Source organism: Methylobacterium sp. AC690 (assembly GCF_979256535.1).
In genome coordinates this window covers 1-54,320 of sequence record NZ_CEEDOX010000019.1, presented here as the reverse complement: position 1 = coordinate 54,320, position 54,320 = coordinate 1, and the positions used below count along the sequence as shown (strand labels likewise).

General features: G+C 66.5%; 56 protein-coding genes, 2 tRNA genes, 1 other RNA gene and 2 pseudogenes. 32 read left to right on the top strand and 29 right to left on the bottom strand.

The annotated features are described in order from the left end of the window. Positions 1 to 258: 258 nt before the first annotated feature. The 3 genes from AC0IY1_RS20625 to AC0IY1_RS20615 are packed head-to-tail and all read right to left on the bottom strand — an operon-like array spanning position 259 to position 2,534. The gene (locus tag AC0IY1_RS20625) at positions 259 to 894 is read right to left on the bottom strand and encodes an HAD-IA family hydrolase (RefSeq protein WP_471771987.1); all 636 of its coding nucleotides are present in this window, start codon (positions 892 to 894) and stop codon (positions 259 to 261) included. 57 nt (positions 895 to 951) lie between these two features. After that, positions 952 to 1,344, bottom strand: a complete 393-nt coding sequence (locus AC0IY1_RS20620; protein WP_103712350.1) for a RidA family protein — start codon at positions 1,342 to 1,344, stop codon at positions 952 to 954. Between the two features lie 11 nt (positions 1,345 to 1,355). After that, the gene (locus tag AC0IY1_RS20615) at positions 1,356 to 2,534 is read right to left on the bottom strand and encodes a DSD1 family PLP-dependent enzyme (RefSeq protein WP_471771984.1); all 1,179 of its coding nucleotides are present in this window, start codon (positions 2,532 to 2,534) and stop codon (positions 1,356 to 1,358) included. 100 nt (positions 2,535 to 2,634) lie between these two features. On the opposite strand from AC0IY1_RS20615, the gene AC0IY1_RS20610 reads away from it, so the two are divergent. Continuing rightward, entirely contained in the window at positions 2,635 to 3,549 is a 915-nt protein-coding gene (locus AC0IY1_RS20610) for a LysR substrate-binding domain-containing protein (protein ID WP_471771981.1), read from the top strand. A gap of 570 nt (positions 3,550 to 4,119) precedes the next feature. Next, positions 4,120 to 4,575, top strand: a complete 456-nt coding sequence (locus AC0IY1_RS20605; protein ID WP_471771979.1) for a Ros/MucR family transcriptional regulator — start codon at positions 4,120 to 4,122, stop codon at positions 4,573 to 4,575. 38 nt (positions 4,576 to 4,613) lie between these two features. Here the strand turns inward: AC0IY1_RS20605 and AC0IY1_RS20600 are convergent, their stop codons facing one another. After that, a complete protein-coding gene (locus AC0IY1_RS20600) occupies positions 4,614 to 5,636 on the bottom strand; it encodes a helix-turn-helix domain-containing protein (RefSeq protein ID WP_471771977.1) in 1,023 nt (340 codons plus the stop codon). A gap of 405 nt (positions 5,637 to 6,041) precedes the next feature. Then, a complete protein-coding gene (locus tag AC0IY1_RS20595; protein WP_103712346.1) occupies positions 6,042 to 6,221 on the bottom strand; it encodes a hypothetical protein in 180 nt (59 codons plus the stop codon). Positions 6,222 to 6,732: 511 nt separating this feature from the next. On the opposite strand from AC0IY1_RS20595, the gene AC0IY1_RS20590 reads away from it, so the two are divergent. The 4 genes from AC0IY1_RS20590 (at position 6,733) to AC0IY1_RS20575 (ending at position 8,304) form a co-directional block, all read left to right on the top strand. Continuing rightward, a complete protein-coding gene (locus tag AC0IY1_RS20590; RefSeq protein WP_471771974.1) occupies positions 6,733 to 7,011 on the top strand; it encodes a hypothetical protein in 279 nt (92 codons plus the stop codon). A 135-nt stretch (positions 7,012 to 7,146) separates the two neighbouring features. Then, a complete protein-coding gene (locus tag AC0IY1_RS20585; RefSeq protein WP_471771972.1) occupies positions 7,147 to 7,392 on the top strand; it encodes a DUF6894 family protein in 246 nt (81 codons plus the stop codon). A 166-nt stretch (positions 7,393 to 7,558) separates the two neighbouring features. Next, on the top strand, positions 7,559 to 7,804 hold the full coding sequence (locus AC0IY1_RS20580; protein WP_471771970.1) for a DUF6894 family protein: 246 nt from the start codon (positions 7,559 to 7,561) through the stop codon (positions 7,802 to 7,804). Positions 7,805 to 8,007: 203 nt separating this feature from the next. After that, positions 8,008 to 8,304, top strand: a complete 297-nt coding sequence (locus AC0IY1_RS20575) for a hypothetical protein (RefSeq protein WP_471771968.1) — start codon at positions 8,008 to 8,010, stop codon at positions 8,302 to 8,304. 186 nt (positions 8,305 to 8,490) lie between these two features. Here AC0IY1_RS20575 and AC0IY1_RS20570 read toward each other — a convergent pair whose 3' ends face one another. Further along, entirely contained in the window at positions 8,491 to 10,179 is a 1,689-nt protein-coding gene (locus AC0IY1_RS20570; RefSeq protein WP_471771965.1) for a methyl-accepting chemotaxis protein, read from the bottom strand. Between the two features lie 327 nt (positions 10,180 to 10,506). Beyond that, positions 10,507 to 11,643 carry an FAD-binding domain-containing protein gene (locus AC0IY1_RS20565; protein ID WP_471771963.1) on the bottom strand — a complete coding sequence of 379 codons (1,137 nt, stop codon included), beginning with the start codon at positions 11,641 to 11,643 and terminating at the stop codon, positions 10,507 to 10,509. Positions 11,644 to 11,978: 335 nt separating this feature from the next. On the opposite strand from AC0IY1_RS20565, the gene AC0IY1_RS20560 reads away from it, so the two are divergent. Both AC0IY1_RS20560 and AC0IY1_RS20555 read left to right on the top strand, forming a co-directional pair. After that, positions 11,979 to 12,923 carry a DMT family transporter gene (locus tag AC0IY1_RS20560; protein ID WP_471771961.1) on the top strand — a complete coding sequence of 315 codons (945 nt, stop codon included), beginning with the start codon at positions 11,979 to 11,981 and terminating at the stop codon, positions 12,921 to 12,923. Positions 12,924 to 13,092: 169 nt separating this feature from the next. Beyond that, positions 13,093 to 13,692 (top strand): cysteine hydrolase family protein, encoded by a 600-nt coding sequence (locus AC0IY1_RS20555; protein WP_471771959.1) that lies wholly within the window; start codon positions 13,093 to 13,095, stop codon positions 13,690 to 13,692. Positions 13,693 to 13,948: 256 nt separating this feature from the next. Here the strand turns inward: AC0IY1_RS20555 and AC0IY1_RS20550 are convergent. Continuing rightward, positions 13,949 to 14,159, bottom strand: a pseudogene (locus AC0IY1_RS20550) (tautomerase family protein). Then, positions 14,146 to 14,895: an SDR family oxidoreductase gene (locus AC0IY1_RS20545; protein WP_471771958.1), complete on the bottom strand. Its 750-nt coding sequence runs from the start codon at positions 14,893 to 14,895 to the stop codon at positions 14,146 to 14,148. The pseudogene AC0IY1_RS20550 and the gene AC0IY1_RS20545 overlap by 14 nt, the downstream one beginning before the upstream one ends. 102 nt (positions 14,896 to 14,997) lie before the next feature. On the opposite strand from AC0IY1_RS20545, the gene AC0IY1_RS20540 reads away from it, so the two are divergent. Together AC0IY1_RS20540 and AC0IY1_RS20535 are read left to right on the top strand one after the other, a co-directional pair. Next, positions 14,998 to 15,444, top strand: a complete 447-nt coding sequence (locus tag AC0IY1_RS20540) for a winged helix-turn-helix transcriptional regulator (protein WP_471771956.1) — start codon at positions 14,998 to 15,000, stop codon at positions 15,442 to 15,444. Positions 15,445 to 15,852: 408 nt separating this feature from the next. Continuing rightward, positions 15,853 to 17,583, top strand: coding sequence for a diguanylate cyclase (locus tag AC0IY1_RS20535; RefSeq protein ID WP_471771954.1), 1,731 nt, complete (start codon positions 15,853 to 15,855; stop codon positions 17,581 to 17,583). A gap of 506 nt (positions 17,584 to 18,089) precedes the next feature. Here AC0IY1_RS20535 and AC0IY1_RS20530 read toward each other — a convergent pair. Beyond that, complete coding sequence (locus AC0IY1_RS20530) at positions 18,090 to 18,260, bottom strand: hypothetical protein (protein WP_156375524.1); 171 nt, start codon at positions 18,258 to 18,260, stop codon at positions 18,090 to 18,092. A 318-nt stretch (positions 18,261 to 18,578) separates the two neighbouring features. On the opposite strand from AC0IY1_RS20530, the gene AC0IY1_RS20525 reads away from it, so the two are divergent. Together AC0IY1_RS20525 and AC0IY1_RS20520 are read left to right on the top strand one after the other, a co-directional pair. Beyond that, positions 18,579 to 18,800, top strand: a complete 222-nt coding sequence (locus tag AC0IY1_RS20525; RefSeq protein WP_471771952.1) for a hypothetical protein — start codon at positions 18,579 to 18,581, stop codon at positions 18,798 to 18,800. Between the two features lie 242 nt (positions 18,801 to 19,042). Then, positions 19,043 to 19,384 carry a hypothetical protein gene (locus AC0IY1_RS20520; RefSeq protein ID WP_471771950.1) on the top strand — a complete coding sequence of 114 codons (342 nt, stop codon included), beginning with the start codon at positions 19,043 to 19,045 and terminating at the stop codon, positions 19,382 to 19,384. A gap of 173 nt (positions 19,385 to 19,557) precedes the next feature. On the opposite strand, the gene AC0IY1_RS20515 is transcribed toward AC0IY1_RS20520, so the two are convergent. After that, on the bottom strand, positions 19,558 to 20,184 hold the full coding sequence (locus tag AC0IY1_RS20515; RefSeq protein WP_471771947.1) for a DUF4142 domain-containing protein: 627 nt from the start codon (positions 20,182 to 20,184) through the stop codon (positions 19,558 to 19,560). A gap of 374 nt (positions 20,185 to 20,558) precedes the next feature. Between AC0IY1_RS20515 and AC0IY1_RS20510 the strand changes: the two genes are divergently transcribed. Continuing rightward, positions 20,559 to 20,717, top strand: a complete 159-nt coding sequence (locus AC0IY1_RS20510) for a DUF4113 domain-containing protein (RefSeq protein ID WP_471772066.1) — start codon at positions 20,559 to 20,561, stop codon at positions 20,715 to 20,717. 233 nt (positions 20,718 to 20,950) lie between these two features. Here AC0IY1_RS20510 and AC0IY1_RS20505 read toward each other — a convergent pair whose 3' ends face one another. The 3 genes from AC0IY1_RS20505 to AC0IY1_RS20495 all read right to left on the bottom strand — a co-directional run bounded on the left by AC0IY1_RS20505 (position 20,951) and on the right by AC0IY1_RS20495 (position 21,988). After that, positions 20,951 to 21,169: a hypothetical protein gene (locus AC0IY1_RS20505; RefSeq protein WP_471771945.1), complete on the bottom strand. Its 219-nt coding sequence runs from the start codon at positions 21,167 to 21,169 to the stop codon at positions 20,951 to 20,953. Between the two features lie 56 nt (positions 21,170 to 21,225). Further along, positions 21,226 to 21,504 (bottom strand): hypothetical protein, encoded by a 279-nt coding sequence (locus tag AC0IY1_RS20500; RefSeq protein ID WP_055948012.1) that lies wholly within the window; start codon positions 21,502 to 21,504, stop codon positions 21,226 to 21,228. A gap of 196 nt (positions 21,505 to 21,700) precedes the next feature. Continuing rightward, the gene (locus AC0IY1_RS20495; protein WP_471771943.1) at positions 21,701 to 21,988 is read right to left on the bottom strand and encodes a hypothetical protein; all 288 of its coding nucleotides are present in this window, start codon (positions 21,986 to 21,988) and stop codon (positions 21,701 to 21,703) included. Positions 21,989 to 22,266: 278 nt separating this feature from the next. Here AC0IY1_RS20495 and AC0IY1_RS20490 point away from each other — a divergent pair, with 278 nt between their 5' ends. Then, on the top strand, positions 22,267 to 23,757 hold the full coding sequence (locus tag AC0IY1_RS20490; protein ID WP_471771941.1) for an amidase: 1,491 nt from the start codon (positions 22,267 to 22,269) through the stop codon (positions 23,755 to 23,757). A 399-nt stretch (positions 23,758 to 24,156) separates the two neighbouring features. On the opposite strand, the gene AC0IY1_RS20485 is transcribed toward AC0IY1_RS20490, so the two are convergent. The 5 genes from AC0IY1_RS20485 to AC0IY1_RS20465 form a co-directional block, all read right to left on the bottom strand. Then, a complete protein-coding gene (locus AC0IY1_RS20485) occupies positions 24,157 to 24,441 on the bottom strand; it encodes a hypothetical protein (protein WP_471771939.1) in 285 nt (94 codons plus the stop codon). Next, the gene (locus AC0IY1_RS20480; RefSeq protein WP_471771937.1) at positions 24,405 to 24,683 is read right to left on the bottom strand and encodes a hypothetical protein; all 279 of its coding nucleotides are present in this window, start codon (positions 24,681 to 24,683) and stop codon (positions 24,405 to 24,407) included. Before AC0IY1_RS20480 ends, AC0IY1_RS20485 begins: the two co-directional genes overlap by 37 nt. 111 nt (positions 24,684 to 24,794) lie before the next feature. Continuing rightward, on the bottom strand, positions 24,795 to 25,562 hold the full coding sequence (locus AC0IY1_RS20475) for a CDP-diacylglycerol diphosphatase (RefSeq protein ID WP_471771934.1): 768 nt from the start codon (positions 25,560 to 25,562) through the stop codon (positions 24,795 to 24,797). Between the two features lie 82 nt (positions 25,563 to 25,644). Beyond that, a tRNA-Arg gene (locus tag AC0IY1_RS20470) sits at positions 25,645 to 25,721 on the bottom strand. Positions 25,722 to 25,965: 244 nt separating this feature from the next. Continuing rightward, positions 25,966 to 26,787, bottom strand: a complete 822-nt coding sequence (locus AC0IY1_RS20465) for a DUF72 domain-containing protein (protein WP_471771931.1) — start codon at positions 26,785 to 26,787, stop codon at positions 25,966 to 25,968. 120 nt (positions 26,788 to 26,907) lie between these two features. Between AC0IY1_RS20465 and AC0IY1_RS20460 the strand changes: the two genes are divergently transcribed. Continuing rightward, entirely contained in the window at positions 26,908 to 27,606 is a 699-nt protein-coding gene (locus AC0IY1_RS20460) for a glutathione S-transferase family protein (RefSeq protein WP_471771929.1), read from the top strand. Positions 27,607 to 27,801: 195 nt separating this feature from the next. Here the strand turns inward: AC0IY1_RS20460 and AC0IY1_RS20455 are convergent. Further along, positions 27,802 to 27,960, bottom strand: a pseudogene (locus AC0IY1_RS20455) (IS3 family transposase); the annotation flags it as partial. Positions 27,961 to 28,979: 1,019 nt separating this feature from the next. On the opposite strand from AC0IY1_RS20455, the gene AC0IY1_RS20450 reads away from it, so the two are divergent. Then, the gene (locus AC0IY1_RS20450; protein ID WP_471771927.1) at positions 28,980 to 30,857 is read left to right on the top strand and encodes a M10 family metallopeptidase; all 1,878 of its coding nucleotides are present in this window, start codon (positions 28,980 to 28,982) and stop codon (positions 30,855 to 30,857) included. A gap of 388 nt (positions 30,858 to 31,245) precedes the next feature. Here AC0IY1_RS20450 and AC0IY1_RS20445 read toward each other — a convergent pair. After that, positions 31,246 to 31,330, bottom strand: a tRNA-Leu gene (locus tag AC0IY1_RS20445). 138 nt (positions 31,331 to 31,468) lie between these two features. Here AC0IY1_RS20445 and AC0IY1_RS20440 point away from each other — a divergent pair. Both AC0IY1_RS20440 and AC0IY1_RS20435 read left to right on the top strand, forming a co-directional pair. Then, positions 31,469 to 32,050, top strand: coding sequence for a YqaA family protein (locus tag AC0IY1_RS20440; protein ID WP_055947995.1), 582 nt, complete (start codon positions 31,469 to 31,471; stop codon positions 32,048 to 32,050). 20 nt (positions 32,051 to 32,070) lie between these two features. Further along, on the top strand, positions 32,071 to 32,559 hold the full coding sequence (locus tag AC0IY1_RS20435; protein WP_055947992.1) for a disulfide bond formation protein B: 489 nt from the start codon (positions 32,071 to 32,073) through the stop codon (positions 32,557 to 32,559). A 3-nt stretch (positions 32,560 to 32,562) separates the two neighbouring features. Here the strand turns inward: AC0IY1_RS20435 and AC0IY1_RS20430 are convergent, their stop codons facing one another. The 4 genes from AC0IY1_RS20430 to cpdR all read right to left on the bottom strand — a co-directional run bounded on the left by AC0IY1_RS20430 (position 32,563) and on the right by cpdR (position 34,643). Beyond that, positions 32,563 to 33,054: a DUF1178 family protein gene (locus AC0IY1_RS20430; RefSeq protein WP_471771925.1), complete on the bottom strand. Its 492-nt coding sequence runs from the start codon at positions 33,052 to 33,054 to the stop codon at positions 32,563 to 32,565. A 35-nt stretch (positions 33,055 to 33,089) separates the two neighbouring features. Continuing rightward, complete coding sequence (locus tag AC0IY1_RS20425) at positions 33,090 to 33,938, bottom strand: carbon-nitrogen hydrolase family protein (protein ID WP_471771923.1); 849 nt, start codon at positions 33,936 to 33,938, stop codon at positions 33,090 to 33,092. Beyond that, positions 33,935 to 34,192, bottom strand: a complete 258-nt coding sequence (grxC, locus tag AC0IY1_RS20420; RefSeq protein ID WP_103708489.1) for a glutaredoxin 3 — start codon at positions 34,190 to 34,192, stop codon at positions 33,935 to 33,937. Before grxC ends, AC0IY1_RS20425 begins: the two co-directional genes overlap by 4 nt. A gap of 94 nt (positions 34,193 to 34,286) precedes the next feature. After that, on the bottom strand, positions 34,287 to 34,643 hold the full coding sequence (cpdR, locus tag AC0IY1_RS20415) for a cell cycle two-component system response regulator CpdR (RefSeq protein WP_003603128.1): 357 nt from the start codon (positions 34,641 to 34,643) through the stop codon (positions 34,287 to 34,289). 207 nt (positions 34,644 to 34,850) lie between these two features. On the opposite strand from cpdR, the gene AC0IY1_RS20410 reads away from it, so the two are divergent. The 3 genes from AC0IY1_RS20410 to AC0IY1_RS20400 all read left to right on the top strand — a co-directional run bounded on the left by AC0IY1_RS20410 (position 34,851) and on the right by AC0IY1_RS20400 (position 38,815). Beyond that, positions 34,851 to 35,759, top strand: a complete 909-nt coding sequence (locus AC0IY1_RS20410; RefSeq protein ID WP_471771922.1) for an N-formylglutamate amidohydrolase — start codon at positions 34,851 to 34,853, stop codon at positions 35,757 to 35,759. Between the two features lie 167 nt (positions 35,760 to 35,926). Further along, on the top strand, positions 35,927 to 38,092 hold the full coding sequence (gene scpA, locus AC0IY1_RS20405; protein WP_055947976.1) for a methylmalonyl-CoA mutase: 2,166 nt from the start codon (positions 35,927 to 35,929) through the stop codon (positions 38,090 to 38,092). 147 nt (positions 38,093 to 38,239) lie between these two features. After that, positions 38,240 to 38,815, top strand: a complete 576-nt coding sequence (locus tag AC0IY1_RS20400; protein WP_471771919.1) for a YgjV family protein — start codon at positions 38,240 to 38,242, stop codon at positions 38,813 to 38,815. A gap of 2 nt (positions 38,816 to 38,817) precedes the next feature. Here the strand turns inward: AC0IY1_RS20400 and AC0IY1_RS20395 are convergent, their stop codons facing one another. Beyond that, positions 38,818 to 40,353 carry a YifB family Mg chelatase-like AAA ATPase gene (locus AC0IY1_RS20395; RefSeq protein WP_471771917.1) on the bottom strand — a complete coding sequence of 512 codons (1,536 nt, stop codon included), beginning with the start codon at positions 40,351 to 40,353 and terminating at the stop codon, positions 38,818 to 38,820. 162 nt (positions 40,354 to 40,515) lie between these two features. Between AC0IY1_RS20395 and AC0IY1_RS20390 the strand changes: the two genes are divergently transcribed. After that, positions 40,516 to 40,779, top strand: a complete 264-nt coding sequence (locus AC0IY1_RS20390; protein WP_103708487.1) for a PepSY domain-containing protein — start codon at positions 40,516 to 40,518, stop codon at positions 40,777 to 40,779. Between the two features lie 50 nt (positions 40,780 to 40,829). Here AC0IY1_RS20390 and AC0IY1_RS20385 read toward each other — a convergent pair whose 3' ends face one another. Further along, positions 40,830 to 41,297: a DUF5991 domain-containing protein gene (locus AC0IY1_RS20385; protein ID WP_471771915.1), complete on the bottom strand. Its 468-nt coding sequence runs from the start codon at positions 41,295 to 41,297 to the stop codon at positions 40,830 to 40,832. A gap of 247 nt (positions 41,298 to 41,544) precedes the next feature. Between AC0IY1_RS20385 and ffs the strand changes: the two genes are divergently transcribed. From ffs to AC0IY1_RS20360, 5 genes are all read left to right on the top strand, one after another. After that, positions 41,545 to 41,641, top strand: an RNA gene (ffs, locus tag AC0IY1_RS20380) — signal recognition particle sRNA small type. Positions 41,642 to 41,709: 68 nt separating this feature from the next. Next, positions 41,710 to 43,683: a DNA polymerase III subunit gamma/tau gene (locus AC0IY1_RS20375; protein WP_471771913.1), complete on the top strand. Its 1,974-nt coding sequence runs from the start codon at positions 41,710 to 41,712 to the stop codon at positions 43,681 to 43,683. A gap of 65 nt (positions 43,684 to 43,748) precedes the next feature. Beyond that, positions 43,749 to 44,069, top strand: coding sequence for a YbaB/EbfC family nucleoid-associated protein (locus tag AC0IY1_RS20370; RefSeq protein WP_055947962.1), 321 nt, complete (start codon positions 43,749 to 43,751; stop codon positions 44,067 to 44,069). A 176-nt stretch (positions 44,070 to 44,245) separates the two neighbouring features. After that, a complete protein-coding gene (locus AC0IY1_RS20365; RefSeq protein WP_055947959.1) occupies positions 44,246 to 46,090 on the top strand; it encodes a CHASE3 domain-containing protein in 1,845 nt (614 codons plus the stop codon). A gap of 144 nt (positions 46,091 to 46,234) precedes the next feature. Beyond that, positions 46,235 to 46,567, top strand: coding sequence for a hypothetical protein (locus AC0IY1_RS20360; protein ID WP_055947956.1), 333 nt, complete (start codon positions 46,235 to 46,237; stop codon positions 46,565 to 46,567). Positions 46,568 to 46,631: 64 nt separating this feature from the next. Here the strand turns inward: AC0IY1_RS20360 and AC0IY1_RS20355 are convergent, their stop codons facing one another. Further along, complete coding sequence (locus tag AC0IY1_RS20355; protein WP_471771909.1) at positions 46,632 to 48,248, bottom strand: phosphoenolpyruvate carboxykinase; 1,617 nt, start codon at positions 48,246 to 48,248, stop codon at positions 46,632 to 46,634. Between the two features lie 416 nt (positions 48,249 to 48,664). Between AC0IY1_RS20355 and recR the strand changes: the two genes are divergently transcribed. The 5 genes from recR to AC0IY1_RS20330 all read left to right on the top strand — a co-directional run bounded on the left by recR (position 48,665) and on the right by AC0IY1_RS20330 (position 53,052). Further along, positions 48,665 to 49,270, top strand: a complete 606-nt coding sequence (gene recR / locus AC0IY1_RS20350) for a recombination mediator RecR (protein ID WP_055947953.1) — start codon at positions 48,665 to 48,667, stop codon at positions 49,268 to 49,270. 106 nt (positions 49,271 to 49,376) lie between these two features. Beyond that, complete coding sequence (locus AC0IY1_RS20345; protein WP_055947950.1) at positions 49,377 to 49,892, top strand: peptide deformylase; 516 nt, start codon at positions 49,377 to 49,379, stop codon at positions 49,890 to 49,892. 22 nt (positions 49,893 to 49,914) lie between these two features. Further along, entirely contained in the window at positions 49,915 to 50,844 is a 930-nt protein-coding gene (fmt, locus tag AC0IY1_RS20340; RefSeq protein WP_471771907.1) for a methionyl-tRNA formyltransferase, read from the top strand. Between the two features lie 19 nt (positions 50,845 to 50,863). Continuing rightward, complete coding sequence (gene truA / locus AC0IY1_RS20335; RefSeq protein ID WP_471771905.1) at positions 50,864 to 51,634, top strand: tRNA pseudouridine(38-40) synthase TruA; 771 nt, start codon at positions 50,864 to 50,866, stop codon at positions 51,632 to 51,634. Positions 51,635 to 51,711: 77 nt separating this feature from the next. Further along, a complete protein-coding gene (locus AC0IY1_RS20330; RefSeq protein WP_471771903.1) occupies positions 51,712 to 53,052 on the top strand; it encodes a hypothetical protein in 1,341 nt (446 codons plus the stop codon). 44 nt (positions 53,053 to 53,096) lie between these two features. On the opposite strand, the gene dapE is transcribed toward AC0IY1_RS20330, so the two are convergent. Further along, positions 53,097 to 54,275, bottom strand: a complete 1,179-nt coding sequence (gene dapE, locus AC0IY1_RS20325; protein WP_471771900.1) for a succinyl-diaminopimelate desuccinylase — start codon at positions 54,273 to 54,275, stop codon at positions 53,097 to 53,099. Between the last annotated feature and the right edge of the window lie 45 nt (positions 54,276 to 54,320).

Below are 54,320 nucleotides of genomic sequence, written 5' to 3'. Positions count from 1 at the left end.
TGGCGACTAGTGCAGATGCGCAACACCCAGATCAGATTGATGAAGCGCCAGATGGTCTAAGACTGCGTTAGGGTTTTACTTACCATGTTATTTGCGATCGCTCTAACGCCCATTCACCTGTTCGGTTCCCGAAAAACATTCCACGAGGCGAGACGCCGCAGGCGGTCGATCCGTGATCTGACGTGCGAATGAGGTTCGGTCGGTGTGTGGCGCCGGTTCGCGCGTCGGCCGGCGGGTCGTTCGGGGCTGCCGCCGGCATCACCGGCCTCGGGCCAGCGGCGTCAGGTGATCCAGCGAGGCCGCGTGCACCAGCGGCGGCGGTGCGCCCTCGGGGGCCGCCATCCCGACGCGATCGTGCCAGTAGGTCGGCAACCCGACCGCAGCCGTCCCAACGAGATCGTAGGCCGAGCCGGCAACGAACAGGCAGCGGGACGCATCGACGGAGAGTTCGTTCAGGGCAAGGCGATAGGGGTGAGGATCGGGTTTGTAGAATCCCGCCCGCTCGGACGTCACCACCGTGGTGAAAGGGACCCCGACGCAGTCGGCCGCGATCCGTCCCAGGCGTTCGGAGCAATTCGTCACGATCCCGAGCGGTATGGACTTGTCCGAGAGGTCCCGCAGGGTCTGCACCACGCCCGGCCAGGGTCTTAGTTCGGCGTAGCGTTCGGCGAGCTCGGCCGTCGCGCCGCCCGGCAGTCCGACCATCCCCGCGGCTTGGGCAACGAGGTCTTCGTAAGGCCGGTAGCGCCCCGTACGATAGGTGATCCGCAGGTACTCGGCGCGCCAGCGCCGGCCTAAGTCCTCGCTTCCGGCCACGGAATTCCAGAGCGACCAACTGTCCAGGAGGGCGGTCAGCAGATCGAACAGGACGGCATCATGGCGCTGCTCTGGCATCGCGGGTCTCCAAGTCGTTGCCGTGCTTCGAGAAGGCATTCGTGCGGGACGCTGCCCTCACGTGGTCCGGGCGGCGATCGCCTCGATCTCCACGAGATAGCCGTGGTGGAGTTCCGGCACCGGCACGACGGTGCGGGCCGGCTTCGCCTCCCCGAAAACCTCGGCGTAGATCCGGTTGAAAGCGGGCCAGTTCTCGACGCCGACGATATAGGCCGTGACCCGCAGGGCATCCTGCGGTCCGCATCCCGCCTCGCCCAGGATGGCGAGGACGTTGGCGAGAGCTTGCCGAACCTGCACGTCGAAGGGTTGATCGGCCGTATGCGTCCCGTCCGGGCGGGCGGCGAGCTGTCCCGAGACGAACACCAGATCACGCCACGCAGTCGCATGAACGTAGTGCCCGGCCGGCGCCGATACGGCGGACGAAGCGATGCGTGCGATGGGATCGGTCATGATGCGGGTTCCTACCAACCATTGATGCGGGGCCAGACCGCCGAGACGCGGCCGGTTCCGTCGAGGACGTGGTAACGGTCGTGCTGGGCGCCCGTGGCGCAGGCATGGTTCGGCAGGACGCGCAGCCGTGCCCCGATCGGCAGATCGGGGAGCGTGGCCTCGGATCCGCGCCGCACGGCGATGATGCCGTGCTCCTGGTTGGCGTCGGCGACGATGAGGTCCGGGTAAGGCCGGCCTGCGAGGTCGCAGACGACACCGTACCCTTGGTCCACGGCCTGCTTGGCCGTCCCGCGGTCGCGCGACAGCGCCATCCAGCCGGCATCCGTGATGATCCAGCCCTTGGACCGCTGGTGGCCGATCACCGTGGCGAGCACCGAGAGGGCGATATCGGCTGGATCCACCGAGCCGATGCCGGCCTGGTACAGGTCGCCGAACATGAAGACCCCGGCGCGAACCTCGGTGACACCCGTCAGGTCCCGCGCGGAGCGGGCGGTCGGGGTCGAGCCGACACTGACGACCGGACAGGGCAGCCCCGCCGCGCGCAGGGTCTCGGCCGCCGTCACGGCCGCCATGCGCTCGGCCTCGGCCGCTGCGGTCAAAGCCGCCGGATCATGCAGCGCGTAGCTGTCACCCGCATGAAGCAGGACACCTCGCAAGCCCGCACCCCCGGCCACCAGGCGCCGGCCGATTTCGACGAGCAAATCTGCGTCGGCCGGGGCCACGCCGGAGCGGTGGCCGTCCGCATCCACCTCGATCAGGACGGGAAGCGCGTCGCCGAGGGATCGGGCATGGGCGGCGACGGCCTCGGCCTGCTCCAGGCTGTCGAGGATGAGGGCGAGATCGGCCCCCTGGGCGCGGATGGCCGAGACGCGATCGAGCTTGGCCGGCGCGATGCCGACGCCGTAGACCAGATCACGCACGCCCCCTTCGGCGAAGTACTCCGCTTCACGCAGGGTGGAGACCATGGCGGGGCCGTGCGGAGCCGTCATGGCGATACGGCCGACGTCGAGGGATTTGGCGGTCTTAAGATGGGGGCGGAACGTGACGCCGAGCCGCGCCAGGCGCGCGCGCAGGTTCTCAACGTTGGCGCGCAGCTTTGCCTCGTCGAGCAGCAGGCAGGGTGTCTCGAGCTGGTCCAAGGCCGTCCCGTGCTTGACGGGGGGCGTCTGGCGGAACGTGACGTCCGGCATCGATGGGCTTGCCTCCTACGCAGGTGCGAGACCACACAGAGCACGGACGATGGCCGACCGCCATTAACGCCCGCTGCATTTCGGATTAAGTTCGGCCTGAATGCTGACGACCGATGACCTTCGCTTCTTTGCGGCCATCGCCAGGGCATCGTCCCTGGCGGCGGCCGCGCGCGACCTGAACGTCTCTCCGCCGGCGGTGACCCAGCGGCTTCGTGCCCTGGAGGCCCGGCTTCGCGTCCATCTCGTCGATCGCTCGGGGCGGCACCTGACGCTGACCGACGAGGGCGAGTTGCTCGCAGGACGCGGACGCCAAGTCCTGGAAGGCCTCAGCGAGATCGACGACGCACTTGCCGAGCGCCGCGGCGCGGTTCGGGGCCATCTGCGCATCGTCGCACCGCTCGGGTTCGGCCGCCGCTACGTGGCGCCGGTGGTCGCAGCCTTCCAGGCGGAGCATTCGGAACTGAAGATCGACCTCGTCTTATCCGACCGCCTGGGAGGGGCACCGGGCAGCAGCAGCTGGGACCTGGCGATCCACGTCGGCGACCGAGAGAACACGGCCCCGGGTCTCATCATGCGCAACCTCGCCCCGAACGCGCGCTGGGCCTGCGCGGCTCCGAGCTACCTGAGCCGTCGCGGGGTGCCGGAGACACCGGGCGCGCTGCGCGCACATGCCTGCATCGCCTTGCGCGAGAACGATGAGGACGTGACCCTGTGGCGCTTCCAATCGGCGAGCGCCGCTGAGGAGCGCATCCGAATCGAGCCCGATCTGGCCAGCAATGACGGCGAAGTCGTGCGCCGTTGGGCCCTGGCGGGGTGCGGGATCATCGTGCGCTCCGAATGGGACCTGGTCGACGATGTCCGGGCGGGTCGGCTGGTTCGGCTTCTGGAGAGTTACAGGCTGCCCGCGGCGCCGGTCGTGGCTCTGCTCGGCGCGCGTCGCCAAGCGCGTGCGGCGCGAACCGGACGCTTCCTCGATGCACTGCAGCGTTCACTGGAGCCCGTGCCTTGGCGCTGAACCGATCCCGCCTCGCCGAACCGGGGCGGTATCGGTGTGTTCATCCAAGATACCAGCTGGACGTCGCCAGCTATAGATCCCTAACGGATCGCCACCGTGATGATCAGGTTGGGCCTCCGATCCAGAGACATGGCTCCGATTACGCGCACTCTTCGCGCGCCCTCTCGCAGCGGGCGCCGGAATCGCGCGTTCCACCTTCGGAGGCAACCGAATCGTCCTGATCAGGCGCGTGACGGACGATCGAGGCTGGCGCCGACGCCCCCGTCAGGCGCGCCGAACGCCCGAATGATCCACGGCGCACGAAGCGGCCGCATCCGCTCAGCCAGGACGACCGCACCGTCGCAACGCCCGATGCCGTCGCGTCGTCACCCGAGGAAGCGATCCTCAGTGAGGCCACGCGGATCGCACAGATTTCGATCATGGAAACGATCTGCTCGTGCAATCTATTTGTTGGATGCACGCTAGGAATGTAATATCCTTGATTTGCTGATCGACGCTTGATTGCTGCCCAAGGATCGACGATGCACATGTTGCAGGGGTGCAAAACGCGAAAGTAGCATTATTACTGACATGGACGATCAACAAATTGATTTTGTCGAGTTAACTACCGACATTGTGTCGGCGTTTGTATCGAACAATCCCGTCCGTCCCTCAGATCTGCCGGACCTGATCCGGAACGTCCACGGGGCCCTCAACGGCCTCGCCAACGTCACGGCTGCAACCGCATCCGAGATCGAGGTCGAAAAGCCCACGGCGGCGCAGATCCGGAAGTCGGTGACACCAGAGGGCATCGTCAGCTTCTTGGACGGCAAGACCTACAAGACGCTGAAGCGCCATCTCAACACCCATGGCTTGGACCCGTTCAACTATCGGGCTCGTTTCGGCCTGCCGGCCGACTACCCGATGGTCGCTTCGGAATACGCCGCACGTCGATCAGCGCTGGCGAAATCCATCGGCCTCGGCCGCATCGCCGACCGGAGCGATGACGAGCAGCCCAGCGCGAAGGGTCGACACAAGGCGGCATGATTGCAGGGGATTGGCAGCGGCCTGCGAAGGATCCTTGGTCATGCGATCCGTCGTGGGCCTGACCGCTGACCAAGTCGCTCGTACCAATCGTGCGCCATCGCAGGTGATTTTTCGAACGTCAGAGCGGACCGATCAATCCGGGCGTGGCGCCACTCGCGAGGCGCCACGCCGTAGCGGTTCCGGAATTCACGGCTGAGATGCGCCAAAGTTTTGAACCCGTGCTCGCTCGCCAGGCGGGTGATCGAGCGGGTTTCGAGCGGATCCGCGAGCGCCGACCGGATCGCCTCCAACCGCTTCTCCCAAACGAGGCGCATGACCCCGCCAGTCCGCTCGAAGGCCCGATACAGCGACGTCCGTGACGTCCCCAGGCGTTCGGCAAGCCATCCGGGTGAGAGGCTGGATGAGGGGAGATGCAGCTCAATCAGGCGCTCAGCCATTTCCACGACCCCTGCGTCGAGCTCGCTCCCTTGCAGAACGTCCGACGCAGTGGAGCCGTCGAGCAAGCGACGCACGAACCCGGTCAGCTCGGCCGCGACCTCATCCGCGTCGGCGATGCGTGTCGCGGGAAGATGGCGATACAGCGCGTGAAGGCGCGCGAGCAGCAATCTGTTGCGCTCCTGATCGAAGAACATCGGAATGCGCCTCAGATCGACATCAGCCAGGAGCCGGCGAGGGACGGTCAGCCCGATCGCGCTGGACCGAGCCCCGCGCGCATCGAGTTCTCGGCCCATATCGGCGGCCATCACCCTGTTCCGCTGCTGCATCACCGCGCAGCCTGCGATCTCGCCTGTCAGCCCTCCCGAGACGTAGAGCATGAAGGTCAGGTGATCCGGCGTCACCGCTGCGTGCCGACGGTCCCGGATCATGTGTTGCGGGGTGAAGACCATCCGGCTGGCGAGGATGTCGCCGAGCATCGTGCAGGAGAGATTGCCGCGCGGTGGCCCGGCCCCCTCGCACTGCTCGACCCGAATGATCGGCGCCATCAGATCCCGCCATGCCGCAAAGGCGTGAGCCGGAGAGAGATGGTCGGTGTTGAAGTTCAGGGTCGGAACGATGGTCATGCGGTCCGCAAAACCGAGGATCTTCGAGGTGTTTCAGCCCTAAGAGAGCGTAGCCGAACAGTCACGCCTTTGCGTTCAAATCCCTTGGGAATGACGGGACTTTGTCCAATCCCGGACGAGTTGCCGACCAAGGTTTGGCACACGAGAAATCCGAGCACTGGGAGTCGAAAGAGCACGGCCTCGTCCGAGGCTTACTGCGGCCATCGAACCGTACCTCGGCTCCAGCAGGTGGCCAGACCGGGTTGGCCTTTAGCTTGCGTCAGATTGAACCTCGGCGGCACCGCGCTGCGACGCCTTCAGTGGGCTCCCGCGACCCGGGCACGCCACAAGCGGGAAGAACACAGGCCTGCGCGTTCGAGCAGGAAGAGGTTCCGGGGCTCGCCGCCCTACGCCCTCACGCTTCCGCTACGCCACGCGCTGCCACTTGGCGGCGTTGGCCCGCAGGGTCTCCAGCTCCGCACGCAGCGCCTCGATCTCGGCATGCAGATCGCCGGCGTCGACCGCCAGCTCGACGCACTGGTCCTGCGCCTCCGCGAGCTGCGCCCGCAACAGGGCGTTCTCCGTTGCGAGTTCGAGGACGAGCATCGCATCGGCAGTGCACGGCTTATCGCTTGTCACGGCACCTCACATCACGGTCGCCCGCCACGGGGCGGACGGCGCGGGACCCTGGCCACAACAAAGCTTGGCCGCAATCACTCATTCGCCACACCACGGGTTCGATGGGCGGCCAAGCGCTCAGCGCCGCACCGCGCCAACCGCCCGGGCCTCGTCTTCCGGGGACGATGCGCTGTCTGGCCCAGCCATCGGTGCGGAGCCGATGATCATCGCGCGAACCAGGGTGGGGGTCGATCCACGCACGGCCCGCCGGGAAGTGCCCCTGGGTGTTGCGGCGCTTTGCATACCAGCCCCGCAACCGTAACCATGACGCCCCGCAGCGATCGGCGTAGGGAAGCCCCCACGCTTCCTCCCAAGCGCGAGACCGACTTCCCCCGCCACGGCGCAATCCGTGGCGGGTTTTTTCTGCGCCCCTGAAACTTTCGACCTCCGTCGACCGTACCGCGCCCCGACCGCGCGAAACGATCAGGGAGAGAAGCGCTTGCGAGATAAGGGCGGCGAGAGGAGCAAGACGCGATTTGATCCGGCGCGGTTGTATCGTGCCATCACGCGGCACACCGACGGCCGCATCATCCATGTCAGGGATTTTCTCGCCGACAGCGACGCAGAGGCGATCCTGATCGTCACCGCACGCGGCAGCAACATCCGCACCGATCTCTGGAGCATTCGTGGACTCGTCCGGCGTTTCGGTTCGCCAGGGTCAGAGCCTGCAACACGACCGGCGTCGTCTGGCCGAGATCGTCCCACCCAGGACGGCTGAATCCGCGCATGCCGAGCGCAGCCGCTGCTGGGCGTTCTCCGCGAAACGTTAACCGTAACCTCAGCTTGACCGAAACGTGATGAACTTGGCGGCTCGGCAGGCATTTCAACAGCCTGGGTCAACTGGAGCGGGTGAATGCCGAAGTATTTCATCGACGTCGCAGAGGGCACACATTTTATCGAGGATGAGGTTGGGACCATCTTGCCAGACAGAGAGTCGGGCCGGCAGGTTGCCCTTCAATCCCTCAGCGACATGATCAAAGAGGATCTTCCGACAGGAGAGAACCAGACGTTTATTGCCACCGTGCGAGATGAGCAAGGTGAAGAGTCATACTGCGCCAAGATCACCCTGTCCGCGCGAAGTAGCACACCGCTCACATAGCGTTCGAGCGCATGGCAAATTACGATCTGTACACAGCCGTTTGCCCCGCCCCAGCGCAGTCTGAGGCGGGTTTTCGTTGAAAGTCGGCGCGAGACACGGGAAGTGGACCGAACAAAACGCCGCACCGGGCATTCACGAGTCATCTGAAACGACTCGGAGCAAGCGGATGCCGCGGTACTTCGTCGACGTTGCAGCGGGACAAGATTTCGTCGCAGACGAGGAGGGCAGTGTTCTCCCGGACCTTCAAGCCGGCCGCTGTCTGGCAGTCCGTGCCCTGTACGAAGTCGCCGGAGAGTGCGGCTTGGACGGTGACGATCGCACCTTCACCGCCATCGTCCGGGATGAGGACGGAGAGACCGCTTACCGCGCGTGCTTGACGCTCACCGAAGATCTCCAGACGGGGGTATGCTGACCGGCGCACCGCATGCAGGCCGGATCGGCGTTCCACACCGCGCCCGAGGGCAATCCGGAAGAAAGTCCGCCCGGTCATCGTGGTGTTGCACGGATCCTGCAAGCGATGCAGCGAGCCGCCAGAATGGTTCTGGCCGGCGTTTGTCCTTACCCGAGGACTCCACCTTCACCCGCCCGGCTCCGGCCGCGGCGGGTTTTTGTTCCGTGACGCCGCCTTCGCGCACATGGCCGGCGCAGGGCGCTCGAACGTTCATCGTCTTCATCCGTTGGTCTCGAACAAAGACCCTGGAGGAAATGATGCCTGAAAATCCGCAAGATCCGCTGGACGTCCCCATGGATCGGGTGCTCACCAGGAATGGCGGGAGCAGTTCAGAAGGCTCTGAGCCGAAGGGCGAGGTCAATCCGAAGGAATTCGGCATCGAAGGTCGCCACACGCAGGACACCGTCGATCCGGCCGAGCGTCTGCCGGAGGATCCAGAGGAGCAGAACGACCTCGCCTGATCCAGCCTGCCTATAGGGCCTGGCCGTCGTCGTGGCGTGCCGGGCTTTTCGTGTCCCCCCACGCAGCAGGCACCGCACCAGTCAGCGACCGCCCGGCGGCGCAGGCTTCTCAACCCTGCGCGCTTGGTCGCCGGGTCTGCGCCGAGGCGAGGCAGCGCGAGGCCGCCCCGCCTTCACATGTGCGTCTCAGGCCGCCCGAACCGTGGCCAGGAAGCGGTCTACCTCGGTGCTGAGGTGCTCGGACTGGCGCGAGAGCTCCGAGGCGGCGCCCAGCACCTGGCTGGCGGCCGCGCCGGTCTCCTCGGCGGCACCTGCGACGCCCGAGATGTTGCTCGTGACTTCGCTGGTGCCCATCGCCGCCTGCGCCACGTTGCGCACGATCTCCTGGGTGGCCGCTCCTTGCTCCTCCACCGCCGCCGAGATCGAGGTGGCGACGCCACTGATGTCCTGAATGCGCGCCGCGATGCTGCCGATCGCGGATACAGCACGCGCGGTCGAACCCTGGATCTGGCTGATGTGCCCGCCGATCTCCTGCGTGGCCCGCGCCGTCTGGTTGGCCAGCTCCTTGACCTCGGCGGCCACCACCGCGAAGCCCCGGCCCGCCTCGCCGGCCCGCGCCGCCTCGATCGTGGCATTCAGCGCCAGCAGGTTGGTCTGCCCGGCGATGGAAGTGATCATCGTCACCACGTCGCCGATGCGCGCCACCGCCGTGTTGAGTTGCTGTACGAGTTCGGCGGTCTCGGCGGCTTCCTGGACGGCGCCGTGTGCCATGGTCGCGGAGGTGCTGACCTGACGGCCGATCTCCTGTACCGAGGAGCCGAGCTCCTCGGCCGCGGCCGCCACGGTGTTGACGTTGGAAGCGGCCTCTTCCGCCGCGGCCGCCACGCTGGTCGTCTGGTTGGCGGTCTGGGTGGCGGTGCCGGCCATGCTCTGGGCGGTGGCCTGCAGCTCGGTGGCCGAGCTCGTCACCATGCTGATGATGCCGCCCACCGCGCCCTCGAAGCTGTCGGCCATCGCTCGCATCGCCGCCTTGCGTTGCGCCTCGGCCCCGGCCCGCGCCAGCACCGTTTCCTCCTCCAGCGCCCGCATCCGGATCAGGCCGTCCTTGAACACCTGAACGGCGTCCGCGATGGTGCCGATCTCGGTCCGGGCGCCCTGGTGCGGGATGGTCACCGCGAGGTCGCCCCCCGCCAGCGCCTGCATGGGCTGGACCACCGCGCCGATGCCCCGCGTGACGCCGCGCACGATCAGGGTTGCAGAGACGGTGGAGAGGAGGACGCAGAACGAGATGGCGATAACCCCCCAGGTGCGGGTGGTTTCGAAGACGGCCTTGCTCTCGGCCTGAGCGGCCGTGGCGCCCTCGTTGTTCATGGCAACGAGCTTGTCGAGGGCCACGGAGGCCGCACGGCGCGGGATGATGCCCTTGCTCTCGTAAAGGGCATAGGCCTGAGTTTTCTCACCGGCACGCGAGAGCTCGAGAATGGACCCGCGCACGCCTTCGAAATTCCGGGCCTCACGCGTGAAGGTCTCGTAGAGCGCCCGCTCCTCAGGAGAGCCGATCATGGGCTCGTAGGTGGCCTTCTTCTCGTCGAGCTTCTTGCCGAAGCGCTCCATGTCTTTCTCGATGCTGGCAACGAGCGCGGGGTCGGTGGCCTGCGTGTGGCGCAGAACGAGGGCGCTGGTCCGTGCGGTGAGCGTATCGATCTCACCCAGCACGCGCATGCTCGGCAGCCAGTTCGTCTCGATGTTGAGGGCCTGCTCCCGCATGCGCTGCGTGCCGAACACGCCCAGCAAACCCAATCCGATGGCCAGCAATGTCAGGATGGAGAAAGCCGCAACAAGCTTGGCGCGGATGGAAAGGTTTCGGAACGACACGATGAGCTCCCAAAGCTGCGAAGCGAAAAGTCGAAAGCAGCTGGAGGAGCATCATCACGGAAAAGTGTTAAGCAGGCGCCTCGTGTGATCGCAAAATACGAGATGGCTGCCTGACCAATCGAGCGTTCGAAGTCGCACGATTGCTTCGGTGCGCTGAAGCGTATCTCGCGGATACGTCGCGTCGGCGAACTGCGTGCGCGCGTCAGAGAGCCATGAGACCGGAGCGGCCCCGCGGCCCGAGGCGCTGCCGTCGCCGGATCGGATTGTTCATGCCTTTCATTGTTCATGCCGTTCGATGCGGAGGCCCCGTCGGCAGGCGAAGGGGCATCAGGGGCAGCCCGCCAGCACCGCCGGGATAGCAGAGCGCAGGCGTGAGTACCCACGCGTGGATCGCGGCCAGGCCGCCTCGTCCCAGGCCCGGCGTACGCGCCGGCAGCCGTCCGGCAGGACCGTCGCCGATGGTCCGACGGGGGCCCAGGCCGTCAGGACCGGCAGGTCGCCCGCCCATCCGGCCTCGACCGGGCCGGCCGGGCACCCGAAATACGCTCCGGCCCGGGCCAGGGCATCGGCCATCGCGACACTGTCCGCGGACCTGACGCGGTCGGACGCCCCATCCGCATGGGCGATCAGCCCGCCGACGCGCATGACGGTCGCGCCGCCCAGGGGCAAACTCTCCGGGTGCAGGTCGTCGAGATGCAGGAGCAGTGCAACCTGCCCGGACGGCGGGGTATCGGCCGGGGACAGGGGGCGCTCGCGCGGCGGCATCGGCTCGTCGAGCGCATCCGGGTATTCGTCGAGACCGGCGGGATCGTAACGGCCCTCGGTATACCGGCGAATGTTCTCCGCCCGGGCGACGTAGTGCTTGCCCCGGGTGTGCAGGCCCGCCACCCAGCGCCACGACAGCGTGTTGCTCGCCGGATCACCGTCGAGGAGATGGCGCATGAAGAAGTCCGCCCCGAGTGCCCAGGGCAGCCGCAGGGTGAAGATCCAGATCGAGGCGAACCACATTCGGGCGTGGTTGTGGAGCCACCCGGTCTCGACGAGATCCCGGGCCCAATCGTCGAAGCCCGCGATCCCGGTGCGCCCCGCGATGGCCGCCTCGTAGGTCCGGCGCAGGCCGGCCTCCGCGGCGAGGCGCTCGTGGCCCGCGGCGGCCAACGCGAGTGCCTCGGTCCAGGCGGAGGGGTGGGTCTCCAAGTGACCCTTGAAGTAGGTCCGCCAGAAGACCTCCGACACGAACTTCTCCGCGCCACCGTCACCGAAAGCGCGGTCGGCCGCGGCTACGACCTCGGCCTCGGTGATGAGGCGACGACGCAGATAGGGCGAGAGCGCCGAAGTCGTCGGTGCGTGCTCAGTCCCCCGATCGGTGTTGCGGTCGGCGGCGTAGGAGGCGCCGGCGCCAGCGAGGAATTCGGAGAGGCGATCGAGCCCGGCGGCGCGGGTCATGGGAAAGCTGCGGTCCATGCCGCTTACCTAGGAGCCTGGGCGAACCAGCGGATGCGACCCATTTCCCCTGCGCCAGAAGGCTGCTCGAGCCGAGCCCCAAGCCCGCCGCTCCTCGGTGCCTTACCGCCCGACCCGCGGCGGCCGCTCGGATCCAGACCTTTGGCCTGTACGCATGACGGCGTTATTCGCGGCCAAGAGCTGCAAAGCAGACCTGCCGGAAACCACCCAACCCGGTCGTAGAGTGGACAGACGGTTCCGACTTAATGACGCCCGATACGGCGATCTTCCTTCTCCTCGTGAAGTGGGCGGAGTGAGAGATCCCGGTTCTCATGGGAGGCGTGCTAGAAGCGTCCATGTCTTCAGGCGAAACCCCTTCGACCGTTCCCCACAGCCCTGACACCGCGTCTACGAACGTCGCTTACGCGTTGCTGACCTTCACCGCGCTGATCTGGGCCGGCAACGCAGTCGCGGGCAAGTGGGCGGTCGGTCAGGTGTCACCCTTTGCCCTGACCAGCCTACGCTGGCTGGTTGCGTGTATCGCCTTGGTGCCGCTCGCATCTCGTCCCGTATCTCGCGAGTGGCGCCTCCTCCTGCCGCGTTGGCGCTTCGTCGTCATGATGGGCGCCTGCGGCTACACTGCCTTCAACGCACTGTTCTACGTGGCCGGGACCCATACGAGCGCCACCAACCTGGCGATGATCCAGGGGGCGATCCCCGTCATCGTGCTGCTCTGCAGCTTCCTTGCTTACCGGACCCCCGTGAGGCCAATGCAAGCCGTGGGCGTGCTCGTCACGCTGCTTGGGGTCGCCGTAGCCGCAACCCACGGCGATTGGGAGATCCTGCAAACCCTGGCTTTCAACCGAGGCGACCTGTTCATGTTCGTCGCCTGCCTGTTCTACGCCGGCTACACCGTAGCCCTACGGGCGAGACCGGCGGTTTCAGGCCTCACGTTCTTCACGGCGATGGCTGTCGCCGCTTTCCTGACCTCCCTGCCGCTCGCGGCTGCAGAGTGGATCAGCGGTCATCTCGTCTGGCCGACCCGAGAGGGCTGGGCCATCGTCGTCTATGTCGGACTTGGTCCCTCTCTCGTCTCGCAACTCTGCTTCCTACGCGGGGTGGAGATGATCGGCCCGAACCGAGCGGGCGTCTTCGTGAACCTCCTGCCGGTGTTCGGCGCCCTATTAGCCGTGGTGCTGGTTGGAGAGCCGTTTCGCCTCGACAATGCCGCTGCGCTCGTGCTCGTCCTCGGTGGGATCTTCATCGCGGAACGCCTCGGAACTCGTCGGCGGGCCGCGTAATCACCTTCCCCTCAGATCGGGCAGGTCGATGCGAGAAACAAAATCCAGCGGGCCGAGGTGAGCACACCCGACTTTCCGGCCAGATGCCTTCGGATCTGCGGGTGGTAAGGTCCGCGGCACGCTTGGATGGCACGCCACGAAAATCGCGTGGTGCCGGAGGAGAAGCACGATGTCAGATCTCGCGACCCTACGCAGGCTCTCCGGTCTCAGCACGGAGCCCCCGTCCCTCAAGGACTCGGCCCTCGTGATGATCGACTTGCAGGAGACCTATCGACGAGGCGTGATGCGCCTCGAGGGCGTCGAGCCCGCTCTTCGGGAAGCCGCTGCCCTGCTCGCGCGGGCGCGGGGCGCGGGTATCCCGATCATTCACATTCAGCACGATGCCGGGCTGGGCTCGCCTTACGACATCACGACACCCATCGGTCAGATCAGCGCCGAGGTGGCCCCTAAGGGCCGCGAGGCGGTGATCACCAAGGCCTATCCGAACGCGTTCGTCGGGACCGATCTCCAGGCGCAGCTGGAAGCGGCGGGGGTGAAGGACGTCGTCCTGGCAGGCTTCATGACGCACATGTGCATCAACTCAACGGCGCGCGGCGCCTTCAGCCTCGGGTTTCGACCCACCGTCGTTGCCTCGACGACGGCAACACGCGACCTGCCTGCTCCTGATGGTTCGGTTGTTCGAGCCGCGCAGCTTCAGGTGGCGAGCCTGGCCGCACTCACGGACCTGTTCGCCGTGGTCGCTGGCAAGCAGACCGATCTCCCTGATTGAGGGTCCCTCGATACACGGACGTGGCATTGAAGCTCCGGTGGAAGTCCTCTTTAGACCGAAACCCACAAGACGGTTTTCCGCCAAATAAATCGTGGAAGCTGACCTGCCGTCCTCGGAAGCAGTCAAGAAATGTCGCCCTTTGCTCCGTCATGGCTGACCACGGCCGCAGACTTACCGCCTGCTCCGAGGTTCTTGCCGCAACTTCCGGTAACGCCAGACGTCTGGGCCGCCGCTTCCCTGGGCGGCCCAGACACGGTCAGTCCTTCGACCGATAGGCATGCGGCCTGACGGACACCTCATCGGCCCGGGCGTAGCCGCCGTCCTTGACCTTCGCGATCCACACCAGGGTGTGCCCTCGAACGCCTTCGCTGAAATCGTCCGCGAAAAGGTTCGTCACGCGATGGACGATCTCCTCCGTCCGCGCGGCTGAGCGCCGCCTCGGGAACTTCGATGTTAGCGGACGGCATCGTTCAGGCTCGTGACGGCGTGGTCGAAGCGGTGCTCGGCCTCGGCGTTACGCAGAAAGGCGACGCGCTGCACGAGGATCTCACGCGGCGTGGGCTGCTGCTGGAAGAGCGCCATGACCTCGTCGATGAAGTCGGCCAGCGGCAGATAGCCCTCGCGGGTGGCCTGGCCCGGCGTCAGATCGGTTTGTACCGCCGGAGGCACCAGTTCGATCACTTCGATCCTACCCTTCAGAGCCTCTCGCAGGGACACCGTGTAGCTGTGAATGGCGGCCTTCGTTGCCGCGTAGGTGGGTGTCGCCGTCAGGGGAACGAATGCCAGTCCAGAGGACACATTGATCAGCGCCGCATCAGATTGACCGAGCAGATGTTCGATCAGGGCATCCGTCAGCCGGATCGGGCCGAGCAGGTTCGTGGTGATCGTTGCCTCGGCATCAGAGAGGTCGCGAGCTTGATCCAACGCCTCGAAGCGCATGATCCCGGCGTTGTTGATCACCACGTTCAAGGTCGGGTGCTCGGCCACGATCCGCTTCGCGAACGCGGCGATGTCTCTGGCATCCGCGATGTCGAGCGGCATCGCGTGCATGCGCGGCCGGCCGGTGGTGACCCGTTCCAGTGCCTGCACTCGGCGACCGACGACGATGACGGTGTTGCCTAAATCGTGGAAACGATGCGCGAGGGCCTCACCGATTCCGGAGCCGCCTCCGGTGATGAGGATGGTGTTGCCTGAGATTTTCATGACGGCGACCTTCGTTGTTGTCGCCTCAGAGAGTATGGACCACACTCTCCACACTGAAGTAGGCACCGAAAAGATTGGTACTTACCAAAAGGAGAGCGTCGGATGCGTGGAGCTGCCCCTGACCCCAGGATTGAGGTGCAGCGGCGTGAGCCGATCCCAAACGAGATCGATCCGGCGATTGAAGCTCTGGTCAACGACATCATCGCCAAGGTGGCCGACAAGTGGACCATGCTCATCCTTGAAGCCTTGGACGAGCACGGCACGCTACGGTTCACCCAACTCGGCAAGGCAGTAGGACGCATCAGCCAGAAGATGTTGACGCAAACAGTCCGGCAAATGGAGCGAGATGGTCTGGTGCGTCGGACCGTGCATCCGGTGATTCCGCCGCATGTGGATTATACGCTGACGCCGCTGGGGCAAAGTTTGGGAGCGGCGTTCTGCGGTGTGTGGATCTGGGCGGAGACGCATCACGGCGAGATCGAGCGCGCACGTCGCGCGTTTGCGGCGGGCGAATCGCATGACGTGTCCGCCTGCGCCGAAGGGTCTTGAAGATCATGGGACCGCCGTCAGCAGTGCGCCGCCACAGGGTTACCCTGCGAGAACAGACGTTCGGCTGCGCCAGAACCCGTCCAAGTTAGCTGTTTGGCCTGCTTGGCAGCGCCCCATCCTGTGCATTGATTCGTAAGCCGGCGGAGCAGCAATGCTCGCTTCAATACCTCTCCGTTCCTACGCAGATTGACCGAAGGGCACCTTGAGCAGCTACCGTCTCGTAAGCCGAAAGACTGTATATTTCGATATGATTTATTCGCGCTCAGAACTAAATAAATTTCTGAATAGCAATTGTAACGCTCAAGTAACTTACATATATTGTCACATCTCGTTCACAAGTCGTTAACCTATAAACTTCATGTGATGCCATCCGATAGAAGGGATGATCCTCGCCATCGAGGATAAGTCATGACGTTCACGCAGTTTGCTGACGGGATTTTGTTGAGGCGCCAGATCAGCCTGCTCGCTGGTGCGATTGCTCTCGCCGTGATTGGGGTGACCGCGGTAGGCTCGGCTCTCCTGGCGAGCAGGCAAGCGACGGAGATGGCCCAGAGCAACCTTGTACAGGTGGCGCGCTCGGTGGCTGACCGGCTCGATCAAGATATGGCCGAACGGTTACGCGAAATTCGCAATGTCGCAGCTCTCGAGGCGCTGCAGCCGCATTGGCTCGAGAATACCGGCAGCCTTCGCAAGGTCCTCGACCGTATGCAGGGAACACTCCCGGATTACGCCTGGGTTGGGTTCGCGGATCGCGATGGGCGCGTGCGCGCGGCCACGGGCGGTGTTCTCGAAGGGGCGAATGTCGGACAACGACCCTGGTTTCAGAACGGCATCAAACACGCGGCTGTCGAGGACGTGCATGCGGCGTCCATGCTGCAGTCATTGCTCAAGCCGCATGCGGATGGAACCCCCTTCCGGTTCGTGGATCTGGCTGCACCGGTCAGGGATGCATCTGGTCAGATCATCGGCGTTCTCGGCGTTCACCTCAGCTGGCGCTGGGCCGATGTCGTCCGGCGTGAGGTGCTGTCGTCCCGAAGAGCAGACCTGAAGGAGGACATCATCGTCCTTGATCGAGCAGGTCGTGTTCTCCTTGGGCCGGACCTCGGCGCAAGCCCCTTCACGGCTGACGAACTTGCCGCCGGATCCTTTTTTGCTCTGCGCCCGCAAGGCAATCAGGTAGCATCGGCGACGTCGACCCGCGGACGGGGCGACTATGCGGGGCTGGGCTGGATCGTCGTCGCTCTGCAGCCCATCGATACAGCGCTCGCAGGGGCCAATCATCTGGCTGTCCTCATCACCCTGCTCGGGCTTGGTGCTGCCCTGGTTGGGATGCTGGGGATACGGTCGGTGGCGGCACGGTTGAGCCGGCCTCTGTCGCAACTGACAGAAGCTGTCGACCGCGTGGGTCGTGAACCGAATGCGCGGATGACCGACCGCGTGCATGGCTCGCCCGAGGTTCTGCAACTGTCGGCTTCTGTCCGGTCTCTGCTCCGGCGCATCGGCACCGCCGAGGCGGATGCCCGTCACATCGAGGCTGAGGCGTCGAGCGCGGTGCATGTGGCTGAAGACCGCGTGAGACGCCTCGGAGCCGATCTCCATGCCATGCAGGTCCTGGCCGACACGGACGCCCTTACAGGCCTCCTGAACCGGCGAGCGTTCATGCCCTTGGCCAAGGACGCCATGAGCTACTTCAAGCGCTACCGCCGGGCGATCTGCGTCCTGATGATCGACATCGATCACTTCAAGCGCGTCAACGATCTTCATGGCCACGCCGCAGGCGACGAAGTCATCCGCCAAGTCGGCCGGATCATCAGCGAAGCGATCCGGACGACGGATAAGGTTGCCCGGTTCGGCGGCGAGGAATTCGTAGTCCTGCTCCGCGAAACCGACCTGCAGGGCGCAGCGATCTTTGCCGACCGGATCCGCCAAACGGTTGCAGACACCCTGTTCGCGCCGGGGGGCTCGTGCTTCAAGGCAACGATCAGCATCGGCATGGCCGAGGCGGAGACATCCGACGAGGACATCGATCGCACGATCGAGCGGGCCGATCGCGCGCTCTACGCTGCGAAATCAGGTGGCCGCAACTGCGTCCGGTCGTTTGAGACGTCGGCTGCCTCTGCGTTGCAAGTGGCGGCGTAGCAGTTGGTTGGTCTCGCGCCGTTCGCCAGCAGGGGGCCTTCGTTCCGACCTTCGAGCGGTACCTGTCCTCGATGGTCCGACGTCCGATTGTCCTGCTGCGCCGCTCGACGATCCACCACCGGAGGGGCGGCCCCATCCGTTCAGTAAGGTCGGCCACACCGTCGGCGCGTTTGCTGCCGTTGCGATGTGGCTCGGTGGAGCATGTCCGAACGTTGCCGCGCATTATGCAGCCCGCCCCTCAGAGTCGGCGAAGTCCATCGGCCTCGGTCGTCGCGTCGTGCACGGTGAGGACGAACCGTCGTCGGTTAAGGGCTGTCAGGCCGCGGGAACGCTGACCAATTGTCGATGTCCGAAGCCCTGCAGCCCTCACCGGCGCGGGGCTTTGACTTCCTCAAATCGGCTCATCATCAAGGCGACACGTCCCGTCATCAGGTCGCCTTCATGGGCGTGCCTCACACGGAAGGAGTTTCGAACACCGGCACCAGTGGTCAGCTTTGGTGCGAACCTTACGCCTCTTCCTCATCCTCCTCGCCGGCCTCGTGCTCTCCGTGCATGTGCATGGTGAGGACGTGCGAGGCCGTGAAGGTCGTTGCCTCGCTCAGGATGAGGGTCATCGTAGCACGATTGTAGGTGTTGGCCGTGTAGAGGCCGCTGTGGATCAGCAGGCAGAGCGTCATAAGGATCTCGCCCCCACATTCTTCCTCCGTTCCACCAGTGAACGCCAGGAGGTGCTCTTGCAGAGCACTTACCTTGATGGGACCGGCGAGATGAGCCGTGTGGCGAACCGCTTCCGCAAAGAGAGCAGACCTCCATTCCGCAGAGCCGATTGTGTGATCCTCAAAAGGTTCGGCAAACACGTTCACGCCGCTCGTTCCTCTCCAAGTGCCCTCGGGACGTATGCATCGCCTCTCTGAGTGACGAGGGGCATGGGTATCTCGCCGCACCTCCGTTCACCGACCTCGACCGCTCCCCTCCTGGGCGGAATGGAAACAGGCATGACCGCGCGCGGCTACCCCGGAACAGGCACGATCCCGACCACGAACGGCGTCGTGAATAACGAAGCGAACAAGGCCGGCCTGGAAAGCACATCCGTGAGTGGGGAACATCGAACAGGCGACACGATCGACAAGGTCGATCAGGTCAGTCGCGTGACCCTGCTTGGCGTGGCCGCTGCCGGGGCGGCCGTGATGCTCGGGGCATGTTGGTGCGTGGGCTGATTGCAGAGATGCTGCCGACGCGGGCGTCGTTCAGATTGAGGCTGGTAGGTCTCCGGAGCGAGCTGCTCGGATAAGCGGATCCGCAGGGAGAAACCCTATGTTCAAGACACTCACGCTTGGTACTGGCCTGATGGCTGCCAGTCTGTTCCTGGCATCGGCCCCGGTTTCGGCAACACCGCTTGGTGTTACGACGATGCCGGAAACTGCGACTGCTGTAGAAAACGTCCAATACGGATATGGCTATGGTGGCGGAGGATACGGGCGCCGCGGTTACGGGGATGGATATGGGCGCCGCGGCTACGGTGGCGGTCATCACTTCGGGCCGCGCTTCGGCGGCCGTCACTTCGGTTATGGTCGAGGGCGCGGTCACGGCTATGGACATGATCGCGGTTATGGCCGCCGCGGCTTCTACTAGAACCTCAAGGCGTCCCTCAAACCTGAGGGACGCCACCTGCGCGTCCCGCGGCCTGCTTGACCCAGACCTCGTCATCGTTACCGTCAACGATCCGGACGGACGCGGCATGATGCAGGGTCAAGCCCTCCTCAGCATGCGCTTTGGCCGCTTCCAGGTCGCTCGGTTCTAAGCGTGAGCCGATCTCACCGTGAGCATCGTAGAATATGATACGGTACGTCATGCTCTGAGAACGTGTCTACTTGTTGGAGACATCTAGACCGACTGCGATAGGTGCGGAGAACGACAGTCTATCGACCTGAGCTCGCCACCCCCTTGCGAGGAGAGGGTGACGATCGGCTCGAATCAGCTACGGCCGAGTTGCTTGTGCATATCCTGAAGGAGCATTTGATGCTCCTTGATCTGACCGCGCATCAGCTTCGTCACGTTGAGGTTCTCGCGATCCTTGCCGGTCTTCAGGTAAGCCTCCTGGATCTCGAGCAACTGCTGATGCCCCTCGATCTGACCCTGCACGTACTCACGATCGAAGGCGGCTCCAGCCTCGGCCTTCTGAAGCTTCTCGACCATCGCCTTTCCTTTGGCGTCGAGGTTCGACTGGACAGTGTCGGCGGTCGGAGCCTTCACCTGCCCGCTGGCTGGCGTGCTCTGATCGCGCATCGACTTCAGCACGTCAGCGATCGTCTCCTGCTCGGCGACCTCCAGCTGCGCAAACTCCTTCACCTTCGGGTTCTGCGCTTTCTTGAGGGCGATCTGGCTGGTCTGGAGAGCCAGGAGACCGACGGTCGTGGTGTCGGCGGCGTGCTTGGCTTCCGCCTCGTCCATCGCCGCAGCCTTGTTGCCCGTCTTCTCGGATGCCGAACTCGACGGGTTCTGCTCGGATGCTGAGCCTGACGCATTCTGAGCGGCGGCCGGAAGCGCGATGCAAGGCATGGTAAAGGCCAGCGCGACAGCGCTGAGCGTGAGACGACGCATGAGATTTCCTCGTGTAGCGGATTGGCACGAGGCTCTCGCGAACGAAGACGCTCGTGAGATCCTCCTGATACCGCGCCAACCGAGCCCAGGCCGTCAGTGTTTCCGGATTTGTACCCGCAGGAGTTGAATGCGTCCGCGTAGCGCACCGGCGTCAGGGCAGCGTCTTCTCAGCGCCACGCCGCGCGCCAGCTGGCCGCCTACGCCTCGTCCTTTAGGCGAAACCTGCGCTCCCCGGAACTGTCGTTGATGCGAGTCCGCTCGCCGTCGCGCGCGCCGGGCAGGTGGTCGATTCGCTCACGACCGACCCAATACGCCTCGCGGACGCGCCACGAGCCTTGATCGGTCAGCTCGACCGCGAGCGCGGCGCACCGCTGATGGAGGCTCTGGACGCCTGCACCGCATGCTTCGGTCGGGGTGCCGTCGTGCCCGCCCGGGGTGGGCTCACCGAGAAACGGACTTGGTCGACGAAGTTCGAGATGCGCCGCCCGCGCTACACCACGCAGGTCGGTGCGCTGCCAACAGCGCGCGCTTGATCGCAACGGCTGCCTGCCCACGACGGCTTAGTTCGAAGGCTGCTCGACCGGCGTCGGCGACCGCAGAAAGATCAGCACGCCGCCCATAACGGACAAGCCGAGTGCGATGGCGAAGAGGAGAAAGAACCAACGAGGCATGCTGCCGGATAGCACGCTTGAGCGCACGGGTGGTGCGACGGGCATCAGTGGCATCGCGCCGCTGGGCCGGTCTTCCGATCCCCAGGGGCTGCCATTCACATGCTGATATCAGGAATGTCCTTGCCGGTGGCGTCGGGTGCAAGTGCCTCTTCGCCTTCCCAGGGCAGACTCTGCCAAGGCGGCTGGCCACCACGAGCCTCGTAATCCTCCCGTGACAGCGTGAGTTGGCCATGCTCGCCATCCTCCGCACGGATGCGCGTCGGCTGCGCCTGCTTCGGCAGGCACAGGTAGAGGCCCTTAAATGACGTCGCCATGTGTTCAGCCTTCCGATCCCCCATTGGCTGGAGCCGCGGGGAGGCATCTGCAACCGCTACTTCCGAGCTGCCATGAGGTCATGCGTCAGCACCGTCAGCTTGCCGATCAGACTCGTGACGTCAGCGCCCTTGCACGACCACTGCGTCCCAACGGCCTCGCCGTCTGCAGAAACCGAGACGACGGCCACCGAGCGCAGCTTACCTTCGCGAGCCAAGGCAAGCTGGTCCTGAAGCACCTCGATCATCGAGGCGATGTCCGCATCTGGACTGGTGAGCGCCACCCGTGGAGGGAACTGGACGACCTCAGCGCCATTGGACTGCCCTTTGTTGCTCATAGCGGCTCTCCTGCGCTGGTCTCGATGACGGAGGCATGCGGGAGGCCTTTGCGCGGAGTGTGGCAGCTTGTCCGTAACGTCGATCGTTGTGCGCAGGGTGTGGCTCTAAAACCACTTCTGAAGAAGCCTGACTGGCGGACGCTTCCAGTCCCCCCTGAACCCGATCGCCATGGCGCTCAAGGGGAACGACGCGCGCCTACTCGCCCGAGCCGGATACGGGAAGGCCCCGCTCAGGCGTTGGCACAACGCCCAAACCACCGGTAGCGTCGGGGGGTGTCGCCCCAAGGCGCCGGAGGAGCGCTTCGTACGTCTGAGCGGCCGGTGAGTGCGGCTGAACCTCGTTCGTGCTGCCCAGGAGCTGCCGGACGTCCTCGACGAAGAGTCGCTTGGCTTCGCCTCCCTCTGGGACCGTTTCGAACAGCCGACTGATTGCGAGTTCGTACAGGCCCACGAGGATCTCGAGCTTATGGGTGTCGTCGGACATCTCTCGGCTTACCCTTTCTGCTCGGCCAACTGCGCGAGCCGCGTCACTCTCAGGCGCCCTGTCTTCTCGTTCCGTGTCCCGACCGGATCGACCAGAGCAGTCACAATCCGTCGCACTCCCCGCGTGCTGACCATCGTCTCGGATGGTGCAAGGCTTGCTCGGGAAGCCGTCCGACGCCGCAAGGTATCCGAAGAACCTGCCCTTCGAAGAACCGGCGCGGAAACGAATGGCGTAGCTGCTGGCAACTGCGCTCAGAGCGACCATCAAAGGTGAGTTGGATGTCCAATCGGATTGCACGCCGTTCGGTTCTCAGCGGAATGGCGGCCACCGGTGCTGTCGCCGCGTTTGGTCCCGCAAAATCTGCAGGCGCCTCCAGTTCGACGACTGCGGCCTCTGCAGGCGAACTTGCCCAGGCCATTCGCTCCAAGCAGCTAAGTTCTCGCGAGGTGGTCGAGGCGTACCTGAGCCGTATCCAGCGCATCAACCCCAAGCTGAACGCCATCGTCCAGCTCACTGCTGATTCTGCCCGGCGGCAAGCAGACGAAGCTGATGCTGCGCTCGCCCGCGGCGAATCAAAGGGTCCTCTCCACGGCGTTCCGATAACGATCAAGGACACCTTGGAGACGGAGGGCGTCATCTGCACGGGCGGAACGCTCGGCCGAACGCACTACGTGCCGAAGGCGGATGCAACGTCGGTTGCTCGCCTTCGCGCTGCCGGCGCAATTCTCCTGGGCAAGACCAATGTGCCGGAGCTGGCTGGCGCGCTCGAGACTGACAATCTGATCTATGGGCGGACCAACAATCCGTACGACCTTACACGGACGCCGGGCGGAAGCAGCGGCGGCGAGGCGGCCATCGTCGCGGCGGGAGGTTCGCCGCTCGGGCTCGGTACGGACGCCGGAGGCAGCATCCGCGTGCCGGCACATTACTGCGGTTTGGCGGCCTTGAAGCCCACGTCGGGTCGTGTTCCGCGGACCGGGCAGTTCCCTCGCCCTATGGGAGCCCGGAATTCGGTTTTCCATGTCAGTCTGATCGCCCGGAAGGTCGATGACCTCGCCCTCGCGCTGCCGATCATCGCGGGTTCGGATTTCCAAGACTACACCATCATCGATATGCCATTGCTCGACAGCCGCGCTGTGGATGTGCCGAAGCTTCGCCTCGCCTACTTTGACAATGACGGGACTCTTGCACCGACGCCGGAAATCGCCGCCGCGGTGCGCGCCGCTGCTGATGCACTCGCGAACTTGGGCGTAAGAGTCGAGGAGCGCCGCCCACCTGAGGCGGACCGCGCCGCAACGATCTACTACGACATGACCCGTGGTGATGGGGGCGCCGGGGTGCGCGCCTTCCTGAAGTCCGTCGGGACCGAACAGATCTCACCGCTCTTCGAGCAATCGCTCTCATCGCGCTCGGCACCCGCAATGGCCAGCACTACGGACGCCTTGGCCGCGTTCACGCGCTGGGATGCTTACCGCAACACCATGATGGGCTTCATGCGCGGATACGACGCCCTGCTGTCTCCGGTGCTGCCCAACGTCGCGCCGCACCATGGAAAGAGCTTCGATCCCACGCTGCAGACAGGAGTCGGCTATGCGCAGATGCACAATCTGACAGGATGGCCCACGGCCACCGTTCGCATCGGAACATCCCCCGAGGGCATGCCGATCGGTGTCCAGATAGCCGCGCGGCCGTGGCGCGAGGATATTGCGCTCGCCCTGGTACGATGCCTCGAAGAGAAGTTCGGCGGGTGGACGGCCCCGACGATCTGAGAATCGCCTTCATCCTCGAGCGCCCCTGCCGCGTGAACGATTGCGCCGCGCGCGCTGTATGTTCTCGACAAAGTCGCCCGGGATCTCGCCGAACGGCGCGAGGATTCGCGGCAGCCTCGCGTTCGCGGGTCTCGTCAGCGACAACCTTGACTGCGGCCGCGCCAGGCCTGCGCGCGCCATCGCTTCAGCCTTTTTCAATGCGCCACCCTTGGTCGGTGACACCACGCTTGCGCCCAGCACACAGGGATCGGCGTCTTGGGCATAGACGCGCCTGATCCGCGATGCGGAACAGGTCGGGCGCCAGGGACGAAGGTCCGTCCATCGCGGTAGGCAGGTGTTAAGGATGAGCCTGAACCGATGAGGAACATGCTCCGCCGTGGTGAGCTTCCCCCTGGTATGTCAGATCTGGAAGCGCTCATCGAACGCCTGAGGGCTGAACAGCATTTCTTGGTGCTGGAAGCGGAAGCGGGTGAACCACTCCCGTGCAGGGGTGTCCTGCAGCGGATCGCTGATTTCGAGGCCAAGATCCAGTCGGTCGAAGCGCTGATTGAAGATCGTTAAGACCGGCTTGAGCAGCAACGCTCCGCCTTCGCTGGACGCGGTTAGATGAATGTTGGGGCGGTTTCTACGAGACGGATGGGCGAGCTCTACCTTGCGGACCCTTGGAATGGCCGGAACAGCCATGCGAGACGGCCAGCTTCCTGATCTTCGACGTCGCTGATCTGATCGACGATCTGGCCGAGTGGCGCCGGCAACGCGACCTGGTACTTATCGAGGATGATGGCTGCGTCGAGCAACGCGTTGATGTGGGCCTTGGGAACCGGCTGCTCGACGGCCTGCGCTGCCAGCACCTGATCTGCGAGAAGCGTCGAGAGGCGCACAACCTTGGATAGCCGTTCGGGCGGACCTCCGTTTTCTGCTGTCATCTCAGGTTGCTCTCGCCGTTAGGCCTGACGTGAACATCCACCGTCCGCAGCAAGCGGACCAGCCCTGCACCAACCGACTCGGCACGACACCACCGCTCCAGATGGGAGGGTTCACTGGGACACCGCCTTCGGCGCAACCGAACAACTGTGGTCGAGTAGCATCTCGGCATGCGCCTCGGGGGAGCGATAGGCGAGCATGTAGAACCCCTTATCAGGATCGTTCGGCTCGCGGGCGATGATCGCGAAACTCGTCGAGCGCAGATCGGACGTACGCCACGGAAGCTGCCGCAGGGCAGCGAAGGGATTGAAGCCGTCCACCGCGGCCGCATCGATCCGCCGAACCATGAAACGCCCGCCCACGAGAGGCGTCGGAAACGCGGTCCAATTCTCCCGCAGGCGGAGGGAATGACGCTGTAGGGCAGCACGAACGGTCGGCCTGATGCAATCGAGATGGATATGGAGTTGGTCCTGACTCCGCCCACCCACGGAGTTCACGGCGAGGCCGACCTGCTCCACTAGCAATCGTCCTCCCAGAGCCGAGACCACATAAGACCGGGCGGCAAGCGCTGCTGTCCAGTAGGCGTTGCCGGCAGCTTGCTGAAGCTGCGGTGCTTCGAGGCCGACCACCGCGACGGTCGGCATGACAACGGTGTGTGTCGGCTGTCCGGGCGCCCGTAGGACGGCCGTTCCGGGACGATCCCCATCGCCCAGATCGACCGAAAGGCAGGGAAAGGCGCGGCCCGTGGTCTTTTTCGTGAGAAGACAGCCCTGCAGGGCGATCCAGAGAACGTCGCGGGAGGGGTTCAGGGTAGCCCGGGCCGGCGTGACAGCCGCTGCAACGCAGAGCAGGAGAGCCGGTAACCGGAACGCACCTTTCACGTCTCAAGACCTCTTCGTCGCGCAGCGCTCGCTACGCGAAGGCGGGACGGAGCCTGAAGCGACGGTAAATCATTGAAATGATTGGCGCACCCGACACGATTCGAACGTGTGACCTTTGCCTTCGGAGGGCAACGCTCTATCCAGCTGAGCTACGGGTGCTGACCGTGTCGTTCTGGTAGCCCATGCACGGGCTCCGCGCAACGGGTCGTGGCAGCCTTTCGGCTCAAAGGGATGTCCGCAAGGGCTTCGAAAGCAAAGGTCGCAGGTCCCAATCGGGTCGGGTTGATCAGGGTGCAAGGGCGCCGTTTGTGCGCTGAGATGCTGGGCAGATGCGAACACGGCTCGGCTGCGGCGCGGGGTGCGCGCCGTTCCTGTGGCGCGCCAAGATCGTCTTGCGGCAGCGCTAAGGTGGCGTCGGCGTTTCGCTCAGCTTTGCGTGGCTGCGAAGGCGCTCGCATACAGCCAGCGCGTCGCCAACGGCCGCGAAAGCAGCGGTGTTGTCGAAGATGCACCAGCACTCGCGCCCGTGCACGGCGTCGCCTTGCAGGCGTCCGGCGAGGGCATCCAGAGCGCTGGGTGGATAGGCCGAGTAGTACATCTTCGGTGAGCCATGCAGGCGCTCGTAGCGCAGACCATGCCAGCCGCCGGGTTCGCCGGCGCCGGGCACTGGGGACGGATCAGCTGCGACGCGCGCGATACACAACTCGGTCAGCAGCGCATCGACATCGTGCGCGAACCAGCTGGCGTGCCTCGGCTCGCAGACGATGCTGCCGCCATGACTGTCTCGGAAGGCCCGCAGGAACCCAGCGCTCGTATCTCGGTCGAAGCGGAGGCTCGGCGGCAGCTGGATCAGGAGCGGGCCAAGCTTGGGGCCGAGCCCGGCGACCTCGCCGAGGAATTGGCGCAGCAGCCCCTCGGCTCGATCGAGCCGCTGCTCGTGCGTGATCGTGCGCGGAAGCTTGACGGCGAAGCGAAACCGTTCGGGCACGGAGGCCGCCCATCGCGCATAGGTCCCGACCCGGTGGGACCGGTAGAACGCAGTGTTGATCTCAACGGCATCGAAGCGCTGCGCGTAGCGCTCCAGATGGCTGCCGGATGCGGGGAACGCATCGGCATGGGCCTTCGGCACGCTCCAGCCGGCCGTCCCAATCGCGATCACGCTGTTCGAGCCCCCAACCTTGAAGAACGTCTCGGGCAGGGTGCGCGGGCGCCGGAGGCGGCGCAAGCCGGCGCCTCGCGGAACGATGGGGCCATGAATCGCGTCAGGCCCTGGAACATCGGCCGTCCTTGCCAGTCCTGATGGTGCAGCCCACCTGCCGGCCGTGCCCATCAGCGGAGATTTTCCTTGTCGACCAAAACTCGGATCTACACGTCGCCATCGGCGTTCCCGAACCCTCAGCGCCTTCGCCTCTTCCTGCACGAGAAGGGCATCACCGACGCCTTCGAGGAGGTGATCTACGATATGGCCCCCAAGGGCGAGCAGCGCGGCTGGCGCCACCTCAAGATGAACCCGTGGGGCGAGACACCGACGCTGGAACTGCCCGACGGCAGCTATCTCTCGGAGTCGTCCGCGATCGTGCGCTACCTCGATGCACACCATGAGGGCCGCAGGATCACCGGCGAAACGCCCCTCGCTCAGGGGCTCGACGCGATGTGGGACAATCGCGTCTGGGTGCAGATCCTCTACCGGCTGACGACGCTGTTCCACGTCTCGCATCAGGGTCTCGGACCGAAGCTGGAGCTGACGAGCAACCCGCAATGGGGCGAGCATTGCCGCAAGGAGGCCCTGGCGCACGCCGCCCTCGTCGATCGACACCTGGCCGAAGGACGCGAATGGCTGCTGGGCGGCGAGCACCCGACCTTTGCCGATATCACCCTCTGCACGGCCATCGCCTTCTCGAAGTTCGGCCCCGTAGCCACGCCGCTCGACGAACGGTTCGAGCAGCTCGACGGATTCTGGCAGCGCTGGAAGTCTCGCGACAGCTTCCGGAAGGCCTATGCCGATGGTGGCGGCCTCGAGGAATTGGCACAACTCACTCCGTAGCCTCGGGCCGATGCAGGACGCGTCCCGGTTCCAGCCGGAATGCGTCCTGATGGGGTTTAGTCGGCGAAACCGGCGAGGACGACCTTGCCCTTCGCCTCCCCGCTCGCGATGAGCGGATCAGCGCGTGCGATGTGTGCGGCATCGATCAAACCGAAGAAGTCACCCGGCGTGGTGCCCGACCTGACCTGACCCCGCCCACCCGGCCGCCTGCCACAGTGCCGAGATGCGGCGCTCGCCATGGCGTCCGAACTTGGACGCCGGGGCCATGCTGGCGCGGGTCAGCGCATCCTGGTTGGTCAGTACCGCCGGCACGAAGCGTTGCATGCCCCGAGGCTCGCCGAGGATCCGGCAGGCCTGGCTCGCGTCGCGACGGATCCGGCGCATGACATCCCGGGACCATGCAGTCCGAGACCATGCAGATGGTGGAGCGGGGCTTGAACTGGGTCGCCAACGATCGCGTCGTCCGGGTCTGTCAGGCTCATCCTGAGCCAGACAGACGCTTGATTCCTGTCTTGGCGTTTGTCTTTTCGGGACAACCGCTTCTCGCTTATTCCTGACAAGCTCTCGGCAAGGCGCTCGCGTCCCAGCGATCGAGGTGCGGTTCGATGCCCCGGCCGGCGACGCGCATCCATCGCAGATCGAAGACGGGACGCAGCGTGCACGCAAAGCGATCCTTCGATCGAGCCTATTCAACCACGGCACGAATTTCGCTTACGCCTGCTTGGGATGATCGTCGACCCGGGCAGGATCGGTATCGCCCAAAGTCTCCGTAGCCCTTCGAAGCGGCGGTTGGACCCGCAGTTCCAAGGGTCGGGCCGCCGCATTCGGAAACGCGCCATAGGAAAGGATGATCGGCAGAGCGACAACCACGCAGAGCAAATCGAGACATCCCAGACCGCTGCCGTATCGATCGACATCCGAGCCAACCCGAGACCGACCTGCGACGCGGCGCGATGCCCGCGCCAACACATCTTCAGCACTTCCCCGGTCGAGGAACCCTGCGTTCTGAAAGAGGCCGATGCAGAATAAAGGGTCACACAGAGTAAATTGCTCGCGGCCTTTGCCAAAGACAATAATAGATCAACACCTGCGACTTGCAGCACAACCCCAACCACAAGGGCATCGAAGCCTGCTCTAAGTCGTTATGCGGCCAGGTCAAAAACAGGTCTCATCCTGCACCTCTGATCGGGTGAGGCATGGTTGCCATCCCGCCAGGGTCAATACGTCAACGCGACTGCCCGACATGCGATTCGAGATAAACCCGATCGGCCGTCCGGAAGACTGGAGAGACGTCCGATCTACCGCCCTTTGAACAAATCGCGAGCAGATATCTAGGATTTCGAAGAGCTAATTCGTACCGACTGGAGTGTAAAATGGCCAATACTTATGCGCCTGTCCCTGCAAGCGGCAATCAAGACATCAATGGATTGCTGGCAGGCTTGCGCTGGACGAACACCGATATGACGTTCAGTTTTCCCACCGATCCTGCCCAGTACGAATACAGAGGCGAGAGGGATTTAAACTTCCAGTCTTTCAGCGAGCGGCAAAAGGAAGTTGTCCGAGAGATGTTGAGTTCTGTCGCCTCAGTCGCAGATCTCTCTTTCACCGAGGTCGACGGAGGGGCCGGCGATTTACGTTTCGCCATGTCGGATATGCCCCCAAATGCGTGGGCTTACTATCCAGGCAATGGCCCCGATGCCGGCGACACTTGGTATAATACGGTAGGGTTCGACGACCCGGTCGTCGGAACCTATGCTTTTTCTGCGATGCTCCATGAAATCGGGCATGCGCTGGGCTTCAAGCACGGCAATGAGCCCGGTGTATTCGGGGCCATGACCTATGAGCATGATTCAAGCGAATACACGATCATGGCCAAATCCTATGTCGGCTCAGATGGAGGGTATGCCGAAAACGAGCTCAACGGCTTTCCTCAATCGCTGATGATGTACGACATTGCCGCGCTGCAATACATGTACGGAGCGAATTATGACGTCAACGCAGGCGACAATCGCTACCAGTGGAGCCCCGATACTGGCCAGCTCTCGATCGATGGCAATGGATTCTCCATTCCGTTGGAAAATCGCCTGTTCATGACGATCTGGGATGGGGGAGGAAATGATACATACGATTTCTCGAATTATGGGACAAATTTGAGTATCGACCTGTCTCCCGGAAAGTGGACGGTAACCTCCGTCAGTCAACTGGCTCAGCTCGGAGTAGGTCATCCGGCGGCTGGCAATATTGCCAATGCCCTCCTGTATGACGACAATACCGCGTCTCTCATCGAGAACGCCATCGGCGGAGCGGGCAACGATACGATTGTCGGAAACAGCGTTGACAATGCGCTGGCCGGTTGTTTGGGCAACGACACGCTGACCGGCGGTGCCGGGAACGACCGCCTCGACGGCGGCCTCGGCGCCGACACGGTGGCGGGCGGCATCGGCAACGACACCTTCGTGGTGGATAGCATCGACGACAGTGTCATCGAGTCGACCAGAGAGGGCACGGACACCGTCCTTGCGGCGATCTCCTACGCGCTCAGCGCCAACGTCGAGAACCTGAAGCTCACGGGGATGGGCACCATCGACGCCACCGGCAATACGCTGGACAACGTCCTCATGGGCAACGCGGCCACCAACACGCTGTCGGGCGGCGCCGGCGATGACTGGCTCTACGGTGGTACCGGCGACGATACGCTCGACGGCGGCACCGGCGACGACCTCATGATCGGCGGCATGGGCGACGACACCTACGTCGTCGGCGCGCGCGGTGATCTCGTGGTCGAAATGACCAGCCAAGGCATCGACACCGTGCGGTCCTCGATCAGCTACACCCTCGGAACCAGCCTCGATGCCCTGACCTTGACCGGCACGGCCGATCTGACGGGCACGGGCAACGCCCTCGGCAACACCCTGATCGGCAACGGTGCGGACAACGTCCTCGACGGCGACAGCGGTAAGGACGTGCTCATCGGCGGGGGCGGCACCGACACCTTCGTGTTCCGCCCGGGCGAGACCAACGGCGACAAGGTCATGGACTTCAACGACGCAGGTGCGTCGGCGGGCGACCGCCTGGCGTTCTCCGGCTTCGGTCCGGGCGCCACGCTGAGCCAAACGATGGGCACGGACGTCTACACGATCACGGCGGATACCGACCTTTGGGGGGAGTTGAGCGAGACGTTCCAGATCGCCGGCGTGACCAACCTCGACCTTATCGGGAGCCTGAAACACGACGTGTTGCTCGTCGCCTGAGGACCAGACTTGAAACGAAGACAGACCTACGGCGCGCCCGCGCCGCAGGTCTGCTCCGGTCGAGCGGCCTGGGGAGCCGCGCTTTCCGAGGCTCACGGCGAGGGCAGCGTCGACTTCATTCGTTGGGATCGCCCAGATCGGCAGAATTGTCCCTGCATCACGGGTCCGCGCGCAGGCGGAGCCGACCGGACCGTCCGTCCAGGATACCGCGCGATGGATTGTCTCTCGGCTCTCCCCGCAACGTCAGGCCGGTCAGGGCGGGGATCGAGCGAGAGCCACCATGCCAAGGTCGTCGATCGCCCGCTTTTCGCGGGCCGCACACCGAGATGAGACGGGTCGAGGCGCACCTGGGCGCTCGGGCCGAATCGCGATGGCTAGGGGAGCCGAGTGGTGCGGGCGGTCGGAATCGAACCGACACTCCTTGCGGAACCGGATTTTGAGTCCGGCGCGTCTACCAGTTCCACCACGCCCGCAGCATCCGCGTCATCGCACACCTTCCCGGTTTCGGCCAGAGGGGTTTTCTTCGCAGTGCGGTCTGCGAGCGCTCGCCAGGAACGGCGCCGTATGGTCAAAGGGCGCCGCCCATCCCTTCCAGCCTTCCCGGACCCCTCATGATCCGTCGCCTCTACGAGTGGATCCTCGCGCTCGCGGGCAAGCCCTCCGCGCCCTACGCCCTTGGGGCGGTGGCCTTTGCCGAGAGCTCGTTCTTCCCGGTGCCGCCGGACGTGATGCTGGTGCCGATGGCGGTGAGCCGGCCGGACCGAGTCTGGTTCTATGCCCTGATCACCACCCTGGCCTCCGTGGCGGGCGGCCTCCTCGGCTACGCCATCGGCGCCCTGCTGTTCGACTCCATCGGGCAATGGGTGTTCCGGGTCTACGGCTTGTCCGACAAGGCCGCGACCTTCCAGGCCTCCTACGCCGAGTACGGGCACTGGGTGATTCTGCTGAAGGGCCTGACGCCGATCCCGTTCAAGCTCGTGACCATCACCTCGGGCTTCGCCCATTACGACCTGTTCTGGTTCGTGGTGCTGTCGCTGCTGACGCGCGGCGCCCGGTTCTTCATCCTGGCGGGACTTCTGGGCCGCTACGGCGTTCAGATCCGGGGGGTGCTCGACCGGCACCTCAACGTGGTGGCGGCGATCTCCGTCGCCGTCATCATCCTCGGCTTCGTGCTGTTCAAGGTGTTGCTCTAGACCAAGGTGATTGTAGACAGATGGACTACGCCTCGCTCCTGCGCCTGCGCCGCACCGCCCTCCTCCTGCTCGTCGGATCCGTAACGACGCTCGCGGGAGCCTGGTATTTCCAGTGGGGGCTCGGCTACGTGCCGTGCAAGCTCTGCCTGCAGGAGCGCATTCCCTACTACGCGGCGATTCCGCTGGCGGTCCTGGGCCTGGTCCTGCCCGCCTGGGCCACCCGTCTCGTCCTCGGCCTCGCCGCCCTCGGCCTCCTCTATGGAGCCGGGTTGAGCGTCTATCACGCGGGCGCGGAGTGGAGCCTCTGGGCCGGCCCCACCGATTGCGGCGGTGGCGCGGGCGCCAATCCGGCCGCCGTCGGCGATTTTCTGAACGCACTCCAGACCACGCGCGTGGCCGATTGCTCCACGGCGGCCTGGCGCTTGGCCGGGATCTCTCTCGCGGGCTGGAACGCGCTCATCGCCTTCGCCCTCTCGTCGATCGCCGGGACCGCCGCGCTGAAGCGCTGAGGCTCAGTGCCGGTCGTCGGAGGCCGGCGGGAGGGGCGCCACCGCGATGCCCTCGTCGACGAGGGCGCGGGCCTCCTCGAGGCTCGCCTCGCCGTAGATCGCACGGGTCTCGGTCTCGCCGTAATGAATCCGCCGGGCCTCCTCCGGAAAGCGTGCCCCGACATCATCGGCGTTCCGCGTCACCTCCTCGCGCATCGCCCGCATCAGGGCGCGCAGGCGCTGCTCGGGCTCGGTGAGTGCCAGTTGCGGCGTCGCCGGCGGCTTGGCGGGAGACGCGCCAGCCTCCGCGGGGGTCCCGACGGGGGCCGGAAGCGTGCGAGGACCGCGATCCATCCGGGCGACCGAGGGCGCCATCATGCTCTTGCTGACCCGGACCGAGCCGCAGACCGGGCAGGAGACCAGCCCGCGTGCCGCCTGGGCGTCGAAGGAATCACTCGACGGAAACCAGCTCTCGAAGCCGTGCTCGGCCTCGCAGACGAGGGTGTAGCGGATCATGGGTCAGGGTTTTCGGAACGCGTCTGCGGGCGGTGTCAGGAGGCGCGCCCCACCCGCTCGATCGTGAAGGGGCGGGCATGCTCCAGGGTCGGAATGCGGGCGCGGGCATCGGCCACGCGGGCAAGATCGATCTCGGCGAGGATCACCCCCGGCTCGGCTCCGTCGGCGTCGGCCAGGATTCGGCCCCAGGGATCGACGATCAGGGAGTGACCGTAGGTGTCGCGTCCATCCTCGTGGTGTCCCCCCTGCGCGGCCGAGATCATGAACGAGCCGGTCTCGATGGCGCGGGCCCGGTGCAGCACGTGCCAGTGCGCCTCGCCCGTCTGCCTGGTGAAGCAGGCCGGCGCCGTCAGGACGGTGGCGCCCGCCTCCGCCAGGGCCCGGTACAAGGCCGGGAAGCGGATGTCATAGCAGATGGCGAGGCCGATGGCCGCCCAGGGCGTGTCGGCGATCACGGCGCAGGCGCCGCCCGTATAGGTCGCCGATTCGCGCCAGCGTTCACCGTTGGGCAGGTCGACGTCGTAGAGATGCAGCTTGTCGTAGGAGGCGGTGATCGCTCCCTCGGCATCGATCAGGAAGGCGCGGTTGGCGACCTTGTCGCCGTTGCGCACGGCGAGCGACCCGATCTGGAGCACGAGGCCGCGCTCACGGGCGACGTCGCGCAGCGCCGCCAGCGTCGGGTCGTTGTCCTGGGCCGTGACCTTCTCGAACAGGCTCGCCTTGCTGCGCTCCACCAGAGAGGTCATCTCGGGCGTCTGGACGTAGTGCGCCCCGGCATCCGCGGCCGCGCGGACCAGGGCCACGGCGGCGTCGCGGTTGGCGAGCGGATCGCGGCCCGAGCGCATCTGTACGCACGCGGCCGTAAATTTGGTCGCGTCGTTCATGAGGCCACCAGGGCGTCGAGCTTGCCGGCACCGTTCAGGGCATAGAGGTCGTCGCAGCCACCCACATGGGTGTCGCCGACGAAGATCTGCGGCACGCTCGTACGGCCCCCGGCGCGCTGGACCATGGTGGTGCGCGCGCCGGCCGTCCGCTCGACGTCGATCTCGGTGAACGCGATGCCCTTGTCGCGCAGCAGGCTCTTGGCCGCCGAGCAGTAGGGACACCACGCGGTTGTATAGATCGTGACCGGCTTCATCGTCGAAACGCCCCATCCCAATCCGTACAGCATATAGGCGAGCCGGCGGGCTCTTCCTACTGCCTCGATTCGGTGAGGGCGCTGGCGTTTACGCTCAGGCGGCCAGAAGCTTCTCGACCTCGTTGACGAGGTCGCGCAGATGGAAGGGTTTCGACAGGACTTTGGCGTCCTTCGGGGCCTTCGAATCCGGGTTCAGAGCCACGGCGGCGAAGCCCGTGATGAACATCACCTTGATGTCGGGGTCGAGCTCGGTGGCGCGACGCGCCAGCTCGATCCCGTCCATCTCGGGCATCACGATGTCGGTGAGCAGCAGCTCGAAGGGCTCCTCGCGCAGGCGATTATAGGCCGACAGCCCATTGTCGAACGACAGCACGTCGTAGCCGGCGTTCTGCAGCGCCTTGGCCAGGAAGCGGCGCATGTCGTTGTCGTCTTCCGCCAGGAGGATCTTCATCGAGCAGCGTCCCGTACCTTTGATTCGACGTGTTCTTTCCACAAAGCACCGGCTTGGTAAACAGAACGTTGCCAGCCCGACGGGACGGGGTGTCCAACGGCACCCAGAGCGGCCTTGCGACGCCTCCGTCCTGCTGGACAGGCGAGTTGGCAAACCGCAAAGTGAGTCGATGCGTTGTCCCGTCCGCACCGAGGCGCCCGCGCCGCGATGACAGAGCCGTTCCAGACCCCCGAAGCGTCCGGAGCGGCGGTCTTCGATCCGCCCTTCACGGTGGACGAGCCGACGGCGCATACCCTCCCCTTCGTCTTCAACACACCGCATTCCGGCGCGGTGTACCCACCCGCCTTCCTGGCCGCCTCGCGCCTCGACGGGCTCGCGCTGCGGCGCTCGGAAGACGCGCACGTGGACCGGCTGTTCGCCCCGGTGGTCGATCTCGGGGCCCCCTTGATGCGGGCACATTTCCCGCGCGCCTTCCTCGACGTGAACCGCGAGCCCTATGAGCTTGATCCGCGCATGTTCGACGGACGCCTGCCGGCCTTCGCCAACACCCGCTCCATGCGGGTGGCGGGCGGCCTCGGCACCATCCCGCGCCTCGTGGCCGACGGGCAGGAGATCTATCGCGGACGGCTGCCGGTGGAGGTCGCGGTCGAGCGGATCGAGACGCTGTACAAGCCCTATCATCGCACGCTGCGCAGCCTGATCCAGCGCACCGCCCGCCAGTTCGCCCACGCCATCCTCATCGACTGCCATTCGATGCCGTCGTCGAGCCTCGGGCGCGACGAGGCGGCGCGGGCGGACATCATCCTGGGCGACCGCTTCGGCACGGCCTGCGCGCCGATCCTGATCGACGCCTTCGAGCACCACCTGCGCGCTCGCGGCTACCGCGTCCTGCGCAACAAGCCCTACGCGGGCGGCTTCATCACCGAGCATTACGGCGAACCGAACGTCGAGCGCCACGCCCTGCAGATCGAGATCAACCGCAGCCTCTACATGAACGAGGCCTCCCTCGCGATCACGCCGGGCTTCTCGGAACTCGTCTGGCACCTGCGCAGCGTCGTGGCAGCCGTGGCCGCCGAGGTCCAGGGCCTCGCCCCCTCCCGGATGGCCGCTGAATAGGGGCATCCGACAAGAAAGATTTGGCAGCGGCCCGAAAAGATTTGCCGCTCGCATGCGCGAAAGTGACGGTTTTGCCGGCCCCATCCGGGCGAAGTCCGGTTAGAGGTAGCCCAGATTGTGCGCGTACCTATAATGCAGGGACGCCGCTGCCGCACGAGCCAGAGCCCATGACGTCTCGCATCCCCGACTTCGCGACCGTTCCCTACGCGGCCGATGCCATCCCGGCTCCGGTGCCGCCCACGGGCGAACCCTGGATGACGCCCGAGGGCATTCCGGTGAAGGGCGTCTACGGCCCCGAGGATCGCGACGGCATCGAGTTCCTCGACACCTACCCAGGGGTGGCACCCTACCTGCGCGGTCCCTACCCGACGATGTACGTGACCCAGCCCTGGACGATCCGGCAGTATGCCGGGTTCTCCACGGCGGAGGATTCGAACGCCTTCTACCGGCGCAACCTCGCCGCCGGGCAGAAGGGCCTTTCGGTGGCTTTCGACCTTGCCACCCACCGCGGCTACGATTCCGATCACCCGCGTGTCTCGGGCGATGTCGGCATGGCCGGCGTGGCGATCGATTCGATCTACGACATGCGGACGCTGTTCTCCGGCATCCCGCTGGACGAGATGACCGTCTCGATGACGATGAACGGCGCGGTGCTGCCGATCCTCGCCCTCTACATCGTCGCGGCCGAGGAGCAGGGCGTGCCGCCGGAGAAGCTCGCCGGCACGATCCAGAACGACATCCTCAAGGAGTTCATGGTCCGCAACACCTACATCTATCCGCCGGCGGGTTCGATGCGGATCATCGGCGACATCTTCGCCTACACGTCGAAGAACATGCCGAAGTTCAACTCGATCTCGATCTCCGGCTACCACATGCAGGAGGCCGGGGCGACGAACGACCTCGAGCTCGCCTACACGCTGGCGGATGGGGTCGAGTACATCAAGGCGGGTCTGGCGGCTGGCCTGACCATCGACCAGTTCGCCCCGCGCCTGTCGTTCTTTTGGGCGATCTCGACGAACTTCTTCATGGAGATCGCCAAGATGCGGGCTGCGCGCCTGATCTGGGCCAAGCTCGTCAAGGAGTTCGAACCGAAGAGCGACAAGTCGTTGCCGCTGCGCACGCACAGCCAGACCTCGGGCTGGTCGCTGACCGCCCAGGACGTGTTCAACAACGTCACCCGGACGTGCATCGAGGCGATGGCGGCGACGCAGGGCGGCACCCAGTCCCTGCACACCAACGCGCTCGACGAGGCGCTGGCCCTGCCCACCGACTTCTCGGCCCGCATCGCCCGCAACACGCAGCTCTTCCTGCAGCAGGAGAGCGGCACCACCCGCATCGTCGATCCGTGGGGCGGCTCCTACTACGTCGAGAAGCTGACCCAGGACATCGTCACCCGCGCCTGGGAGCACCTGCGCGAAGTCGACGAGCTCGGCGGCATGGCCAAGGCCATCGAGGCCGGCATCCCGAAGCTGCGAATCGAGGAGGCCGCCGCCCGCGCCCAGGCTCGGATCGATTCCGGCCGCCAGACCATCGTTGGCGTCAACAAGTACAAGCCCGACGACGATCGCGCCATCGAGCTGATGCGGGTCGACAACGGCAACGTCCGCACCCTGCAGATCGACAAGCTGAAGCGCCTGCGCGCCGAGCGCAGCCAGGCCGACGTCGACGCGGCGCTGGCCGCCCTCACGGCCGCGGCACAGGGCCAGGGCAACCTGCTCGAACTCGCGGTCAGTGCGGCGCGGGCCAAGGCCACGGTCGGCGAGATCTCGGATGCGCTGGAGAAGGCCTGGGGCCGTCACCGGGCCGAGATCCGCTCGATCTCGGGCGTCTACAAGCGGGAGGTGGGTGGCATGTCGCCGGTGGTCGAGACCGTTCGCAAGCTCGTGGAGACCTTCGAGGAAAATGACGGGCGCCGCCCGCGCATCCTCGTCGCCAAGATGGGGCAGGACGGCCACGACCGCGGCCAGAAGGTCATCGCTTCCGCCTTCGCCGATCTCGGCTTCGACGTGGATATCGGACCGCTCTTTGCGACTCCCGCCGAGGCGGCGCGGCAGGCGGTGGAGAACGACGTCCACATCGTCGGCGTGTCGTCGCTGGCTGCCGGCCACCTGACCCTGGTGCCCGAGCTCAAGGCGGCGCTGACGGAGCAGGGCCGCGGCGACGTGATGATCGTCATCGGCGGCGTGATCCCACCCGGCGACTACGACGCCCTCTACGCCGCCGGTGCCTCGGCGATCTTCCCGCCCGGCACCGTCATCGCGGAGGCCGCCGTGAAGCTGATCGAGGAGCTGAACGGGCGGCTCGGCTACGCCGCCCGCCAGGCCGCGGAATAGGACGGTCCAGCGGGCGGTCCGTTCGCCCGCTGTGGCAGTCGGACGACAGCTCCGGCCCTCGACAAGACGCGTTAACCGACCGGTTACCATGACGACCTAGCGCCTGCATCGAGTGCGGCGCGCTTCTGCGCCGACCGGGCGCGGACCATGATTGTCATCGAGTGGGCTCAGATCGGCTGGGCAGCAGCGAAACCACATCTCGACCTCTTCGGAACCCTCGGCCTGCTGCTGGGATTCGCCGCCGGGATCATGCCGCATCGCCGCGGGATGCTCCTCGCCTCCGCCGGATGCGCCACCGCGTTCGGCCTTCACTATCTCCATCTCGGTGCACTCACCGGCACGGCCATGTGCGCCATCGCCCTCCTGCAGAACCTGGTCTCGGCGCATGCGATCGGGCCGCAGAGCCGCGCTCCCTGGGTCGGCCCCCTCTTCGCCGCGACAACCCTCGTCGCCGCCGGCCTGACCCTGGCGACCTGGAACGGCGGTCCCTCGGCCTGTGCCGGGCTCGGGGCCCTGCTGGCGACGGCCGCGCGCCTCCAGGGCGACCCGCAGGGTATGCGGCGGCTCTTCCTCGGCGCCAGCCTGTGCTGGGCCTTTCATAACGCCCTGGTCGGCTCGGTCTTCGGGCTCACCTGCGACCTGCTCACCCTGTCGGGCCTGACGCTCGCGCTGATCCGCCACCAGCGGCGGCACCCCGCATCGCAGGCGCTCCCCGCCGCCTGAGGTCATACCGCGGCGGTCTGCTCCGTCCGCCCGCGATAGGACAGGGCCTCCGCGAGGTGGATGCGGCGGACCTGGGCCTCGCCGTCGAGGTCGGCCAGGGTGCGGGCGACGCGCAGGGTCCGGTGGAAGCCGCGCGCCGAGAGCCGCATGGTCTCGGCGGCCGACCGGATCAGGGCGGCGCCCTCCGGGTCCGGCGCGGCGACGGCCTCGATCACCGGCGACGGGCAGGTGGCATTGGTGAACGTCGCGTCGGGATCGTAGGCCGCGTAGCGCGCAGCCTGCAGAGCGCGGGCGGTCGCCACGCGCGCCGCCATCTCGGCCGAGCCCTCCGAGGGCGGTGGCAGGATGAGGTCGGCGGCCGTCACCGCCCCGACCTCGATGCGCAGGTCGATACGATCGAGGAGCGGCCCAGAGATCCGCGCGCCGTACTGGGCGATGCAGCGCTCGTTCGGCCCCCTGCGGCAGGCGTAGCCCGGCTCCAGCGCCTGCCCGCAGCGGCAGGGATTCATCGCCGCGACCAGCTGGAAGCGGGCTGGGTAGGTCACGCGGTGATTGGCCCGCGCGATCATGATCGTCCCGGTCTCCATCGGCTGGCGCAGGGAATCGAGCACCTGGGGCGTGAACTCCGGTAATTCGTCGAGGAACAGCACGCCGCCATGGGCGAGCGAGGCCTCGCCCGGACGGGCATTGATGCCCCCGCCGACCAGGGCCGCCATGGAGGCGGAATGGTGGGGCTGCCGGAACGGGCGCCGGTTCGAGAGCGCGCCGCCCTTCAGTTCGCCCGCCACCGACTGGATCATCGAGACTTCGAGGAGCTCCCGCGGCGCCAGTGGCGGCAGGATCGAGGGGAGGCGCGCGGCGAGCATCGACTTGCCCGCTCCCGGTGGCCCGTTCATCAGCAAGTTGTGGCCGCCGGCCGCCGCGATCTCCAGGGCGCGCTTGGCCCCCTCCTGACCCTTGATGTCGCGCAGGTCCGGCAAGGGGGCGCCCGGCACGGCCACCGCCGGCTCCGGCCGGGCCATCACCTGGGTCCCCTTGAAGTGGTTGGCGAGCTGAATGAGGGAGCGCGGCGCCAGCACGTCGAGGTCGCCGCCGGCCCACGCGGCCTCGGGCCCCGTCGCGGCCGGGCAGATCAGGCCTAGGCCGAGGGCACTGGCCGCCATGGCGGCGGGCAGGACGCCGGACACGGCCGTGATCGTGCCGTCGAGGGCGAGTTCGCCGAGAACGCAGTAGCCCGCGAGCGCATCCGCCGGCAGGGCACCGATGGCCCCCATCACCGCCAGGGCGATCGGCAGGTCGTAGTGCGAGCCCTCCTTCGGCAGGTCGGCCGGGGCAAGATTGACGGTGATGCGCTTGGCCGGCAGGGCGAGGCCGGAGGCGATCAGCGCCGACCGCACGCGCTCCCGGGATTCCGCCACGGCCTTGTCGGCGAGGCCCACCACCGTGAAGGCGACGATGCCGGGGGCGATCTGAACCTGAACATCGACGGCCCGCGCCTCGATGCCCTCGAACGCCACGGTGGCGACGCGCGTGACCATGCTGGACCGATCCTGGGGCGGAAAGATCCGGCGACCCTAGGAGGCACCGCACTCGGACACAACCTCTGGGCGCAGCCATCGTACGACGTCGGCAGGAACCTCACCCAGGCTGAGTGGTTCGACTGGGGTCAGAAACATTTCTCAACACAGCAGGGAGACACCATGTCGATCAAGCTCACGGGCCTCACCGCCCTCGCTCTCGGCCTCGCCTTTACCGGATCCGCCTTTGCCGACCGGAAGCCGACCCCGGAAGAGCAGACCAAGATCGAAGCCGTGCTGAAGCAGGAAGGCTTCACCAAATGGAAGAAGATCGAGGTCGAGGACGACGAGATTGAAGTCGACGACGCCATCGATGCCAATGGGAAGCAGTTCGACCTGGAACTCGACCCCAAGACCTTCGCCATCGTGAAGCGCAAGGCCGAGTAGTTCACGATGCTCATCTGGGGCGGACCACCGAATAGGCCTCGCTTCGACGTTCAGCCCTGACGGGTGAAATAGGTGCCGGCCGGCGCGGCCGAGCCGGCACCGCTCGGATTGAGCGCGCGCCACTGCGTCAGGACGGCGTCGCCGCCCCGGTGCATCTCGAACAGGTTCAGGCCGACATCGTAGAGCCGCGTACCGTAGGCGTTGACCGTGCGACCGTCGCCGAAGGTGTGAAACGCAACGGACACGCTCTCGGCCGTGCCGCTCGCCTTGCAGACGATGGTCTCGTCGGTCTGGAAGCCCTCGATCCGCAACAGACAGTCACGGTTGCCGCGTCCCGGAGCGATGTCGAGTTCGTAGGTGACGACGATCGGCGATCCGCCGACGGTGCGACCAGCATCGTGCTCGTAGAGATAGCGCCCCGCCCAGGCTCTCGGCGCCTCGGGCGCAGCAGATGCCGCCATCAGGCCCGCCACGAGGCACGTGGATACCATCAGGCTCAAGCCGAACCGCCGCGTCATCGGCGTCTCCCTCTTGGACGATACAGATCAGGGGGCGGACGTTGGCGCAGGGATCGGGCGATTTGCGGGCACGCCGCGGGCTGTCGCGAGCCGCCCTCCGAGGCGGATTTCGCTCGGAATACCCCGCATTCGCTTGGAATACCCCGCATTCGCTTGGAATACCGAAAATCTCCGTGGAATACCCGGACTCCGCGTCGAGACCCGGACTCCGCTTGCATCCGTCGCGCGCGGCAGCCATATAGCGCTCGGGAGGTTGGCGAGGGACGTTTCACTCGCCAACCGGGTCAGGTCCGGAAGGAAGCAGCCCTAACGAGACCGAGCGGGTCTTCGTCCAGCCTCCCACCTCGATCGATGCCTCGGGCTCGCGTGGCGGCACCCTCCGACCGGAGCCGCACCAACCCAGCAAGGCGGCATGGACGCGACCTCCGGTCCTCTGAGCGACGCCGGGCTCCTGCCCGGCCTTCCCGAGCCGACCCCGGCCGCCACACCCTATCGGGTGCTGGCGCGCAAGTACCGGCCCCAGAACTTCGACGATCTGATCGGCCAGGGCGCCATGGTGCGAACCTTGGCCAATGCCTTCGCGGCCAACCGCATTCCCCAGGCCTGGATGCTCACCGGCGTGCGCGGCGTCGGCAAGACCACCACGGCCCGGATCCTCGCCCGCGGCCTGAACTACGTGCGCGACGGCCATCCCGATACGGGGCCCACCATCGCGATGCCGGAGCTCGGCCGGCACTGCCAGGCCATCATGGAATCCCGGCACATGGATGTGCTGGAGATGGATGCCGCCTCGCACACCGGCATCGACGACGTGCGCGGCATCATCGACGGCATCCGCTATTCGCCGGTCTCGGCCCGCTACAAGGTCTACATCGTCGACGAGGTCCACATGCTCTCGGAGAAGGCGTTCAACGCCTTCCTGAAGACCCTGGAGGAGCCGCCGCCGCACGCCAAGTTCGTCTTCGCCACCACCGAGATCCGCAAGGTGCCGGTGACCATCCTGTCCCGCTGCCAGCGCTTCGACCTGCGCCGCGTCGAGGCGGAGACCCTGGTCGGGCACCTCGGCCGGATCTGCGCCGCCGAATCCGTCGAGGCCGACGCGGAGGCGCTGGCGGCGATCACACGGGCGGCCGAGGGCTCCGTGCGCGACGCGCTCTCGCTCCTCGACCAGGCGATCGCCCACGGGGCCGGCCTCGTCAGCGCCCAGAGCGTGCGCGACATGCTGGGGCTGGCGGATCGCGGCCGCATCGTCGACCTGTTCGAAGCGGTGATGCGCGGCGACATCCCGGCCTCCTTCGCAGAGGTGCGCGGGCAGTACGAGGCCGGCGCGGATCCGGCCGTGATCCTGTCCGACCTCGCGAGCTTCACCCACCTCGTCACCCGCCTGAAGCTGGTGCCGGAAGAGGCCGCCGCCGACCCGACCCTGAGCGAGGCGGAGCGGTCGCGCGGACGCGACTTCGCCAAAACCCTCTCGGTCCGGGTGCTGTCGCGGGCCTGGCAGATTCTCCTCAAGGCGATCCCCGAGGTGCAGACGGCCACCCGGCCCCTGGCGGCGGCCGAGATGGCCCTGGTGCGCCTCGCCTACGCCGCCGACCTGCCGACCCCGGACGAGGCCCTGCGCCAGATGAAGGCCCAGGCGCTGACGGGCCCGGCGGCGACCACCGGTGCCGCGGCCCCGTCCCCCGCCGAATCCCCGTCCCTAGCCGTGCAGTCCCCCGCCGTGGCCCCGTCCCTGGCCGTATCCCCGTCCCCGGGGGCCACCATGGCCGAGGCCCGCCCGGCCCTGTCGCCGATCCCGACCTTCTCCGGGGAGCCACCGCCGCGCCCTGCCCTGACCATGGCGGCCCATGGCGGCGGGGCGCGCCCGGCCTTGGCAAACCCGGCCTTGGCAAACCCAGCCTTGGCAAACCCGGCCCTGGCAAACCCGGCTCCGGCGCCGCAGCCCGAAGCGCCGCGCCTCCTCCGCTTCACCGACGTCGTCGCCCTGGCCGATGCCAAGCGCGATATCGGCCTGAAGATGGCCCTGGAGCGCGAGGTCCACCTCGTGCGCTTCGAGGAGGGCCGCATCGAGTTCCGCCTCGCCGAGGGCGGGCGTCAGAGCATCGCCAACGACCTCGCCCGCGCCCTGGATGCCTGGACCGGCCGGCGCTGGATCGTCGCCCTGTCGAAGGAGGCCGGCGATCCGACCCTCGACGCGACCGCGCGCGCCGCCACCGAGACCCGCCACCAGAACGCCGCCGCCCATCCGCTGGTCCGCGAGGTCCTAGCCCGCTTCCCGGGCGCGCAGATCGTCGACGTGCGCGACAAGGCGCCCGAGGGGTCGCCGGCGATCGAGGCCGCGCCCACCGGGGAAGCAGAAACCGACGAGCCCGACGACGAGGCATAGCCTCCGGGGCCGTGGCGCCCCAGATGTGATCCATCCCAATTCCGGAACGAGAGAGGGCAGACCCGATGCGCGACCTCATGGGCATCATGAAGCAGGCCCAGGCCATGCAGGAGAAGATGGCCTCCCTGCAGGACGAGCTCGACACCGTCGAGGTGTCCGGTGCGTCGGGCGGGGGCGCGGTCCGGGTGACGATGACGGCGAAGGGCCTCGTGAAGGGCGTGCAGCTCGACCCCGCCATGCTGGTGGCCGACGAGCGCGAGATCCTCGAGGACCTCATCGTGGCCGCCGTCAACGATGCCCGCGGCAAGGCCGAACAGGTTGCAGCCGAGCGGATGGCCGAGCTCACAAAGGGCCTGCCGATCCCCCCGGGCATGAAGCTGTTCTAAGTCCGTCAATCCGGCAATTGAGCAACATCGATCACAATTTGGTCGTTGAAGCGTTGCCATAGAGCCGGCGGAGTGGAACGTTGGGTCTCCAACGTTCTCCCGCCGGCCGGATCATGAACTTTGATGCGCATCTTCCTCGGGTTACGCCGATACAGCCCAAGGCTGTACCGGGACGCTTGAGGGACATTGCACCCCTGATCGTCGGCTTTCTACTCCTGATCGCAACAGTTGCTGCGACAGCCAGCCTGGTTGCGGAGCAGGATGCGAACCGAGCCGAACTGCGTCGCAGCGTCCGCATTCGAGACGCCATCTTCACCCTGTATTCCGGCATCCAGGATGCCGAATCGGGTCAGCGGGGGTTTCTCCTCTCGGGCGACGAGATTTACCTCAAGCTCTACGAGGAGGCCGTCGCGAGGACGCCCGGTCGCCTGTCCACCATCGCGGAGGCCGTGGCACGCAATCCCGGCATGGCGGCGATCATCGCCCGGCTGAGCCACGCCGCCGAAGCCAAGGTCGCGGAAATGCAGGAGACCATCGTCCTGCGCCGCGCCGGCCAAGTCGAAGCGGCCCTGGCGCGCATGCGCTCCGGCGAGGGCAAGCACCTCATGGACGAGGTCCGCACGCTCTTCGGGGAGGCCCAGGCCGACAATTACAGCCGCCTGATCCGCCGTCAGGAACAGGCGGGCGAGGCGGCACGCCAGGTGCAACTCGCCGTCGCGGCGGCCGTCATCCTGGTGGTCGTGCTGGGTGCCTACGTGGTGATCGATGCGGGCCAGCGGCATCAGCGCACACTCCGTGCCCACGCCGCCCTGCAGGAAGCGAACGCCTCCCTGATCGAGGCCGCCGCCACCCGGGACATGCTCGAGGACCGCCTGCGGCAATCCCAGAAGATGGAGGCCCTCGGTCAACTCACCGGCGGCCTCGCGCACGACTTCAACAACATGCTGGCGATCATCATCGGCAATCTCAGCCTCCTCAAGCGGCGGCTGGAGCGCGGAGAGCATGCGGTGGAGCGCTACGCCGAGCAGGCCCTCAAGGGCGCCGACCGGGCAGCGACCCTCACGCATCGGCTGCTTGCCTTCGCTCGCAAGCAGCCCCTGGCCCCGGAGGCCATCGCCTGTAACCGTCTCATCGCCGCGATGTCCGACCTGCTGCGCCGCAGCCTCGGTGAATCCATCCGGATCGAGACCGTGGCGGCCCCCGACCTCTGGACCACGCAGGCCGATGCCAACCAACTGGAGAACGCGATTCTCAACCTGGCGGTGAACGCCCGCGACGCGATGCCGAAGGGCGGCCGCCTCATCATCGAGACCGACAACGTCCATCTCGACGAGGCCTATGCCGCCCAGAATCCCGGCGTTCCGGCCGGCCAATACGTCCTCGTGGCCCTGACGGACAGCGGGAGCGGCATGCCGCCCGACGTTGCCGCCAAGGCGTTCGATCCGTTCTTCACGACGAAACCCGTCGGACAGGGCACCGGCCTCGGTCTCAGCCAAGTCTACGGCTTCGTTCGCCAGTCCGGCGGGCACGTGGCGATCTATTCCGAGCCCGAGCGGGGAACGACGGTCCGGCTCTACCTGCCGCGTCATTTCGGTGACGCCGCCGAGATGGAGCGCGTCACGCCGACGATGCTCCCGGAGGGCTCGGCCCGGGAGGTGATACTGGTCGTCGAGGACGAGGACGGCGTGCGCGACCTGGCCGTCGAGGCCTTGCGCGACCTGCGTTACACCGTGATCCATGCCGAGGGCGCCAAGGATGCCCTGCAGATGCTCGACACGCATCCCGAGATCGCACTACTCTTCACCGACGTCGTCATGCCGGAGGTCAACGGCCGCGAACTCGCCGAGGCCGTCCACCAGCGCCGGCCCGATCTGCCGGTCCTGTTCACGACGGGCTATACGCGCAACGCCATCGTGCATAACGGGCTCGTCGACGCCGACGTGCAGTTGCTGGCCAAGCCCTATACGCTGGAGCAGCTGGCCCTGAAGGTGCGTCAGGCGATGGTGCGCGAGGCGGCCTGAGCGATCCTGCCCGGCACGCCGGCGTGCCGAATGCCCGGGCGGAGGCACGATTTACCCCGCCATCAACCGGTCTGCAGCCGATAGCCTCGCATTTCACCGATTGAAGTCGGGCTGTCTTAACGGATGCCCGTGTCTGCTGACGGCATGGATGAGCATCGCCACGCCGTTCGAGCCTCGACGCATCTGTCCGGTCGTGTTGCCCTCGACGGGGCATCGGCCGAGACGACGCCCTGCCTCGTGCGAAACCTGTCGCCCATCGGGGCACGTGTCGCGTTCTGCTCGGAGGTCGAGGTCCCGGACAGCTTCGACCTCTTCCTCGATCCGGGCGAGACCGCCTACCGGGCGCACACGATCTGGTCCAGCGGCAACGAAGTCGGCGTCCTCTTCCGCGAAGCGCGGGAGAATGCCCCCGAGGTCCTGTGCGACGATGCGCTGTGCGGCGAAGATCCTGCGACCGGTCCGATCCCGAAACCGTAGCGCCCGCATCGGACTCCGTGCCGGGACGCGGACGCTCGCGCGCCGCGCCCCGGAAGGCGAGCGCTCAGGCGGCCGCGGAGCGCACCGGTTCGGCAGCGCGGACATCCGCGTCCACGTGGGCGGCGAAGCGCTTGAAGTTCTCCTGGAACATCGTGACGAGGCGCGTCGCGGTCTCGTGGAAGGCGGGCTTGTTGGTCCAGGTCTCGATCGGAGAGAGCACCTCCGTCTCGACGCCCGGGACCGCGACGGGCACCTGGAAGCCGAAATAGGGGTCGCGCCGGAACTCGACATGCGCCAGGGAGCCGTCGAGGGCGGCCGTGAGCAGGCGGCGCGTGACCCGGATCGGCATGCGGCGCCCGGTGCCGACGCCGCCGCCGGTCCAGCCGGTGTTCACGAGCCAGCAATCCACGTCATGATCGGCGATCAGGTCCCGCAGCAGGTTGCCGTAGACGCTGGGGTGGCGGGGCATGAACGGTGCACCGAAGCAGGTTGAGAACGTCGCCTCGGGTGCGGTCAGCCCCCGTTCCGTGCCGGCAACCTTGGCGGTGTAACCGGACAGGAAGTGGTACATCGCCTCGGCGCCGGTCAGCTTGGCGATCGGCGGCATCACGCCGAAGGCATCACAGGTGAGCATCACGATGTTCTTGGGATGCGCGGCACGCCCCGTGGCGCTCGCATTGGCGATGAAGTCGAGCGGATAGGCGCACCGGGTGTTCTCGGTGAGCGAGGCGTCGTCGAAGTCCGGGATCCGGGTCTCGGGGTCGATCACCACGTTCTCCATCACCGTGCCGAAGCGCTCGGTGGTGGCGTAGATCTCCGGCTCGGCATTGCGCGAGAGGCGGATGGTCTTGGCGTAGCAACCGCCCTCAAAGTTGAAGATGCCCTCCTGGCTCCAGCCGTGCTCGTCGTCGCCCAGGAGCTGGCGCGAGGAATCGTTGGAGAGGGTGGTCTTGCCGGTGCCGGACAGGCCGAAGAACAGGGCCGAGTCGCCGGCCTCGTCGAGGGCCGCGTTGGCCGAGCAGTGCATCGGCATCACGCCGGCCTTGGGCAAGATGTAGTTCAGGTAGGTGAAGACCGACTTCTTCATTTCGCCGGCATAGGCCGAGCCGCCGATGAGGACGAGCTTGCGCGCGAAGTCGATGGCGATCACCGTCTTCGAGCGGCAGCCGTGGCGGTGCGGCTCAGCCTGGAAACTCGGCAGGTCGATGATCGTCAGCTCGGGCACGTAGCCCGCGAGCGACGCGCGATCCGGCCGGATCAGTAGGTTCCGGATGAACAGGGAGTGCCAGGCGAGCTCCGTGTACACCCGCGCATTGACGCCGTGCGAGGGGTCGGCGCCGCCGCGCAGGTCCTGGGCGAAGAGCTCGCGACCCTCCGCATGGGCGAGGAAATCAGCGTACAGGGTCTCGAACTGCTCGGGCGTGATCGCGCCGTTGTTGTCCCACCAGATCTCGTTCTCCGTGGCGGCGTCGCGCACCACGAACTTGTCCTTGGGCGAGCGGCCGGTGTGAGACCCGGTGGTGGCCACGAAGGCGCCACCCCGGGCGAGCTGGCCCTCGCCACGCGCCAGAGCCTCTTCGTAGAGGCGGGGAACCTCGAGGTTCCAGTGAACCGCCTTCAGGTTGCGCAGCCCGATGGCTTCGGAACCGTGCGCTGCATTGAACGGGCCAATATTCATCACGCTCATCTCTCCTCGGGCACCTGATCGCGTCGCCCCCATGACGGGAGCCCTGCCGGCTCTCCGTATTCGTTCGGATCTCGAGCGTCCGCGTGGTTGGTCAGGTCCACCGCGCGCAGGTTCACCGCTCGAGTTCCGCGCCTCTCCTGAATAGAGACGGCACCGTTGCCGTCAATCCGCCTGTTGGCCAACAAAAAGTCTTACATGACCAGGATGAACACCCGAGCGGCCCCGTGAACCGGGCCGGCGCGACAAGCTTTTCGGCGCGTTTCCGGAACGCTGGGGGCGAAATTCCGGGCCGGAAACCCTATGTCAGGCGGTACGGAACAGCCGGGCGCGCCGGAGCTGCACCGTCTCATCCGCCTACCGCTCCGCCGTCCGCCGCGTGGGCGTCCCCACCGTCACGAGAATTTGCGTCCATGGCACAAGCCGTCGCCGGTCCCGAGATCGAGCGCCTGATCCAGCTTCTGGCCCGCATGCCGGGCCTGGGGCCCCGCTCCGCCCGCCGCGCCGCCCTGCAGCTCATCAAGAAGCGCGAGACGCTGCTGGCGCCCCTGGCGGACGCGATGCGGGTGGCGTCGGAACGCATCGTCGTGTGCCAGGCCTGCGGCAACGTCGATACGCGCGATCCCTGCACGATCTGCTGCGACGCGGCGCGCGACCCGGCCACCCTGGTGGTGGTGGAGGACGTCTCGGACCTCTGGGCCCTGGAGCGCTCCGGCGCGGTGACGGCCCGCTACCACGTCCTCGGCGGCGTACTCTCGGCCCTCGACGGCGTGCGGCCCGAGCACCTCAACCTCGACAGCCTCGTGGCCCGCGCCGCCGACCCGGCCATGCGGGAGATCATCCTGGCTCTCAACGCCACCGTCGACGGGCAGACGACGGCCCACTACGTCACCGAATCCCTGAAGGCGCACGGCCTCAAGGTGACCCGCCTCGCCCACGGCGTCCCGGTCGGCGGCGAGCTCGACTACCTCGACGAGGGCACCCTCACCGCCGCGATCCGCAGCCGCACGCCGTTCTGACGCCGGAACCCGCAGGCCTGGTATTTGACCGGCCTCCGGTGCACCCGTATCTGCGGGGGCTCAAGGCCGCCGCCCGCCCCGCACCCGTTTCAAGTCCGATCGCCCCATGACCATCCGCCCCCTCGTGATCCTGCCCGATGCGCGCCTGCGCCTTGCCTCCGCGCCGGTCGGCCCCGTGACCGACGAGATCCGGACGCTCGCCGCCGACATGCTGGAGACCATGTACGACGCCCCCGGCGTCGGCCTCGCGGCGATCCAGATCGGCGTGCCGAAGCGGATCGTCACCATCGACACCTCGAAGGACGAGAACGACCGCCAGCCTCAGGTCTTCCTCAACCCCGAGATCGTCTGGGCCTCGGAGGAGAAGCGGATCTACGATGAGGGATGCCTGTCGATCCCCGAATTCTACGGGGAGGTCGAGCGGCCCGACCGCGTGCGCGTCCGCTTCCGCGACCTCGACGGCCGGGAGCAGGAGATCGAGGCCGACGGGCTGCTGGCGACCTGCATCCAGCACGAGATCGACCACCTCGACGGGGTGCTGTTCATCGACCACCTGTCGAAGCTGAAGCGCGACCGGGTGGTGAAGAAGTTCGCCAAGGCGGCCAAGCGCGGCGACGTCTGAGACCGGGTGCGGGGGGAGAGCCATGCGCGTCGTCTTCATGGGCACGCCGGACTTCGCCGTGCCGACCCTGGCGCGCCTCGCCGCCGACGGCCACGCCATCGCGGCGGTCTACACCCGTGCGCCGGCCAAGGCCGGACGCGGCATGGCGCTCAAGCCCTCCCCCGTGCAGGCGATGGCCGAGAGCCTCGGCGCGCCGGTGTTGACGCCCACGAGCCTGAAGGGTGCGGAGGCCGCCGGGACCTTCGCCGGCCATGCGGCCGATGTCGCCGTGGTGGTCGCCTACGGCCTGCTCCTGCCTCAGGCGATCCTCGACCTGCCGCGCCACGGCTGCCTCAACCTGCACGGCTCGCTCCTGCCCCGCTGGCGCGGCGCGGCCCCGATCCAGCGTGCCGTGATGGCCGGCGACGCGGAGAGCGGCGTCGGCATCATGCGCATGGAGGCCGGCCTCGATACCGGCCCCGTGGCGCTGGAGGCGCGGATTCCCATCACCCCCGGCATGACGGCCGGACAACTCCACGACGCGCTGATGCCGCTCGGCGCCGACCTCATGGCCCGCGCGCTCCGGGATGTGGAGCGGGACGCACTGGCCTTCACCCCCCAGGCTCCGGAGGGCGTGGTCTACGCCCACAAGATCACCAACGACGAGGCCCGGATCGACTGGACCCGACCGGCCCACGCGGTCGCCAACCACGTCCAGGGCCTGTCGCCGTTCCCCGGCGCCTTCTTCGAGGCGGATTTCGGCAAGGGGCCCGAGCGGGTGAAGGTGCTCTCGGCCGAGGCCGTGCCGGGCTCCGGCACCCCCGGTACGCTCCTCGACGCCGAGGGAACGATCGCTTGTGGCGAGGGTGCCGTGCGCCTGTGCGCAGTGCGGCGCGCCGGAAAGGGAGGCGTCAGCAGCGGGGCCGAGTTCGTGCGCGGCACCCACCGAACGCCGGGGACGCCGTTGGCATGACCGCACCGGTTCACGCCTGATGCCGCGCTACAAGCTCGTCATCGAGTACGACGGCAGCCCGTTCTGCGGCTGGCAGCGCCAGACCGCGCAGCCCTCCGTCCAGGGCGCGATCGAGTCGGCGGTCAAGCGCTTCTCCGGCGAGGTCGCGGGCCTCACCTGCGCCGGCCGCACCGATACCGGCGTCCACGCCACGCATCAGGTGGCTCATCTCGACCTCGAACGGGCGTGGCGCACCGATGTGGTGCGGGACGCGCTCAACGCGCATCTGCGCCCGAACCCGGTGGCGATCCTCAGCGCCGAGATCGTCGACGCCGATTTCAACGCGCGGCACTCCGCCACCCGCCGGCACTATCGCTACCGCATCCTCAACCGGCGCAGCCCCCCCGTGCTCAACCGCGCCCATGTCTGGCAGGTCCCCTGGCCCCTCGACGTCGGGCTGATGCGCAACGCGGCCGCACGCCTCCTCGGGCTGCACGACTTCACCGCCTTCCGGGCCGCCGAGTGCCAGGCGAAGAGCCCGATCCGAACCCTCGATCAGCTGGATGTCGCCGTCCTGCCGATGGGCCTGCACGACGAGATCGTGGTGGCGACGTCGGCGCGCGCCTTCCTGCATCATCAGGTCCGTTCGATGGTCGGCACCCTCATGCTGGCCGGCGCCGGCCGTATCAGCGCGGACGACGTGAGCGAGATCCTGGCAAGTCGGGACCGCAGCCGCTGCGGGCCCCTGGCCCCCGCCCGCGGGCTCACTCTGGTCGGCGTCGATTACGGCGATCACACAACCGTGCGTTAAGAATTCCCTACTTTAAGTTGATACGACGGCAGGAAACCTGATGATCCGTCGCGTCCGGTGCAATTCGCATCGGGGCGATGGAATTTGCCGTGACGAATCCTCCTGTTCATCTGCTCATCCTCGGCGCAACCGTCTTCGCTGCCCTGTCGCCCTTCATCTTCATCGCAATCCGCGAAGCCGTGAAGCGCCAGAGACAGGAGATCGTCCGGGACTTGGCGGCCGTCTTCGACATTGCGGGGCCTTCGAGCCAACGTCTGATCCCATCCTTCGAATTCGTGAAGTACAAGTACTTCGTTGGCCGACCCAAGCTGTTTGGAAAAGGGGGATCGCCCGATTCATCGGACGGATCTCTGGATATTTTTGACCGATCGCGACACCGGGAGGACTTCACGACAACAGCCTGGATCCTCGGCAGCATCGCCTTCAGCGTGCTGGCGGCAGTCGCTGTGTTTCATACCCTCTCGCTGCTTGCGACGCTTCTGTGCGCCACGGGGTCGGGGTTCGCGTGGCTGGATGGCACCTGTCTGACGAACCAGGATCGGACCGCGGTCTGGCTGTTCGGCGTCTGTGCGGCCTTCGCCGGCAGCTACCTCACGGCGCTGCGCAACCTGTACCGAGCGATCAAGAACTTCGACCTGAGCCCCGCGACCATCGTCGGCGAAACGATCAAGATCGTGATTGGCATCGTCCTCGCGCCGATCCTGGTGGTCGGCCTGCTGCGGTTTGGGACGAGCCTCGCGGAAGCCATCGCGACGCTTGAGGACCCGATGCGTTCCCCGCTGGTGCTCGCCCTGGCGATTACCGGCTGTTTCGTCGCCGGCATCATGCCCGACGTCGTACTGCGCAACATCCTCCAGCGCGATAAGCTGAAGAACTTCAAGCGGGAGGAACGCGAGGTCTTTCGCGCCTTCAAGATTACGCCCGTGGAGATCATCGACGGTATCGACAGCGAGATCCGTGTCCGTCTCGACGACCACCACATCCATTCGACCCAGAACCTGGCGGCCGCCAACCCGCTGATGCTGTTCGTCGAGACGCCCTACGGGGTTTATCAGATCATGGATTGGGTCGCGCAGGCGCAGCTCTGTTGCTCGGTCGGGCGCGAGCGAGTCATCCGGCTCTGGCCCCTGGGCGTGCGGACCCTGTTCGACCTCGAACGGCTGGCCGCGCCGAGCGCGACGCGCAACGAGGCTCTGTTGCTCGAAGTCGGCCGCATCATCCTGGGCGCGCCCATGATCGACGCGGCAGCGGACCGGCAGGCCGCCGTCGACCTGGTCGTCGCCAGCATCGAATTGCGGCTCGACGACCCCCACGTCCAGCGGTTGCGCCAGATCTTCATCGCGGTGGGCGACCGCCTCGGGCCGGACTGCCGGCGTTTCCGAGCCCAGCCCGCGGGCGCGTCCGGCAACGCGACCTGAGGGGCCAAGGCCACGAACACCCGCGTGCGGTCGCGACGGACGGGCTAGCGCCCGGCGAAATACGCCGCCAGCACGCGGGTGTAGATCGCCGTGAGCCGGTTCAGGTCCGCGACCGGCACGCACTCGTCGGTCTGGTGCATGGTCTGGCCGACGAGGCCGAACTCGATGACCGGGCAGGCCTCCTTGATGAAACGCGCATCCGAGGTGCCGCCCGTGGTCGAGAGCACCGGGCGGCGGCCGGTCTCGGTGGCGATGGCGCCGGCGACGAGTTCGGTGAAGGCGTCGGGCTCGGTGAGGAAGGCGGGTGAGTTCGAGGGCAGCAGTTCGAGGCTGTAGCGTACGCTCCGGCCGGCCGCCGCGTCGAGACGGGCCCGGATCTCGGCGCTCAGGGTCTCGGCGGTCCAGCGATCGTTGAACCGGACGTTGAAGGTGCCGCGCGCCTCGGCCGGGATGACGTTGGTGGCCGTGTTGCCGACGTCGAGGGTGGTGAATTCCAGGTTCGAGGCACCGAAATGCTGGGTGCCGGCATCGAGCGGCGCGGCGAGGAGCGCAGCGGCGAGGCGCAGGAGCCCGGGAATCGGATTCTCGGCGAGGTCCGGGTAGGCGACGTGGCCCTGGCGTCCCTGCACCGTCAGCCGGCCCGTGAGCGAGCCGCGCCGGCCGATCTTGATCATGTCGCCGAGCACGTCCGGGTTGGTGGGCTCGCCGAGGAGGCAATGGTCGAAGCGCTCGCCCCGGGCCCGGGCCCATTCGAGGAGCTTCACCGTGCCGTTGATCGCAGGCCCTTCCTCGTCGCCGGTGATGAGGAAGCCGATCGATCCCGGAAGATCCGGACCGGCCACGTCGAGGTAGTCGAGGACGGCGGCCAGCATGCAGGCGATCCCGCCCTTCATGTCGACGGCCCCGCGCCCGTACAGCACCCCGTTCTCCACGGTCCCGGCGAAGGGGCCGTGGCGCCAACGGGCGACATCGCCGGGGGGCACCACGTCGGTGTGACCGGCGAACAGAAGGCAGGGCGCCTTCGTACCGATGCGGGCGTAGAGGTTGTCGATGTCGGGCGTGCCCGGTTCGGAGAAGCGCGGGCGCTCCACGCGGAACCCCGCCCCCGCGAGGATGCCGGTGAGCCAGGCGAGGGCGCCTCCCTCTTCCGGGGTCACCGAGGGGCAGCGGATCAGGCCTTGGGCGAGGGCGAGGGGGGAGCGGTCGAGGGGCGCGTTCGGCACGGGCGGGACTCTCGCGTGATGTCCGGGTGCGGACGGCCATAGGCG

Excerpts from the sequence above, each read along its gene's own strand:
- AC0IY1_RS20330 (WP_471771903.1), top strand. The coding sequence starts at position 51,712 with ATGGAATTTGCCGTGACGAATCCTCCTGTTCATCTGCTCATCCTCGGC.
- AC0IY1_RS20615 (WP_471771984.1), bottom strand. The coding sequence starts at position 2,534 with ATGCCGGACGTCACGTTCCGCCAGACGCCCCCCGTCAAGCACGGGACG.
- AC0IY1_RS20525 (WP_471771952.1), top strand. The coding sequence starts at position 18,579 with ATGACCGCGCGCGGCTACCCCGGAACAGGCACGATCCCGACCACGAAC.
- AC0IY1_RS20530 (WP_156375524.1), bottom strand. The coding sequence starts at position 18,260 with ATGACGCTCTGCCTGCTGATCCACAGCGGCCTCTACACGGCCAACACC.
- AC0IY1_RS20450 (WP_471771927.1), top strand. The coding sequence starts at position 28,980 with ATGGCCAATACTTATGCGCCTGTCCCTGCAAGCGGCAATCAAGACATC.
- AC0IY1_RS20565 (WP_471771963.1), bottom strand. The coding sequence starts at position 11,643 with ATGGACCGCAGCTTTCCCATGACCCGCGCCGCCGGGCTCGATCGCCTC.
- AC0IY1_RS20595 (WP_103712346.1), bottom strand. The coding sequence starts at position 6,221 with ATGCTCGTCCTCGAACTCGCAACGGAGAACGCCCTGTTGCGGGCGCAG.
- AC0IY1_RS20605 (WP_471771979.1), top strand. The coding sequence starts at position 4,120 with ATGGACGATCAACAAATTGATTTTGTCGAGTTAACTACCGACATTGTG.
- AC0IY1_RS20610 (WP_471771981.1), top strand. The coding sequence starts at position 2,635 with ATGCTGACGACCGATGACCTTCGCTTCTTTGCGGCCATCGCCAGGGCA.
- AC0IY1_RS20485 (WP_471771939.1), bottom strand. The coding sequence starts at position 24,441 with ATGGCTGTTCCGGCCATTCCAAGGGTCCGCAAGGTAGAGCTCGCCCAT.
- AC0IY1_RS20620 (WP_103712350.1), bottom strand. The coding sequence starts at position 1,344 with ATGACCGATCCCATCGCACGCATCGCTTCGTCCGCCGTATCGGCGCCG.
- recR (WP_055947953.1), top strand. The coding sequence starts at position 48,665 with ATGGCACAAGCCGTCGCCGGTCCCGAGATCGAGCGCCTGATCCAGCTT.
- AC0IY1_RS20390 (WP_103708487.1), top strand. The coding sequence starts at position 40,516 with ATGTCGATCAAGCTCACGGGCCTCACCGCCCTCGCTCTCGGCCTCGCC.
- AC0IY1_RS20515 (WP_471771947.1), bottom strand. The coding sequence starts at position 20,184 with ATGCGTCGTCTCACGCTCAGCGCTGTCGCGCTGGCCTTTACCATGCCT.
- scpA (WP_055947976.1), top strand. The coding sequence starts at position 35,927 with ATGACGTCTCGCATCCCCGACTTCGCGACCGTTCCCTACGCGGCCGAT.
- AC0IY1_RS20375 (WP_471771913.1), top strand. The coding sequence starts at position 41,710 with ATGGACGCGACCTCCGGTCCTCTGAGCGACGCCGGGCTCCTGCCCGGC.
- truA (WP_471771905.1), top strand. The coding sequence starts at position 50,864 with ATGCCGCGCTACAAGCTCGTCATCGAGTACGACGGCAGCCCGTTCTGC.
- AC0IY1_RS20560 (WP_471771961.1), top strand. The coding sequence starts at position 11,979 with ATGTCTTCAGGCGAAACCCCTTCGACCGTTCCCCACAGCCCTGACACC.
- AC0IY1_RS20360 (WP_055947956.1), top strand. The coding sequence starts at position 46,235 with ATGGATGAGCATCGCCACGCCGTTCGAGCCTCGACGCATCTGTCCGGT.
- AC0IY1_RS20585 (WP_471771972.1), top strand. The coding sequence starts at position 7,147 with ATGCCGAAGTATTTCATCGACGTCGCAGAGGGCACACATTTTATCGAG.
- AC0IY1_RS20440 (WP_055947995.1), top strand. The coding sequence starts at position 31,469 with ATGATCCGTCGCCTCTACGAGTGGATCCTCGCGCTCGCGGGCAAGCCC.
- cpdR (WP_003603128.1), bottom strand. The coding sequence starts at position 34,643 with ATGAAGATCCTCCTGGCGGAAGACGACAACGACATGCGCCGCTTCCTG.
- AC0IY1_RS20385 (WP_471771915.1), bottom strand. The coding sequence starts at position 41,297 with ATGACGCGGCGGTTCGGCTTGAGCCTGATGGTATCCACGTGCCTCGTG.
- AC0IY1_RS20545 (WP_471771958.1), bottom strand. The coding sequence starts at position 14,895 with ATGAAAATCTCAGGCAACACCATCCTCATCACCGGAGGCGGCTCCGGA.
- AC0IY1_RS20535 (WP_471771954.1), top strand. The coding sequence starts at position 15,853 with ATGACGTTCACGCAGTTTGCTGACGGGATTTTGTTGAGGCGCCAGATC.
- AC0IY1_RS20625 (WP_471771987.1), bottom strand. The coding sequence starts at position 894 with ATGCCAGAGCAGCGCCATGATGCCGTCCTGTTCGATCTGCTGACCGCC.
- AC0IY1_RS20395 (WP_471771917.1), bottom strand. The coding sequence starts at position 40,353 with ATGGTCACGCGCGTCGCCACCGTGGCGTTCGAGGGCATCGAGGCGCGG.
- AC0IY1_RS20500 (WP_055948012.1), bottom strand. The coding sequence starts at position 21,504 with ATGAGCAACAAAGGGCAGTCCAATGGCGCTGAGGTCGTCCAGTTCCCT.
- grxC (WP_103708489.1), bottom strand. The coding sequence starts at position 34,192 with ATGAAGCCGGTCACGATCTATACAACCGCGTGGTGTCCCTACTGCTCG.
- AC0IY1_RS20430 (WP_471771925.1), bottom strand. The coding sequence starts at position 33,054 with ATGATCCGCTACACCCTCGTCTGCGAGGCCGAGCACGGCTTCGAGAGC.
- AC0IY1_RS20510 (WP_471772066.1), top strand. The coding sequence starts at position 20,559 with ATGGAGGCTCTGGACGCCTGCACCGCATGCTTCGGTCGGGGTGCCGTC.
- AC0IY1_RS20480 (WP_471771937.1), bottom strand. The coding sequence starts at position 24,683 with ATGACAGCAGAAAACGGAGGTCCGCCCGAACGGCTATCCAAGGTTGTG.
- fmt (WP_471771907.1), top strand. The coding sequence starts at position 49,915 with ATGCGCGTCGTCTTCATGGGCACGCCGGACTTCGCCGTGCCGACCCTG.
- AC0IY1_RS20520 (WP_471771950.1), top strand. The coding sequence starts at position 19,043 with ATGGTGGCGGAGGATACGGGCGCCGCGGTTACGGGGATGGATATGGGC.
- AC0IY1_RS20400 (WP_471771919.1), top strand. The coding sequence starts at position 38,240 with ATGATTGTCATCGAGTGGGCTCAGATCGGCTGGGCAGCAGCGAAACCA.
- AC0IY1_RS20370 (WP_055947962.1), top strand. The coding sequence starts at position 43,749 with ATGCGCGACCTCATGGGCATCATGAAGCAGGCCCAGGCCATGCAGGAG.
- AC0IY1_RS20345 (WP_055947950.1), top strand. The coding sequence starts at position 49,377 with ATGACCATCCGCCCCCTCGTGATCCTGCCCGATGCGCGCCTGCGCCTT.
- AC0IY1_RS20490 (WP_471771941.1), top strand. The coding sequence starts at position 22,267 with ATGTCCAATCGGATTGCACGCCGTTCGGTTCTCAGCGGAATGGCGGCC.
- AC0IY1_RS20600 (WP_471771977.1), bottom strand. The coding sequence starts at position 5,636 with ATGACCATCGTTCCGACCCTGAACTTCAACACCGACCATCTCTCTCCG.
- AC0IY1_RS20435 (WP_055947992.1), top strand. The coding sequence starts at position 32,071 with ATGGACTACGCCTCGCTCCTGCGCCTGCGCCGCACCGCCCTCCTCCTG.
- AC0IY1_RS20540 (WP_471771956.1), top strand. The coding sequence starts at position 14,998 with ATGCGTGGAGCTGCCCCTGACCCCAGGATTGAGGTGCAGCGGCGTGAG.
- AC0IY1_RS20555 (WP_471771959.1), top strand. The coding sequence starts at position 13,093 with ATGTCAGATCTCGCGACCCTACGCAGGCTCTCCGGTCTCAGCACGGAG.
- AC0IY1_RS20580 (WP_471771970.1), top strand. The coding sequence starts at position 7,559 with ATGCCGCGGTACTTCGTCGACGTTGCAGCGGGACAAGATTTCGTCGCA.
- AC0IY1_RS20425 (WP_471771923.1), bottom strand. The coding sequence starts at position 33,938 with ATGAACGACGCGACCAAATTTACGGCCGCGTGCGTACAGATGCGCTCG.
- AC0IY1_RS20495 (WP_471771943.1), bottom strand. The coding sequence starts at position 21,988 with ATGTCCGACGACACCCATAAGCTCGAGATCCTCGTGGGCCTGTACGAA.
- AC0IY1_RS20410 (WP_471771922.1), top strand. The coding sequence starts at position 34,851 with ATGACAGAGCCGTTCCAGACCCCCGAAGCGTCCGGAGCGGCGGTCTTC.
- AC0IY1_RS20505 (WP_471771945.1), bottom strand. The coding sequence starts at position 21,169 with ATGGCGACGTCATTTAAGGGCCTCTACCTGTGCCTGCCGAAGCAGGCG.